This window comes from Serratia sp. 22278 (assembly GCF_052045405.1).
In the GTDB taxonomy this organism is placed as follows: domain Bacteria; phylum Pseudomonadota; class Gammaproteobacteria; order Enterobacterales; family Enterobacteriaceae; genus Serratia; species Serratia marcescens.
Window position 1 is genome coordinate 56,074 of the sequence record NZ_JBQEOW010000013.1, and the last position, 57,671, is coordinate 113,744.

The following is a 57,671-nucleotide window of genomic DNA, read 5'->3' on the forward strand; positions in this document are numbered from 1 at the left end:
TAAACCGTCATCTTTTTATTTCCTGTTCCTGCGTGATCACCCTCTCATTATTCAGCCAGCAAAAATGCCTTCTGCAGCCATTTATTAACAACTTTGTTAACACGCATTTTTCATCTCGCCAATTGTGAGAGAAACACAAATGGTTACCGCTCGCATTACGGCGGAATAATGTTATCGAATTGCTTTTCAGCGGAAATAAATAAAGGGAAAAAACCCTCGATATTTGCAAACGAGAAAACTTGGCTACAAATACGCAACTGATTTAACTCGCCATTCTCATTTGTTCCCCATCGCAAGCGGTGGTAAAACGTCGTTAATCAAGACAACGCCATCAAAAACTGTCGACGCCATAATAGTTGGTTACAATACCCCTACTTTTTGTATTGAACGCGATAATGATAATTACTATTATTTGCGCTCACTTTATTGCATGACCTTATGGATGAATACCGCCGACGGCGTGGCATTTTCGCCGGCAACGTCCAATTATCATCAGCCCGATGTTCATCGGCACCCGGAAGGTTAATCACATGCAGCTTCAACCTAAACACACATATAAGATTATCGGCTTTTCCGGTGAAATTGCGCCGGCCTACCGCCAGAAACTGTTATCGCTCGGCATGCTGCCCGGCTCTTCGTTCGACGTGGTGCGCGTCGCGCCGCTGGGCGATCCGATAGAAATTAAAACCCGCCGCGTCAGCCTGGTGCTGCGCAGGAAAGATCTGGCGCTGCTGCAGCTCGACGGCCAGCCCTGAACCGGCACGCCTCCATTTGCCGACGCGCCCTTGCGCCGGCGCTGTTCTCCTTGAAGACGACACGCTGAACTATGAAAAAACTCACCATCGGCTTAATCGGTAACCCGAACTCCGGCAAAACCACGCTGTTCAACCAGCTGACCGGCGCACGCCAACGGGTCGGCAACTGGGCGGGCGTGACGGTCGAACGCAAAGAAGGCCATTTCACCACCCCGCAGTCCGACGTGCGGCTGGTCGATTTGCCCGGCACCTACTCCCTCACCACCATCTCGGAGCAAACCTCGCTCGATGAGCAGATCGCCTGCCACTACATTTTGAGCGGCGACGCCGATCTGCTGATCAACGTGGTCGACGCCTCCAACCTGGAGCGCAACCTCTACCTGACGCTGCAATTGCTGGAGCTGGGCATCCCCTGCATCGTGGCGCTGAACATGCTCGACATCGCCAAAAGCCAGCATATCGATATCGACGTCGCCGCGCTGTCGGCGCGCCTCGGCTGCCCGGTAGTACCGATGATCTCCACCCGCGCCGACGGCATCGGCGTGCTGAAACAGATGATCGACAATCATCGCATCAACGAACAGCAGGCGCTGGTGAACTACCCGCCGTTGCTGCTGAAAGCGGTCGCCACGCTGAGCGACGCCATGCCGCAAACGCTGCCGGCGGTGCAACGCCGCTGGCTGGCATTGCAGATGCTGGAGGGCGACATCTACAGCCACCGGCTGGCCGGCCCCGCCGTCGCGCTGCTGCCTGCGGCCATTCAGGCGTTGCAACAGCAGCAGCAAGAAGACCCGGCGCTGGTGATCGCCGACGCGCGCTACCAGTCCATCGCCACCCTGTGCGACGCGGTCAGCAACTCGCAGCAGGCGATGCCCAACCGCCTGACCGATATGCTGGATAAAGTGATCCTCAACCGCTGGCTGGGCGTGCCGATCTTCCTGTTGGTGATGTACCTGATGTTCCTGCTGGCGATCAATATCGGCGGCGCGCTGCAGCCGATCTTCGATATCGGCTCGGCGGCGATCTTCATTCAGGGCATTCAGTGGCTCGGCTACACCCTGCACTTCCCCGACTGGCTGACCGTATTCCTGGCGCAGGGCGTCGGCGGCGGCATCAACACCGTGCTGCCGCTGGTGCCGCAGATCGGCATGATGTACCTGTTCCTATCGTTCCTGGAAGACTCCGGCTACATGGCGCGCGCGGCGTTCGTGATGGATCGCCTGATGCAGGCGCTCGGGCTGCCGGGCAAATCCTTCGTGCCGCTGATCGTCGGCTTCGGTTGCAACGTGCCGTCCATCATGGGTGCCCGTACGCTGGACGCCCAGCGCGAGCGCCTGATCACCATCATGATGGCGCCGTTCATGTCCTGCGGCGCCCGTCTAGCGATCTTCGCGGTGTTCGCCGCCGCCTTCTTCGGCCAGGACGGCGCCGGCGTGGTGTTCTCGCTGTATATGCTCGGCATCGCGGTGGCGATCCTGACCGGCCTGGTACTCAAATATACCCTCATGCGCGGCGAAGCCTCGCCGTTCGTCATGGAGCTGCCGGTTTACCACGTGCCGCACCTGAAAAGCCTGCTGCTGCAAACCTGGCAGCGGTTGAAAGGCTTCGTGTTGCGCGCCGGTAAGGTGATCGTGGTGGCCAGCATATTCATCGGCGGCCTGAACAGCTTCTCGTTCAGCGGCAAAACGGTCGACAACATCAACGACTCCGCGCTGGCCTCCGTCTCCAAAGTACTGACGCCGCTGCTGCAGCCGATGGGCGTCCACAGCGATAACTGGCAGGCCACCGTTGGGCTGGTGACCGGCGCGATGGCGAAAGAAGTGGTGGTCGGCACGCTGAATACGCTGTATACCGCCGAGCACATCAACAAAGAGGCGTTCGACGCCGCCAACTTCAACTTGCTCGATGAACTGGGCGGCGCGCTGCAGGAAACCTGGGACGGCCTGAAAAACACCTTCAGCCTGAGCGTGCTGTCCAACCCGATCGAAGCCAGCAAGGGCGACGGTGAGATGGGCGTCGGTTCGATGGGCGTGATGAGCAGCAAATTCGGCTCCGGCATCTCCGCCTACAGCTACCTGATCTTCGTGCTGCTGTATGTGCCTTGCGTTTCGGTGATGGGCGCCATCGCCCGCGAATCGAGCCGCGGCTGGATGACCTTCTCTATCCTGTGGGGGCTGAACGTGGCCTACTCGCTGGCGACGCTGTTCTATCAGGCGGCGACCTTCAACCAACACCCGCAGTACAGCCTGACGGCGATCCTGGCAGTGGTGCTGGTGAATCTGCTGGTGCTGTTCGGCCTGCGCCGGGCGCGCAGCCGCGTCACGGTGCGCCTGGGCAACGCCACGCCGGCGGCCTGTTGCCAGAGCGCCAAAGGGAGCTGTCACTGATGGCCGGGCTGCTGCAGGTGCGCGATGCGCTGGCGCTGCGCGGCAGCGCCCAGGCGCAGCAGCTCAGCCAATCGCTAGCGACGCCGTTGCCGCTGGTGCAGGCGATGCTGGATCGTTTGACAGCAATGGGGAAAGTGGAACGTATCGAACAGGATGGCGGCGCCTGTCTGAGCGGCGGCTGCAAAAGCTGCCCGCAGGGCCAGGGATGCAGCACGGTGTTCTACCGGCTGAAGGCCTAACGATCAGGGGCGCCGCAGCGGCGCCCCTTGCCGTTCAAGGCTTATTGCTTGTCTTTGTAAACTTCGGCGATGGCGCTGAATTTACCGTGTTCGCGGCCCGCCAGGATCACGTAGTATTGACCGCCCTTTTCGTCCGCCAGTTTGGACAGCTCTTCCTTGGCGTCCATCGGTGACGTGGTTTCCGCCGTCGTGGTGACGGTGCCGATCTTCTCGTATTTACCCGGATTCTTATCCAGATCTTCCTTGGTCAGCAGGGTTGCCGCCATGGAGCCGAAAGACACCGAACCCAGCACTGCCGCTGCAATAATCATCTTCAATGATTTCATGACACTAACCTCTCAATGGATAATTTATCTGTTATGAAAGCCGTCCAGGATCCATGCGTAGTACCGCAGGCTGCCGCGACATCCACAGGCCTCGTTGCTTTCCCTGACGGGGCCTGTTTCCCAGAGACGAAACGCCAAAATGAAAATCGCCGCACGCGGTCTTTTCATTTTGCAGCCAACGCATTGACTCACTAAGTATTGAACAGCTTTGTCTTTTATCCACCCGGCGGCGTTTTTTTTCGCGCTCTATCGTGCGTTTTCCCGCTGCATTCAATGTGCTGCAATAAACGCTTCGATCATCGTCACAAATTCATCGGGATGAGAGATAAACGGCGCATGGGCGGCTTTGGCCACGATCTGCGACGTGGAGTTCGGCCAGGCGGCGTCGAGCAGCTCGGCGACCTTGCGCGGCACCAGCCCGTCCAGATAGCCGTAGATCCGCAGCAGCGGCAGATTCAACTCCGCCAGCGGCGCGCGCAGATCGGCGGTGCGCAGGATCTCCAGCCCGCCGTTCAGTACCTCGACGCTCGGCGTCGGTTGGTTGAGCACTACCGCTTTCAGCTGGCGCGCATCCTGACGCGCGCTCTCGGTGCCCAGCGTCTGCAGCGCCAGAAAACGCTCGACGGTGCGCTGGAAATCCAGGCTTAGCTGGTGCTGGAAACCGCTCAGCACATCCGGACGGATCCCCGGCCACGCATCGCGGGCGGCAAAGCACGGCGAAGAGGCCACGGTGATGAGCCCGCTGACCCGCTGCGGCTGCATCAGCGCCGCCTGGCTGGCCACCAGTCCGCCGAGCGACCAGCCGAGCCACCAGGCCTGCGGCGGGGCAGCCGCCAGCACGATTTCCGTCATCTGCTCCAGCGACAGGGCGCCGAACCCCTGGCTGCGGCCGTACCCCGGCAGATCGACCAGGTGCAGGCGAAAATGCGGCGTCAGCCGCGCCTGAATGCAACGCCACACTTCGGCGTTCAATCCCCAGCCGTGCAGCAGCACAAGATCGCGTTCGCCTTCGCCTATTGTTTGCCAGTACAGCGCTGTCATTGGTTATTGTCCTTTCATGCTTACCCGTCTCGGAGACGCTATGCTATCAATCCGCAGCCGCTGTTGGCTATGCCGACAACCGTTGAGCCTGATGCGTCATGGCATCTGCAGTTGCTGCCTGCGCCATCTGCCGGCCCACCCGCCGTGTTGCCCGCGCTGCGGATTGCCCGCCGGGAAGGCGCGAACGCCCTGCGGCCGCTGCCTGCAACGGCCGCCGCCCTGGCAACGGCTGGTGTTCGTCGGCGACTACGCTGCGCCCCTCAGCCAACTGGTAAAAAGGTTCAAGTTCCACCGCGCGCCCGAGCTCGCGCCGACGCTGGCGCGCCTGATGCTGTTGCGGTGGCAGCAGGCGCGCAGAGAGCAGTATCTGAACAGACCCGACCTGATTTTAGCGGTACCCTTGCATGCATCACGCTGCTGGCGCCGTGGCTATAACCAGAGCGATCTGCTGGCGCGGCCGCTGGCGCGCTGGCTGGGCTGCGCCTATCAGCCCGCCGCCTTGCGCCGGGTGCGCAAAACCGCCCTGCAACAGCGGCTGAGCGCCTCTGCCCGCAGACGCAATCTGCAGCGCGCGTTCGCCTGTACCGTGCCGGTCGCCGGCCGGCATATCGCCTTGGTGGATGACGTGGTGACCACCGGCAGCACCGTCGCGGCGATCGCGGCGCTGCTGCGGCGGCAAGGCGCCGCCTCGGTGCAGATATGGTGCGTTTGCCGCACGTTGTAGTGCCACGGCAATGGGCGTATTATAACCGACTATAGAAGTCAACTATTGAGCTAATGCTATGATCCGTATAACAGATGCTGCACAGGAACACTTTGCCAAACTGCTGGCAAATCAAGAAGAAGGCACCCAAATCCGCGTATTCGTGATCAACCCGGGCACGCCGACGGCCGAATGCGGTGTCTCTTATTGCCCGCCGGACGCGGTAGAAGCGACGGATACCGAACTGAAGTTCGACAAACTGTCCGCCTATGTCGATGAGCTGAGCGCGCCGTATCTGGAAGACGCCGAAATCGACTTCGTGACCGACCAGCTGGGTTCTCAGCTGACGCTGAAGGCGCCGAACGCCAAGATGCGCAAGGTCGATGACGACGCGCCGCTGATGGAGCGCGTGGAGTACGTGCTGCAGTCGCAGATCAACCCACAGCTGGCGGGCCACGGCGGCCGCGTAACGCTGATGGAGATCACCGACGACAACATGGCTATTCTGCAGTTCGGCGGCGGTTGCAACGGCTGTTCGATGGTCGACGTCACGCTGAAAGAAGGCATCGAGAAAGAGCTGCTGCAGAAATTCCCGGAGCTGAAGGGCGTGCGTGACCTGACCGAGCACCAGCGCGGCGAGCACTCCTACTACTGATACCCTTCTTACTTGAAGTTGCAGCGTTGTTGGCCGCATGCGCACACCCCAGTCACTTACTTAAGTAAGCTCCTGGGGATTTACGCACTTGCCGCCTAGCTGCAACTCCAATTAATTCGGGTATCCGTCATTTGGATGGGACTAAAGTTCTCGTCCTTTGACCTAATACAACGACACCTCATCGTCACCCCACCGACACCTTGCGTCGGCGCTTGTCCAAATCCTTCAGCAGCCGGTTTATCCGCGGGTCGGCGAACATCTCCTCCAGCGTCCGGGTCAGCTTGCGCCGCCAGTTAGGGTACTGATCGCTGGTGCCGGGAATGTTGACCGGATCCGCCATATCCAGCCAGTCTTCCGGCTGCAGGCCGAGCAAGGCGCTGGCGCTGTCGGCGACATAACGCTGCAGGCCGCGGTTGAGCAGCGGGCTCATGCCGAGCAGCGCCGCCTTCTTGCCCACCTTCTGCGGCACGCAGCCATAGCGATGCAATCCGTCCAGCAATCCCTGCTTGGCGCGTTCCCGATCGGCGAACAGCGCCCGCAGGATTTCCGCGTCCGGGTAAAGACCCAGCCGGTTGCCGAGCGTCAGGTCGTCGCTTTGCCAGTAGCCGCGCAGCGTCGGCAGATCGTGGGTGGTGATGGTCGCCATCGCCTGCACCGGATAGGCCTGCGGCGCGCGGAAATGGTGTTCGCCGTCGCTTTCGAAATAGAGCACTTTGTAGGAATAGACGCCGCTGTCGCGCAGCTTGCCGACGATTTCCACCGGCACCGTGCCGAGATCCTCACCGATCACCATGCAGCGGTGGCGCTGGCTTTCCAGCGCCAGCACCGCCAGCAGATCGTCCACCGGGTATTTGACGTAGGCGCCGCGATCGGCGGTTTCGCCATACGGGATCCACCACAGCCGCAACAGCGCCATGACGTGATCGATGCGCAGCGCGCCGCAGCTGGTCATGTTGGCGCGCAAAAGATCGATGAACGGCTGATACCCGCGCGCCGCCATCACGTGCGGATCCATCGGCGGCAGGCCCCAGTTTTGCCCCAGCGGCCCCAGAATATCCGGCGGCGCCCCGACCGACGCTTTCAGGCAGTACAGCTCACGGTCACACCAGGTTTCCGCCCCGCCTTCCGCCACCCCGACCGCCAGATCGCGATACAGGCCAATCGGCATCTGCTGCTGTTGACTCTGGTCAAAACACTGCGCGAACTGCGTGCCCGCCAGCCATTGCAGCCACAGATAAAAGCGAACCGCGTCCTGATGTTCAGCGCAGAACTGCCGCACCGCTTCGCTCTGCCCCTGCCGATAACGTTCGGGCCAGGCCGGCCAGCCCCACTGGCTGGCGTCTTTGGCCGCCAGATGGGCGTGCAGCGCATCAAACGCCGCCTGCTGATACAGGCTGTCGCCGCCCTCAGCCACAAACAGCTCGAACGCCTGACGCTGCGCGTCGTTCGGCTGGCGCGCCTGAAACAGCGGGAACGCCAGCTTCAGCGCCGCCAGCTTCAGCTGCATCACGGCGGTGTAATCCACCCACTCCGCGGCGCGCGCCCTGGCCAGCTGCTTCTGCGTCGCCGGCTTCTGCCACCAGCGCTGCGCCGCGTCGCTGCGCTGGAAATCCTCCACCGCGTTGACGTCGATATACGCCAGATTCAGCCAGCGGCGCGACGAGGGGCTGTAGGGGCTGGCGCTCTCCGGGTTGGCCGGATACAGCGCATGGATCGGATTGAGGCCGACGAAGGCACCGCCGCGTTCCCCCACCTGCTCCACCATCAGGCGCAGATCGCCGAAATCGCCGATGCCCCAGTTGCGATCGGAACGCAGCGTATACAGCTGAACGCAGGCGCCCCACAGTTTCTTGCCGGTCAGCAAGGCGTCCGGCTCGAAGCAGCGCCTCGGCGCGACGATCACGCGGCATGACCACTGCCGCACGCCCTGGCTCAGCGTCAATTGATGGTAGCCCGCCGGCAAATCGCCGGGCAACGTCAGGGTCTTGCGCGCGCCGACGCGCCCCTGCAGGCATTCGCCGTCTTCACGCTGCAGCGCCCACAGGTACTCGCCTTCACCCGCCGGGGTCAACGCCAGCGGCGCGCCCTGATAGAACACCTTGACCGCCGGTAACGGCGACGCCGCGTCTTCCTGCGCGGCATCGGCCCGATTCATGGCCGCCAACAGCTTGCGCTTGGTCTCCGGTTCAATCGCCTGCCGCTTGCCGTGGGCATTGATGAAATCGGCAGCGATCCCCGCCTGCGCTGCCGCCTGATCGATACGCTTGCGATCCATTCGCTCTCCTTAACGTTTGGCTTGCCAGATGCGCTGCTGATAATCGCGGATCGAGCGATCCGAGCTGAACATGCCGACGCGCGCGGTGTTAAGGATAGCCCGCCGCGTCCACTCGTCCCGATCGCGATACAGTTCATCGACCCGGCGCTGCGCCTGGCAGTACGAGGCAAAGTCCGCCAGCACCAGGTAGGGATCGCCGCCTTCCAGCAGGCTGTGCAGCATCATGTCGAACGCGTGCTTATCGCCGTGGCTGAAGGCGCCGCTCGCCAGCTCGTCCAGAATCGCCTTCAGGTGCTTGTCTTTCTTGCGGTAGCTGAGCGGATCGTAACCCTTCGCCACTATCGCCTTCACCTGCTCCACGGTATTGCCGAAGATAAAGATATTGTCTTCGCCCACCTGCTCGGCAATTTCGACGTTGGCGCCGTCCAGCGTGCCGACCGTCAGCGCGCCGTTCAACGCCAGCTTCATGTTGCCGGTGCCGGAGGCCTCTTTGCCGGCGGTGGAGATCTGTTCGGAGATATCCGCCGCCGGGATCATCAGTTCGGCCACCGAGACGCGGTAGTCAGGGATGAACGCCACTTTCAGGCGATCTTTCACCAACGGATCGTTGTTGATCTTCTCGGCCGCCTGATTGATGGCGTAGATGATGTTCTTCGCCAGGTAGTAGCCCGGCGCCGCCTTGGCGCCGAACAGGAAGACGCGCGGCACGATGTCCAGGTTGGGGTTGTCGCGCAGCTGGCGATACAGCGACAGGATGTGCAGCAGGTTCAGGTGCTGACGTTTGTATTCATGCAGGCGTTTGATCTGCACGTCGAAGATCGCGTCCGGGTCGAGCGTCAACCCCATCACGCCGTGCACGTAATGGGCCAGCGCCACCTTGTTGTCGCGTTTGATCTGCTGATAACGCTGGCGGAACGCCGCGTCGTCGGCGAATTTTTCCAGCCCGCGCAGCGCGTCGAGATCGCTCGCCCACTCCACCTTCAGCGTCTCGTCGATCAGGCCCGACAGCGCCGGGTTGCACTGTTTCAGCCAGCGGCGCGGCGTGATGCCGTTAGTGACGTTATGGAATTTGTTCGGCCACAGCTGGTGATATTCCGGGAACAGATCTTTCACCACCAGATCCGAGTGCAGCTGCGCTACGCCGTTGACCGCAAAGCCGCTGACCACGCACAGGTTGGCCATGCGCACCTGCTTGTTGTGGTGCACCGCCAGTTTGGCCCACACCGCCTCGTCGCCCGGCCAATGCTTATCCACCAATTTTTTAAACCTGGCGTTGATTTGTTTGATGATGGAGAAATGGCGCGGCAGCAGGCTGCGCACCAATTTTTCATCCCAGCATTCCAGCGCTTCCGGCATCAGGGTGTGGTTGGTATAGGCGAAGGTGTTGCTGGTGATCGCCCAGGCCGCCTCCCACTCCAGCTGGTGTTCGTCCAGCAGAATGCGCAGCATTTCCGGAATGGCGATGGTCGGGTGGGTGTCGTTCAGTTGGATCACTTCGTACTTCGGCAGCTCTTCAATCTTGCGGCCGGCCTGATGGTGCTTGCGCAAAATGTCCGCCACCGAGCAGGCGCACTGGAAATACTGCTGCATCAGGCGCAGGCGCTTGCCGGCCTGATGGTTGTCGTTCGGGTAGAGCACCTTGGTCAGCTTGTCGGCTTCTACGCCCTGCTTCTCCGCCTGCAGGAATTTGCCGTCGTTGAAATCGCTCAGGTTGAACGGATGCTGATGGGTCGCCTGCCACAGGCGCAGCGGCTGCGCCACGCCGTTGCGATACCCCAGCACCGGCAGATCCCAGGCTTCGCCGCGCAGGGTGAAGGCGGGGCGCCACAGTTCGCGGCCGTCGGCCTGCTTTTCCAGCTTGCCGCCGATGCCCACGTCCACCGCCAGCGCGGCGTTGTGGCGGAACCACGGGTAGCTCTCGCGCTGCCAGTTATCCGGCGCCTCTTGCTGTTGCCCTTCGCGGAACGACTGGCGGAACAGCCCGTACTGGTAATTCAGCCCATAGCCGGTGGCCGGTTGTTCCACCGTCGCCATCGAGTCGAGGAAACAGGCCGCCAGCCGCCCCAACCCGCCGTTGCCCAGCGCCGGATCGGTTTCCTGCTCCAGCAGATCCGCCAACTTGACGTTCTGCTCGGCCAGCGCCTGCTCGACGGTGTCGTACCAGCCCAGGTTGATCAGGTTGTTCGCCGTCAGCCGGCCGATCAGAAACTCCATCGAGATGTAGTTTACGTGGCGCAGCGGTTTGGCGCTTTTGCGCGGCGCCGGCTGTGCGGCCAGTTGCTCGGCCAGCGCCGCACTGACGGCCTCCCACCATTGATGTTGCGTCATTTGCTGCGCGGAACTGAGGCCGAACCGTTGCCACTGACGGGCGAGCGCCGCCAGAAAAGCATCCTTCTTGAGCGTAGGCTGTGACATAAGGAAAACTCTCTATCCAGTAAGTGGGTCAAATTGCCGCTATCGTGCCGGTGAGAAAGCCTGACGGCATCATCCCGCCTGGGGATTAGCTGGGGAGGAGGATTGGGGCGTAGCTGGAATTGTGATCTCAGGCACTTTTTGACTCCCTTGCAACGATGCAAAAAAGCCCGCCAACGCGTGCGGCGAGCACTGAGAACGTTAACCCTGACGTTAGCACAAGTATTCGCGCTGCTGAAGTTTTGTCCATGGCCGGAAATGCGATCCGCCACCGTATCGCCGTACTCCGACGCCAAACGTAAAAAAGTGTGATCGATAGCAACTTAACTCCAAGCCGATGCGGAAGCTTGTTGCAATACGTTTAGGGTTGGCAGAAGTTAGGGGGAGCTATTAATTACGAACCATAAAATAATTAGCGCCACTCCAATCCCGGCGGGAACCGCGATTTATACCCTGGAATACTATGCTGATCCCATCAAAACTGAGCCGCCCGGTACGGCTGCAAAATACCGTGATCCGCGATCGCCTGCTGGCCAAACTGGCCAGCGCGGGCAACTATCGCCTGACACTGGTCAATTGCCCGGCGGGATACGGGAAAACCACGCTGATCGCCCAATGGGCAGCCGGCAAGGCCGATCTGGGCTGGTATTCCCTGGATGAGAGCGACAACCAGCCGGAGCGCTTCGCCAGCTACCTGATCGCCGCGCTGCAGCAGGCCAGCGGCGGCCGCTGCGTCAAGAGCGAGGCGCTGAGCCAGAAACACCAGTACGCCAGCCTGTCGGCGCTGTTCGCCCAACTGTTTATCGAGCTGGCCGACTGGCATCAACCGCTGTACCTGGTGATCGACGACTATCACCTGATCACCAACGACGCCATTCACGAAGCCATGCGCTTTTTCCTGCGCCATCAGCCGGAAAACCTGACGCTGATCCTGCTCTCGCGCACCTTGCCGCCGCTCGGCATCGCCAACCTGCGGGTGCGCGATCAGCTGTTGGAAATGGGCACGCAGCAGCTGGCGTTCACCCACCAGGAGGCCAAACAGTTCTTCGATTGCCGTCTGGCGGCGCCAATGGAACAGCAGGACAGCAGCCGCCTGTGCGACGAAGTCGAGGGCTGGGCCACCGCGCTGCAGCTGATCGCGCTGTCGGCCCGCCAATCCGCTTCGTCCGCTCAACTGTCGGCCAAGCGGCTGGCGGGGTTGAACGCCAGTCACCTGTCCGACTACCTGGTAGACGAAGTGCTGGATCACGTCGATGCGGATGCGCGCGCTTTCCTGCTGCGCTGTTCGGTGCTGCGCTCGATGAACGACGCGCTGATCGTGCGGCTGACCGGCGAAGACAACGGCCAGCAACGGCTGGAGGAACTGGAACGCCAGGGGCTGTTTATCCACCGCATGGACGACACCGGCGAATGGTTCAACTTCCATCCGCTGTTCGCCTCTTTCCTGCGCCAGCGTTGCCAGTGGGAACTGGCGCTGGAGCTGCCGGGGCTGCATCGCGCCGCCGCCGAGGGCTGGCTGGCGCTGGGGTATCCGGCGGAGGCCATTCACCACGCGTTGGCGGCCAGCGACGTCAGCATGCTGCGCGATATCCTGCTGCAACACGCCTGGTCGCTGTTCCACCACAGCGAACTGGCCTTGCTGGAGGAGTGCCTCAACGCGCTGCCCTATGAACGCCTGATCCAAAACCCCAAGCTGGCGCTGCTGCAGGCCTGGCTGGCGCAGAGCCAGCACCGCTACAGTGAGGTCAACACCCTGCTGGAGCGCGCCGAGCGCACCATGCGCGAGCAGAAAATCGAGATAGACCAAACGCTGCACGCCGAGTTCGACGCCTTGCGCGCCCAGGTGGCGATCAACGCCGGCAAACCGGAAGAAGCCGAGCGGCTGGCGACCGAAGCGTTGAAATTCCTGCCGCTGTCCAGCTACTACAGCCGCATCGTCGCCACCTCGGTAACCGGCGAAGTGCACCACTGCAAGGGCGAACTGGCGCGCGCGCTGCCGATGATGCAGCAGACCGAGCAGATGGCGCGTCGTCATCAGGCCAACCATTACGCGCTCTGGGCGCTGCTGCAGCAGAGTGAAATCCTTATCGCCCAAGGCTTCCTGCAGGCCGCTTACGAAACCCAGGATAAGGCGTTCGAACTGATCCGCGAGCAGCACCTGGAACAGCTGCCGATGCACGAATTTCTGCTGCGCATCCGCGCCCAGATCCTGTGGTCATGGTCACGGTTGGACGAAGCGGAAGACGCGGCGCGCGCCGGGCTGAAAATTCTGGCCAACTACCAACCGCAGCAGCAGCTGCAGTGCATCGCCATGTTGGCCAAATGCTCGCTGGCGCGCGGCGATCTGGACAACGCCAATACCCATCTGCAGCGCTGCGAAACCCTGCTGCACGGCGCCCACTATCATCGCGACTGGCTGACCAACACCGACAAGTCGCGGGTGATCCACTGGCAGATGACCGGCGATACCGCCGCCGCCGCCCAGTGGCTGCGCCACACCGAAAAACCCGGCATGGCGGACAACCACTTCACGCAGGGCCAATGGCGCAACATCGCGCGGGTGCAAATCCTGCTCGGCCAGTATGAAGAGGCCGGCGTGGTGCTGGATGAACTGAACGAAAACGCTCGTCGCCTGCGGCTGGTGAGCGATCTCAACCGCAACCTGCTGCTCAGCAACCAGCTCTACTGGCTGCTGGAGCGCAAGGGCGAAGCGCAGCAGGCGCTGATCGAAGCGCTGTCGCTGGCTAACCGCACCGGCTTTATCAGCCACTTCGTCATCGAAGGCGAAGCGATGGCGCAACAGCTGCGTCAGCTGCTCCAGCTCAACACGCTGCCGGAGCTGGAGCAGCATCGCGCCCAGCGTATCCTGCGCGACATCAACCAGCATCATCGGCACAAGTTCGCGCATTTCGACGAGAACTTCGTCGATAAGCTGCTGACCCACCCGCAGGTGCCGGAACTGATCCGCACCAGCCCGCTCACCCAACGCGAATGGCAGGTGCTGGGGCTGATCTATTCCGGTTACAGCAACGACCAGATCGCCGGCGAGCTGGACGTGGCGGCCACCACCATCAAGACGCACATCCGCAACCTGTATCAGAAACTGGGCGTGGCCCATCGCCAGGAGGCGGTGCAGCAGGCGCAGCAACTGCTGAAGATGATGGGCTACGGCGCGTAAAAACCCTGATGTCCCTCTGGTCTTAAACGCCGCAGAGTTGGTTACAATAGCGGCGTCCCCCTATTACGAGGCAGTCAGCAGTATGGAACAGTTCGAAGCGATCAACGTTGAGCAGGCGTACACCCGCTGGAAAGAGGGCAGCGCCGCCCTGGTCGACATCCGCGATCCGCAAAGTTTTGAAGCCGGGCATACGCCGGGCGCCTTTCACCTCACCAACGCCACCCTGTCGGCCTTTATGCAGCAAAACGACTTCGAGCGGCCGGTGATGGTGATGTGCTACCACGGCAACAGCAGCCGCAGCGCGGCGCAGTACCTGCTGCACCAGGGGTTCGACGCGGTCTACAGCATCGACGGCGGTTTCGAGGCCTGGGCCCGCCAGTATCCGCAAGACGTGGAAACCTCTGCCTGATCCCCGCCGCCCGCCGCGCGTCGGCGGGCTTCCCCTTCATTTTTATGCGCGTTTTCGCGGGTTTTTCGCAGATCCGTTTGCCAGCGCTCAGGATTTCGACGTTATAATCGGCCGTCAGGGTCGCCGGCGAGCAAGCCGCGGCCAAAATCATTCACTTACGACGGAAGAGCAATGGTTAGAGTAATCGCCATATCCAACCCGCGCCTGGCGCTGGCCTTTGTCGACTATATGGCGACCCAGGGCATCCGGCTTGAGCTGCGCAACAGCGGCGAGGCGGCGGAAATCTGGCTGGCCGACGACGGTCACCTCGAGCAGGTGCAACACGAGCTGCAGCAGTTTCTGGCCGATCCGCTCAACCGCCGTTATCAGGCCGCCAGCTGGCAGACCGGCCATACCGACGCCGGCCTGCATTATCAGAGCGAATCCTACCTGCACACCCTGCGCAGCAAGGCCGGTCCGCTGACGCTCGGCGTGATGGTGCTGTGCATCGCGGTCTATATTCTGATGCAGGCGCTCGGCGACGATACCGTGATGTATTGGCTCTCCTGGCCGCAGGACAGCAGCCAATACACCCAGCTGTGGCGCTGGATCAGCCATGCGTTCCTGCATTTCTCCCTGCTGCATATCCTGTTTAACCTGATGTGGTGGTGGTATCTCGGCGGCCAGATGGAAAAACGCCTCGGCGCCGGCAAGCTGTTCGTGCTGGCGGTGGTGTCGGCCTTCTTCAGCGGCTGGGCGCAATCGCTGTTCAGCGGCGCGCTGTTTGGCGGGCTGTCGGGCGTGGTCTATGCGCTGATGGGCTATGTGTGGCTGTCGGGCGAACGGGCGCCGGAGCGCGGCCTGATGCTGCCGCGCGGCCTGATGGTGTTCTCGGTGTTGTGGCTGGTGGCCGGATATTTCGATATTTTAGGAATGTCGATCGCCAACGCGGCACACGTAGCCGGTTTAGTGTTAGGGTTATTGATGGCATTTTGGGATACGCGTCATCGCGCACACAACGAACAATAACAGCCGAGAGCTATGTCCAGCGGGCATAGCGGGCGTTTTAGGGGATTATCGTGAAGCAAACACAGCGTCATGACGCAATTATCGAGCTGGTGCGCCTGCAGGGTTACGTCAGCACGGAAGAGCTGGTCGAACATTTTGACGTCAGCCCGCAAACGATTCGCCGCGATTTGAATGACCTGGCCGACCAGAACAAGATCCAGCGTCACCACGGCGGCGCGGCGCTGCCTTCCAGCTCGGTCAACGCTGCCTATAACGATCGCAAGGTGATGTGGTCGGAAGAGAAGGCCCGCATCGCGCAGCGCGTCGCCAGCCAGATCCCGGACGGCGCCACGCTGTTCATCGATATCGGCACCACGCCGGAAGCGGTGGCCCATGCGCTGATGAACCACAAGAACCTGCGCGTGGTCACCAACAACCTTAACGTCGCCACCCTGTTGACCGCCAAGGAAGACTTCCGCCTGATCCTGGCCGGCGGCGAAGTGCGCACACGCGACGGCGGCATCATGGGCGAAGCCACCCTGGACTTCATCTCCCAATTCCGTCTCGATTACGGCATTCTCGGCATCAGCGGCATCGATATGGACGGCTCGCTGCTCGAATTCGACTATCACGAAGTGCGCACCAAACGCGCGATTATCGAAAATTCCCGCTGCGTGATGCTGGTCACCGACCATTCCAAATTCGGCCGCAACGCCATGGTCAACCTGGGCAACATGAACCTGATCGACTACCTGTTTACCGACCAACTGCCGCCGCCGAGCGTGATGAAAATCATCGAACAGTACGACGTGCAGCTGGAGTTGTGCTGATTCGGCCTTAACCTGCGGGGCGCGCCGCCGTCCCGTTTCATACCTTCAGGCTCCCCTCATCGACAGCCGTTTGCGCGCCCGCGCCATATCCATACTGCTTGTGTGACTATCATCACCAAACTGTTACCTCTATCACGCCTAAATGTTTTTGTTTGGTTAACTCTTGGCTTGCCTGTTGGTTTTTGATTACAATCATGAGCGAAAACGAACATGAAAGAGCTATTTCGAACATCTGGAGGAAGATGACGTGGAAACCAAAGACTTGATCGTTATCGGTGGCGGCATCAACGGTGCCGGCATCGCGGCGGATGCTGCCGGGCGCGGGCTGTCGGTACTGCTACTGGAAGCGCAAGACTTGGCCTGTGCTACGTCTTCCGCCAGTTCCAAACTGATCCACGGTGGCCTGCGCTACCTGGAACACTACGAATTCCGTCTGGTGAGCGAAGCGCTGGCCGAACGTGAAGTGCTGCTGAAGCTGGCGCCGCACATCGCGTTCCCGATGCGTTTCCGCCTGCCGCACCAGCCGCACCTGCGTCCGGCCTGGATGATCCGTATCGGCCTGTTCCTGTACGATCACCTGGGCAAACGCACCAGCCTGCCGGGCAGCAAGGGTTTGCGCTTTGGACCAGAGTCGGTGCTGAAGCCCGAATTGAAGCGCGGTTTCGAATATTCCGACTGCTGGGTCGACGATGCTCGCCTGGTGGTGCTGAACGCGCAGGAAGTGGAAAAACGCGGCGGCGAAGTGCGCACCCGCACCAAAGTGACCCGCGCATGGCGTGAAAACGGCCTGTGGATGGTGGAAGCGGTCGATATCGACAGCGGCAAAACCTTCACCTGGCGCGCCAAAGGCCTGGTGAACGCCACCGGCCCGTGGGTGAAAAACTTCTTCGACGACGGCCTGAAGCTCAAATCGCCTTACGGCATCCGCCTGATCAAAGGCAGCCACATCGTGGTGCCGCGCGTGCACGATCAGCCGCAGTCTTACATTCTGCAGAACGAAGACCACCGCATCGTGTTCGTGATCCCGTGGAATGACGAGTTCTCCATCATCGGCACCACCGACGTGGAGTACAAAGGCGATCCGAAAGACGTGAAGATCGACGAGAACGAAATCGCTTATCTGCTGAAAGTGTACAACGATCACTTCAAGAAGCAGCTGGGCCGCGACGACATCGTCTGGACTTACTCCGGCGTGCGTCCGCTGTGCGACGACGAATCCGATTCACCGCAGGCGATCACCCGCGATTACACGCTGGACGTGCACGACGAGCAGGGCAAAGCGCCGCTGCTGTCGGTCTTCGGCGGCAAGCTGACCACCTACCGCAAGCTGGCCGAACATGCGATGGAAAAACTGGCCCACTACTACCCAGGCTGCGGCCCGGCGTGGACCAAAAACGCCACGCTGCCGGGCGGTGACATCGACGGCGATCGCGATGGCTACGCGGCCAAACTGCGCCGTGCGCACGGCTGGCTGCCGGAAGCCCTGGCGCGCCGCTATGCCCGCACCTACGGCAGCCAGAGCGAGCTGATCTTGGCCGGCGCCAACGGCCTCGCCGATCTGGGCGAAGATTTCGGCCACGGTCTGTATGAAGCCGAGCTGCGTTACCTGACCGAGAAAGAGTGGGTCGTAGAGCTGGACGACGCCATCTGGCGCCGCACCAAGCTGGGCATGTGGCTGGACGAGGCGCAGCAGGCGCGAGTGAAAGCCTGGCTGGCGGAACACGCGAAAACGAAAGCGCTGTCTCTGGCTTCCTGAGCTGCAGCGTAACGACAAAGGGCCGGTTATCCGGCCCTTTGCTTTTTTCCTCTCCCGCTTTACAGCTTCACCGGCTTAATGTGCCAAATTTCATCCGCGTATTCCTGAATGGTGCGATCGGATGAGAAGTAGCCCATATTGGCGATATTCAGCACCGCGCGCCGCGTCCACTCGTCCTGATTGAGATACACCTCGTCCACCTTGTCCTGCGTGTCCACATAGCTGCGGTAATCCGCCAACAGCTGATAGTGATCGCCGAGGTTGACCAGCGAGTCGAACAAATTGCCATAGCGTTTCGGCTCTTCCGGGCTGAACACCCCGGTGGCGATCTGCGTCAGCGCCTGATGCAGCTCCGGGTCTTGCTCATAGTACTGGCGCGGGTTGTAACCGTTGCGGCGCAGTTCCTCAACCTGCTCGGCGGTATTGCCGAAAATAAAGATATTCTCCTCCCCCACGTGCTCGCGCATCTCGACGTTGGCGCCGTCCAGCGTGCCGATGGTCAGCGCGCCGTTCAGCGCGAACTTCATGTTGCTGGTGCCCGAGGCCTCGGTGCCCGCCAGCGAGATCTGTTCCGACAGATCCGCCGCCGGGATAATGATCTGCGCCAGGCTGACGCCGTAGTTCGGAATGAACACCACCTTCAGTTGGGTATGCACGCGCGGATCGTTGTTGATCACTTTGGCCACGTCGTTGATCAGACGGATGATCTGCTTGGCTGCATAGTAGGCAGAGGCCGCCTTGCCGGCGAAGATCACCACCCGCGGCACGCGCTCGATGTCAGGGTCAGCCAGCAAACGGTTATACAGCGTGATGACGTGCAGCACGTTGAGCAGTTGCCGTTTGTACTCGTGGATACGCTTGATTTGCACATCGAACAACGCATCCGGGTTGACTACCACGTTGAGCGTTTTGGCGATATACAGCGCCAGCCGCTCCTTGTTCTGCCGTTTGGCGCGCTGCACCGCCTGCAGGAAGCTCGGGTAATCGACGTTGGCTTTGATCTCGCTCAGTTGGCTGAGATCGGTGCGCCAGGTTTGGCCGATGCAGTCGTCCAGCACCGCCGCCAGCGGCGGGTTGGCCAGCGCCAGCCAACGGCGCGGCGTCACCCCGTTGGTTTTGTTGCAGAAACGAGTCGGGAACAGCCGGGCGAAGTCGGCGAACAGCGACTGCACCATCAGTTCGGAATGCAGGGCGGAAACGCCGTTGACCTTGTGGCTGGCCACCACCGCCAGCCACGCCATGCGCACCCGGCGGCCGTTGGTTTCGTCGATGATCGAGACCCGCGCCAGCAGGTCGTTGTCGTCCGGCGCCACTTCCTGCACCATCTTGAGGAAGTGATCGTTGATTTCGAAAATCAGCTGCAGATGGCGCGGCAAGATGCGGCCTATCATGTCCAGCGGCCAGGTCTCCAGCGCCTCGCTCATCAGCGTGTGGTTGGTGTAAGAGAACACCTGCTCCACCACTTCCCAGGCGTCGAGCCACTTGAATTTGTGCTCGTCGATCAGCCGGTGCATCAGCTCGGGGATCGACAATACCGGGTGGGTGTCGTTGAGGTGAATGGCGATCTTGTCCGCCAGGTTGTCGAAGGTTTTGTGCATCAACCAATGGCGGTTGAGAATATCCTGCACCGTGGCCGACACCAGGAAATACTCCTGCCGCAGCCGCAGCTCGCGCCCGGAGGAGGTCGAATCGTCCGGATAGAGCACGCGCGACACGTTCTCCGAGTGGTTTTTGTCTTCCACCGCCGCGAAGTAATCGCCCTGGTTGAACTTGCCGAGGTTGATCTCATTACTGGCCTGCGCGCCCCACAACCGCAGCGTATTGGTGGCGTCGGTGTCAAAACCGGGGATCACCTGATCGTAGGCGATGGCCACGACCTCTTCGGTCTCCAGCCAGCGCGCCTTGGCCCCCTCCTGCTGCACGCGGCCGCCGAAGCGCACCTTGTAGCGGGTGTTATGGCGCGGAAACTCCCACGGATTGCCGTACTCCAGCCAGTAGTCCGGCGACTCCATCTGTTGGCCGTTGACGATGTTCTGCTTGAACATGCCGTATTCATAGCGAATGCCGTAGCCGCGCCCCGGCAGCGCCAGCGTCGCCAGCGAGTCGAGGAAACAGGCCGCCAGCCGGCCCAGGCCGCCGTTACCAAGCCCGGGGTCGTTTTCTTCCTCCAGCAGCTCCGCCAGGTTCAGCCCCATCTCGTTCAGCGCGTTGTCGATGTCCTGATAGATGCCCATCGACAGCAGCGCGTTTGACAGGGTGCGGCCGATCAGGAACTCCATCGACAGGTAATACACCTGCCGCACGTCTTGAGACAGCTGGGCGCGGTTGGAACGCAGCCAGCGCTCCACCATGCGATCGCGCACCGCGAACAGCACGGCGTTCAGCCAATCGTGCCGGTTGGCGATGGCCGGATCCTTGCCGACGATAAACATCAGCTTATAGGCGATGGAGTGTTTCAGCGCTTCCACACTGACCGTAGGTGAGGTGTAACTAAACGGTGAAGTCATGGCTTTTTAATCCCTTGTGGGGAGCCCCGCCATTCGCCGCGGAATAGCGGGCTCCGCTGAACATGGACGCGGCACGCCGCGCCCCGACAATCTACCCTTACGGCTGCCCGCCGCGCGTCAACCCGAGACGCGAAACGCGGGCTACAAGCGTTGATAAAGCGATAAATACTCTTTCGCCGCCACCGGCCAGCCGAAGTCCACGCTCATGGCGTGGCGCTGAACGTGGCGCCAGTGTTTCGGCCGGCTCCACAGCACCATGGCGCGGCGGATGGCGTTGCCCAGCGCGACGGCGTCGCAATCGTCGAACACGAATCCGCTGGCGGTGCCGTCGGCCAGGTTCTCCAGCGCGCAGTCCACCACCGTGTCCGCCAGCCCGCCGGTGCGGCGCACCAGCGGCAGCGTGCCGTACTTCAGACCGTAGAGCTGCGTCAGACCGCAGGGCTCGAAGCGGCTCGGCACCAGAATAACGTCGGCGCCGCCGATGATGCGGTGGGAGAAGGATTCGTGATAACCGATCTGCACGCCGACCTGTTCAGGGTAGTCGGCGGCGGCGGCCAGAAACGCCTGTTGCAGCACCGCATCGCCGGCGCCCAGCAGCGCCAGCTGCCCGCCCTGCGCCAGCAGTTCAGGCAACGCCTGCAGCACCAGATCCAGGCCTTTTTGGCTGGTCAATCGGCTCACCACCGCGAACACCGGCAGCGATTCGTCCACCTTCAGCCCCATGGCCTTTTGCAGATGCAGCTTGTTTTTGACCTTGCTTTTCAGATCGTCGGCGTCATAGCGGGCGCTTAGCCGCGGGTCGTGGGCCGGATCCCAAATCTTGTCGTCCACCCCGTTGAGGATGCCGCTCAGCCTGCCCTGCCGCTGCCGCTCCTGCAGCAGCCCCTCCATGCCGTAGCCGAACTCCGGCCGGGTGATCTCGCGCGCATAGGTCGGGCTGACGGCGGTCACGTGGTCGGCATAAAACAGCCCGGCCTTGAGGAACGACATCTGGCCGTAGAACTCCAGGCCATAGACGTTGTAAAACGACGCCGGCAGCCACAGTTCGGTCACGTGATGGGCGGAAAACAGCCCTTGATAGGCCAGGTTATGCACCGTGAACACCGAACGCGCCGGGTGGCCGTTGGCGGCCAGATAGGCGCAGCTAAGACCGGCGTGCCAGTCGTGGGCATGCACCAACTGCGGCCGCCAGTAGCGATCCAGCCCCTTGGCCAGCTCGCAGGCCATCCAGCCCAGCAGCGCAAAGCGGCGGTGGTTGTCGGGGTAGGCGTACATAGACTGATCGTGGTACGGGCTGCCCGGCCGGTCATACAGCCAGGGCGCATCGATGAGATAGATGCCCACGCCATGGTAGGTGCCGTAACGCAGGCCAACCCGCCCGGCGAACGAGTCGATTTCCGCCACCAGCACGGTGTCGGGTATGCCGTTGCGTACGTCAGGGAAAGCGGGCAATAGCACCCGAACATCGGCGCCTTCGGCGATTTGCGCCGCCGGCAGCGCGCCAACCACGTCTGCGAGTCCGCCCGTTTTCAGCAGGGGGAACATTTCAGAACATACGTGTAAGACCTGCATTATCACTCCTGAAAGTCGGCCGAAGGCCTCTGGATAAGAAATAAAGCAGGCTTGCCGCTGTTATGTGTGCCGCGTTGCGCAAGCCATCGAACCGTTCATCGGGCGGCAGGCTATCGTTCTGCCCCCACGTTAACTCACAATTTTGACAACATTTCGCGCGTCACCAGCACGATGCCGCCTTCCGAGCGATAGAAACGCTTGCTGTCCTCATCGGCGTTTTCCCCGATCACCATACCCTCCGGAATATGGCAGGCGCGGTCGATGATGCAGCGCCGCAGGCGGCAGGAACGGCCGACGTTCACGTCCGGCAACAATACGGTAGAGTCGATGGTGCAGAACGAGTTCACTCGCACGCGCGGGAACAGCACCGAATGCACCACCACCGACCCGGACACGATGCAACCGCCGGACACCAGCGAGTTCATGGTCATGCCATGGCTGCCGGAGCGATCCTGCACAAACTTGGCCGGCGGCAGCGGTTCCATGTGGGTGCGGATCGGCCAGGCGCGGTCGTACATGTCCAGCTCCGGCGTCACCGACGCCAGATCGAGATTGGCGCGCCAATAGGCGTCCAACGTGCCCACATCGCGCCAGTACGGCGGCAGATCGGGATTGGACGTCACGCAGGACAAGGTAAACGGATGCGCCCACGCCGCCTGCTGCGCGGTGATTTTCGGGATCAGATCCTTGCCGAAATCGTGGCTGGAGCCGGGGGTCGACATATCCTCTTGCAGCAGCTGGAACAGGTAGGCGGCATTAAAAATATAGATGCCCATGCTGGCCAGCGACATATCCGGGTTGCCCGGCATCGCCGGCGGATCGGCGGGCTTTTCCAGAAACTCGATGATACGGTCGCTTTCATCCACCTTCATCACGCCGAATTCGCCGGCTTCGCTGCGCGGCACCGGCAGGCAGGCCACGGTGCACTGAGCGCCCTTCTCGACGTGATCGATCAGCATGCGTGAATAATCCATCTTGTAGATGTGATCGCCCGCCAGGATCACCACGTATTCGGCCTCGTAGCGGCGGATGATATCCAGGTTCTGGTACACCGCGTCGGCGGTGCCCTTGTACCAATGCTCGGTGCTGAGGCGCTGCTGGGCCGGCAGCAGATCGACGAACTCGTTCATTTCCTCGTTGAGGAACGACCAGCCGCGTTGAATGTGCTGCACCAGCGTGTGCGACTGGTATTGGGTGATCACGCCGATGCGGCGGATGCCGGAGTTCAGGCAGTTCGACAAGGCGAAATCGATGATGCGGAATTTGCCGCCAAAGTGGACGGCGGGCTTGGCGCGGGTGGAGGTCAAATCTTTCAAACGTGAGCCGCGGCCGCCGGCCAGGATCAGCGCTACGGATTTAATCGGCAACTGGCGCGCCAACATCAGGGGGTCTTTATTTTCAAACCTAACCATAGCGGACTCCTTTTATTATTTCCGTACCAGTACGCAAAGCGAGCGCGCGGCCTGGTGCCAGGCGGGCAATACCGCCCGTGAGTCTTCCTGAGTGAAGGGAGCGACAACCTGCCAATCGCCTTCCGGCAATCTCATCTCCGTCGTTTGCGGCGTGGCGTTGACCAGCAGCAGCCAGCGCTGCGACAGCAGGATCTGCATGAGCAGCTCGCCCCGCTCCCACTGCTGCGCGTCGAGCGGCTGGCCTTGCGCGTTCAGCCACTGCACGCTGCCGTCGTCCTGCTGCCACCAGCGGTCCTGCTGCAGTGCGGGGATCTGGCGGCGCAGCGCGATCAGCGCCGCGACGTAATCGGTCAGCGCATCGTCCGCCGTGGCCCAATCGAGCCAGGTGGTGGCGTTGTCCTGACAATAGGCATTGTTGTTCCCCTGCTGGCTGTGTCCCTGTTCATCGCCGGCCAGCAGCATCGGCGTGCCCTGGGACAGCAACAGCGTGGCGAGCATCGCCCGCTGGCTGGCCCTGCGGCGTTGCACAATGGCGTCGTCGGCGACCAGGCCTTCGACGCCGTGGTTGTTGCTGAAATTGCGATCGCTGCCGTCGCGGTTGCCCTCACCGTTCGGCTGATTGTGTTTCTCGTTGAAGCTGACCACGTCCTGCAGGGTAAACCCGTCATGGGCGGTCAGCATGTTGACGGTGGCGTAAGGCGCCCGCCCGCGCTGGTTGTACAGATCGCTGGAGGCGGCAAAACGCCGGGCGAACTGGCCGAGCGACACGCCGCTCTGCAGCCAGAAACGGCGCATGTCGTCGCGGTAATGGTCGTTCCATTCGGCGAAGCGGCCGGGGAACGCCCCCACCTGATAACCGCCGGGGCCAATGTCCCAGGGCTCGGCGATCAGCTTGCAGCGCGACAGCAGATCGTCCGCCAGCATCGCCTGGAACAGCGGCGCATCGCGATCGAACCCCGGCGTGCGGCCGAGCACGCTGCCCAGATCGAAACGGAAGCCGTCGACGTGGCACTCCCGCACCCAAAAACGCAGGCAATCCATCACCCAGGCCACGCCCTGCGGCTGATCCAACCGCAGCGTGTTGCCGCAGCCGGTGTCGTTGACATAGTCCCCTTCGGGCGTCAGCCAGTAGTAACTCAGATTATCGATGCCACTCAGCGACAGCATCGGCCCATCCCTGTCCAGCTCGGCGCTGTGGTTGAACACCACGTCAAGGATCACCTCAATGCCGGCTTGGTGCAGCGCCTTGACCGCATCGCGAAATTCGTTGAGCGGCGTGGCATCGGTGCTCAGGCTGGCGTAGCGGTTGTCCGGCGCATAGGGCGCCAGCACGTTATAGCCCCAATAGTTGATCAGCCCCAACCGCTGCAGGCGCGGTTCGGAGGTATGTTGCTGCACCGGCAACAGTTCCAGCGCGGTGATACCGAGGCGTTTGAAGTGGGCGATCATCGCCGGGTGCCCCAATGCGGCGAAGCTGCCGCGCAGCGCCGGCGGGATCTGCGGGTGCAGCAGCGTCAGACCGCGCACGTGCGCTTCGTAAATCACCGTCTGCCCCCAGGGCGTGGCGGGCGGGCGATCGTCCTGCCAGTCGTACCGTTCGTCCACCACCACGCACTTCGGCATCAGCTCCGCGCTGTCGTGCGGGTCCGGCTGCTCGTAACCGCCGTGGAGGTGCGGGTGATCCGCCACCGGCCCTTCCACCGCGCGCGCGGCCGGATCGAGCGCCAGCTTGTTGGGGTTGAAGCGCTGCCCGTTCGCCGGGTCAAACGGGCCGTAGACCCGGTAACCGTAACGTTGCCCCGGCCTGCCGCCCGGCAAGTAGCCATGCCAGATATCGCCGCTGCGCGCCGGCAGCGGCAGGCGCACTTCGCGCTGCTGGCCGTCGAACAGGCACAGCTCCACCCGTTCGGCGTGCGCCGAGTACAGGGTAAAGTTGATGCCTTCGCCGTCATACTGCGCGCCCAGCGGCGCGGCGAGGCCAGCCGTCAGCTCGGTCATGGCGCCTCCCGCAGCAGGTAAATGGTCGACAATGGCGGCAACGTCACGCTGATAGAGAAATCGCGGCCATGGCTGCCGACCACTTCGGAAGAGACCCGCCCCTGATTGCCGGCGTTGCTGCCGTGATAGTGGTGCGAATCGGTATTGAGGATCTCGCGATAGTCACCGGCGCGGGAAATGCCGATGCGGTAGCGATAGCGCGGCACCGGGGTAAAGTTGCTGATGGCGATCAGCTCATTGCCCTGCGAATCGTAGCGTGCGAAGGCAAACACCGAGTTGTCGTGATCGTCGACCACCAGCCACTCGAAGCCATCCGGGAAGTAGTCGCGCTCATACAGCGGCGCCTGCTGCCGGTAGCAGTGGTTCAGATCGCGCACCAGCCGCTGCACGCCGTTATGCCAGTTATCCAACCCTTCCAATAAATGCCAGTCGAGGCTGGTATCGAAATTCCACTCGCGCCCCTGCGCGAACTCGCAGCCCATAAACAGCAGCTTTTTGCCCGGATGCGCCCACATAAAACCGTAATAGGCGCGCAGGTTGGCGAACTTCTGCCAGGCGTCGCCCGGCATGCGGTCGAGGATCGATTTTTTACCGTGCACCACTTCATCGTGCGAGATAGGCAACACGAAGTTCTCGGTATAGGCGTACAGCATGCCGAAGGTCATCTGGTTGTGGTGATACTTGCGGTGCACCGGATCGCACTTCATATAATTGAGCGTGTCGTGCATCCAGCCGAGGTTCCATTTGTAGTGGAACCCCAGGCCGTTGGCATCCGGCGGCAGGGTGACGCCGGGATAGTCGGTGGACTCCTCCGCCAGCGTCACCGCGCCCGGCTGCGCCTGGCCGATAGTCTGGTTGGTATAACGCAGGAAGGCGATGGCCTCCAGATTCTCGTTGCCGCCGTAGTAATTCGGCACCCACTCGCCGTCGGCGCGGCTGTAATCGCGATAGATCATCGACGCCACCGCATCGACCCGCAGCGCGTCGATGCCGAAACGCTCCAGCCAATACAGCGCGTTGCCCGCCAGGTAGTTGCGCACCTCGTGGCGACCGTAGTTGTAGATCAGGGTATTCCAGTCCTGATGGTAGCCCTCGCGCGGATCGGCGTACTCGTACAGCGCAGTGCCGTCGAAATTCGCCAGGCCGTAGGCGTCGCTCGGGAAGTGCCCCGGCACCCAGTCGAGGATCACGTTGATGCCCGCCTCATGCGCCGCCGCCACAAACGCCCTGAAGTCGGCCGGCGTGCCGAAGCGCCGGGTCGGCGCATACAGCCCCAGCGGCTGATAGCCCCAGCTGCCGTCGAACGGGTGCTCGTTGATCGGCAGCAGCTCGATATGGGTGAATCCCATGCCCTTCACATAATCGATCAGCTGCACTGCCAGCTCGCCGTAGCTGAGCCAGAAGTGGTTGTCAGTGTGGCGGCGCCATGAGCCGATATGCACCTCGTAGATGGCGATCGGCTGGTCAAAATCGTTGGCGCGGCGGCGCGCCGGCGTCGACGGCACCACCTCCGGCAGCGGCGCCACCAGCGAGGCGGTATCCGGGCGCATCTGCGCCTCGAAGGCGTAAGGATCGGCTTTCAACTGAGTATTGCCGTAGCAATCGACGATTTCATATTTGTACAGCTGGCCGGCCTGCACGCCGGGCAAGAACAGCTCCCAGATGCCGTTTTCACGCCGCAGACGCATCGGGTGGCGGCGGCCGTCCCAGAAGTTGAATTCCCCCACCACCGAAACACGCTGGGCGTTGGGCGCCCAGACCGCAAAGCTGACGCCGTCGATGCCATCCAGTGTGACGAGGTGGGCGCCCAGCCGTTCATAGGGGCGCAAATGCGTACCCTCAGCCAATAGCCAACTGTCGATATCCTGCAGCAGCGGGCCGAACCGATAAGGATCGTCGACGATCTGTTGATGATCGCGCCAGCTGACCTGCAGCTGATAGCGGAAAGGATTTTTGCGCCGCGGCACCACCGCGCTGAAGAAACCGCGCGGATCGTCGCAGTTCAGCTGCACCAGCCGCCGGCCGGTTTGCTGTTCCACCAACCAGACTGCGCCGGCGTCCGGCAGCAGCGCGCGCACCTGCAGACCGTTATCGGTCGCATGCATGCCAAGCAGAGCGAAGGGATCGGCGTAATGGCCGGAGATGATCTGATCAATCACGTCACGATCGGGAAGTACAGGCATAGTCTTCTTCCTTAGATTAACAGCATGATCTAAGCACGGCTTGTTGATTATTCCTTGGCCGTTTTGGTCATCATGCAATGCATTCGGACTCTAAAGCGTGATTGCGGTCGGTTATTGACCAATCTTTACTCTGCCGACCTGAATTTCGCTCTTTATGCTTATTTTTTGAAATATTTCAGTCATGGTGAAAAAGTGTTCACCCCTGCGTTAAGCATAGCCAATGTCTGTTAAAAACTGCTCGGCATTGGTGAGGAAAATTCTTCATTAAGAAAACTGCCAGCCTGACGGCATCTGCATGCGGCGGCCGACGAGAAGAGATGCGGGGTACAGCCCAATGAAACGAGGCTTGCGATAACGCTGCCCGACGCGGCGCGCAGCGAACAAAAAGGCGGAAAATAAGGCGTTAGGGGGCTGAAAGCGCTCAGCCCCCAGGAAGTGCGGGTTTACAACAAAGTACAGAAGCAGCAGGTATCGCCTATTCCAAAGCAGAGATCACCTTCTCAAGAAACGATCGCGCTGTGTATCCCCATGGCGCTGGCGCAAACTCCCCATCAGCAAGTTCAGCAACAGCAAGTTCAAGCTGTTGTTCCTCAGGATATTGCGCCAGCAACGCTCGTGCTTCATCGACGGTTTTTCTCACTGTCGCGGTATTTTCCGTCTCCCGATAAGAGGCCAGGATCTCTTCTACAGACTCTCCAAATAAATCATAATCTTGCCCAAAAAAAACACGCACAAGTGTACCGAGATTAGCGACTGAAAAGCCCATAGGGTCCCTTATCTGATAATGGGGTAAGCGGTTAAAATGTAATACGGCTTACCGTTGTAAATTTTCTTTAGCAAGACAACCCGCACGCTGTTGGACGTTAATTGAATTGTGCTTCCTTGCCTGTAGCCAAAACCAACCGCTTTACCCACCTTATGCGTGAGTTCAAGCACGTTGGCCGAAGTAGGCTGTTGCGCCCAGCGCTTAATAAGCGCGTTATTCACTTTCAACGCCCGACTAATCGCGTCTTCAGCAGTACGTAAATCTGTAAATGTCGAGGCTGACTGTAAACCAGGACTCTTTGCCAAGCGCTCCAGCAGCGCTTCTGAACTTTTAGCAACATGCTTAGCAATGGTGTGCCCACCTCCTTTTGCACCGGCTATAGACTCGTGTTCAAGCAATTTTAATTGCCCCACCCGAACGGAAGCCACGCGTACAGCGCCTAAAGCGGTTGCAAACACCAAAGGAACGGCAATATCTACCGTTAAACCGACGTTGTAAGCCATATCTTCGTCGGCCCCCAGACTCTGAGCCAGCAAAACCGCCGACTTGTAAGTGTCTGTAGTCAATGATCGGCCGGTAATAATCTGATTTGATGCGGTTTTTATGCTATCCATGCTATGAGTGCCAACGACCACGCATCCCACTTTGGTTAACAATGTTGGGTCAGGCGCATAGCACATCACCCCAGCCCCAAGAAGTTCGACGACTCCCCCCGCTAAACCCAGTCCACCCATGAGCCGATTACCCCAGGTTTCCCCTTCTGTGACCGTGCTATCCGACATCACGGCCGCTAGCTGCACGGGTGAAAGCGCGACCTGCAATCCTTCGTTGGAAATCATATCCCTATACCTGCGCTATGTTGCCAATGCGCTTATAAATATCACAGGGAAGATTAACTTGTAACCACATTCAGACCATACCGACATGACTCCGCTCATATGAAAAAGCCCGCAATAAGCGGGCTTTGAAATACAACAGATGAACTGGCGAGCGGGTTTACAGCAGGATGCGCAACATGCGTCGCAGCGGCTCGGCCGCGCCCCACAGCAGTTGGTCGCCCACGGTGAACGCCGACAGGTACTCCGGCCCCATATTCAGCTTGCGCAGACGGCCGACCGGCGTATTCAGCGTGCCGGTCACCGCCGCCGGCGTCAGTTCGCGCATGGTCAGTTCGCGGTCGTTCGGGATCACGCGCACCCAGTCGTTGTGCGTCGCCAGCATCTGCTCGATTTCCGGCAGCGACACGTCTTTTTTCAGCTTCAGCGTGAACGCCTGGCTGTGGCAGCGCAGCGCGCCGACGCGCACGCACAGACCGTCGACCGGGATCACGCTGCCGGTATTCAGAATCTTGTTGGTTTCCGCCTGACCCTTCCACTCTTCACGGCTCTGGCCGTTGTCGAGCTGCTTGTCGATCCACGGGATCAGGCTGCCGGCCAGCGGGACGCCGAAGTTATCGGTCGGCAGTTTGCCGCTGCGCGTGGCTTCGGTCACCTTGCGCTCGATATCCAGGATGGCGGAAGCCGGATCCTGCAGCTCTTTCGCCACGTCGGCATGCAGCATGCCCATTTGGGTCAGCAGTTCGCGCATGTGGCGCGCGCCGCCGCCGGAGGCCGCCTGGTAGGTGGCGACCGACGCCCACTCCACCAGATCGTTGGCGAACAGGCCGCCGAGCGACATCAGCATCAGGCTGACGGTGCAGTTGCCGCCGACGAAGGTTTTGATGCCTTTGTCCAGGCCCTGCTGAATCACCGCGTGGTTGACCGGATCCAGGATGATGATGGCGTCGTCCTGCATGCGCAGCGACGAGGCCGCGTCGATCCAGTAACCCTGCCAACCGCTGGCGCGCAGCTTAGGATAAACTTCGTTGGTATAATCGCCGCCCTGACAGGTAATAATGATATCGAGCGCGCTCAGCGCGTCGATGTCATACGCATCCTGCAGCGTACCCTGCTGGCCGCCGAAGGCCGGCGCGGCGGAACCGTGCTGCGAGGTGGAGAAAAAGACCGGGCGAATGGCGTCGAAATCGCGCTCTTCCGTCATGCGTTGCATGAGAACCGAGCCGACCATTCCGCGCCAACCGATGAAACCAACGTTTTTCATAATATCTGTGTCCCGCCCGGATAAGGGCTTATGTAGGTGATAACGAGTTGTGTGCAATATCTCCTCACCTTACAAAATGTCGGCGCGGGCGCAAAGTGAATTTATTCGATGGCTGAGGATTTCTCAGCAATCCTTCTTATAGGCAAGGACGCGGCCGTAAAGGCCGAGGCGTTTTCACGATCACGAGGTCACCATGACAGAGATGATTTCCGCTACGGTATTGCTGTTTTTAATTATGGATCCGCTGGGCAACCTGCCGATTTTCATGTCGGTGCTCAAGCACCTGGAACCGCGCCGCCGCCGCGTGGTGTTGATTCGCGAGCTGCTGATCGCCCTGCTGCTGATGCTGATCTTTCTGTTCGCCGGCGAGAAAATTCTGGCGTTCCTCAACCTGCGCACCGAAACCGTCTCCATTTCCGGCGGCATCATCCTGTTTCTGATCGCCATCAAGATGATCTTTCCCTCGCAGGAGGGAAATAGCTCCGGGCTGTCCGCCGGCGAGGAGCCGTTCCTGGTGCCGCTGGCGATCCCGCTGGTGGCCGGGCCGTCGATTCTGGCTGCATTGATGCTGCTATCGCACCAATACCCGCATCAGTTGCCCCATCTGGTGGCGGCGCTGCTGATCGCCTGGGGTCTCTCTGCGGCCATTTTGCTGATGTCGAACCTGTTCCTGCGCCTGCTGGGCAGCAAAGGCGTCAGCGCGCTGGAGCGGTTGATGGGGCTGATTCTGGTGATGCTGTCGACCCAGATGTTCCTGGATGGCGTGCGGGCTTACATGAAGCTGTAGGCGCCTGGCGGCGCCGACAACGGTCCGCGCTTAGCGGGCGGTAACGCGGCGAATATGGGCGAGCGTATCGGCGACCACGCCGTCCAACGGCTGGTTGATGTCGATCGCTTGCACATCCGGTTCCTGCTCGCCCGGCTCTTCCAGCGTGGCGAACTGGGAAATCAACATCTGCGGCTTGAAGAAGTGGCCCTTGCGTTGCTTCAGACGCTCCTCGATCACCGACTGGTCGCCTTTCAGGTAGAGGAAATGCAGGTTGAGATTGCCGTCGCGCAGGCGATCGCGATAGCTTTTCTTCAGCGCCGAGCACACCAGCAGCGACACGTCGTTGGTGCGCTGCATGGCGAAGATGGCGTCGTTCAGGGCCGCCAGCCACGGCGCGCGATCGTTGTCGTCCAACGCATGCCCGGAGGACATTTTGATGATGTTGGCGCGCGGGTGCAGGTAGTCACCATCCAGCATGGCGGCGTTGGCCTCGTGGGCGACGGCGCTGGCCACGGCGGATTTGCCGCTGCCGGAAACGCCCATCAAAACAAATACGTGATTCTGCGGATTACTCATTGTGTCATGCCCTTATGGGAACTGGCGCGAGCGCGCCAAATGCGCCCCAACTGATAAAGATACTCTGGAACGCCGACGCCCCGCAGGGCGCCGGATAAAGATTATACGACCGTCGCCAGCAGCAGACAGCCCACCAGGCCACACACCGAGATAATGGTTTCCAACACCGACCAGGATTTGATGGTTTCCATGATGCTCAGGTTGAAGTACTCCTTGAACAGCCAGAAGCCCGGATCGTTGACGTGCGAGAAGATGACGCTGCCGGAACCGACCGCAATCACCATCAGCTCAGGGCTGACGCCGGTGGTGGCGATCAGCGGCGCGACGATGCCGCCGGCGGTGATCGCCGCCACGGTGGCGGAACCCAGCGCCAGACGCAGCGCGGCGGCGATTGACCAGGCCATCAGGATCGGCGAAACGTTGCTGCCTTCCATCAGGCCGGCGATGTACTGTTCGACGCCGCTGTCCACCAGCACCTGCTTGAAGGCGCCGCCGCCGCCGATGATCAACAGCATCATGGCGATGATTTTAATCGAGTCAGTGATGGTGCCCATCACTTCATCCATGGTGCGCCCGCGGTTCAGGCCGAAGGTGAAGATGGCGATCAGCACGGCGATCAGGGTCGCCATCACCGGGTCGCCGAAGAACTCGGCGAAGCGCAGCAGGCTGTGGCCCTTCGGCAGCACCATTTCAGCGACCGCGCGCAGCGCCATCAGGATCACCGGCACCAGCGACGTGGCAACGCTGACGCCAAAGCTCGGCATCTCCGCGTCGGTAAATGTTTTCGGGTTGTACAGGCCTTCCGGCACCGGCTTGTCAATGCCTTTCAGGAAGCGGGCATAGACCGGGCCGGCCAGGATCACCGTCGGGATCGCCAGCAGCGTGCCGTACAGCAGGGTTTTACCCATGTCAGCATGGAAGATGGTAGCGATGGCGGTCGGGCCTGGGTGCGGCGGCAGGAAGCCGTGAGTCACCGACAGCGCGGCGGCCATCGGCACGCCGACGTAAAGCAGCGGAATGCGCGCGGAGGCGGCGATGGTGAACACCAGCGGCAGCAGCAGCACGAAGCCCACTTCGTAGAACAGCGCGAAGCCGACGGTGAAACCGGTCAGCACCACCGCCCATTGAATGTGTTTTCTGCCGAACTTGTCGATCAGCGTGGTGGCGATGCGCTGTGCGCCGCCGCAGTCCGCCAGCAGCTTGCCGAGCATGGCGCCGAAGCCCATGATCAGCGCCAGGCTGCCCAGCGTGCCGCCCACGCCGGCCTTGATGGAGCCGATGACCTTATCGACCGGCATACCCTGTGCAATCCCGACCGCCAGGGCAACCAGAACCAGAGAGATAAAGCCGTTCAGCTTGAAGCGGATCATCAGCAGCAGCAGCAGCGCTACGCCGCCTGCAACAATCACTAATGGCATAGTTTTTCTCCAACCTTTTATCGCGACTCTCTTTACGATAGGCGTAAAGCGTGCGGTTGTTTTATTTTTAGGCTCTTTCCCGGTGTTTAAGAAGAGCTGTAGGTGTTGTTGAGTCAGAGGTTCAGTCTTGCAGCAAGATGACCGCGCACTCGTTGTTACCGGTATCATGATACCGGTAACAACGAGTGCGCCGGAACCGGGTAACCGGCTAAAATTCGCGTTCTGGGACAGAGATCAAACTTATGTCGGCAACGAGCTGCGGGCTTACAGGCGGGATAACCAGCGCGCCTCAGGGCGCGCTGCAAAAAGAAAGGGTGTTAAAACAGAACGTTAAAATGGCTCAGATACTGCCGCCGGGGATCACGGTGAAACCGACGTCCACCATGCGCGGGCACACCGTTTCGCCGCGCAGCCGGGCCAGCAAGCGCTCGGCGCCGATCTGCCCCATGCGTTCACGCGGCGTCAGCACGCTGGCCAGCTTCGGCACCATCACCTGGCCGATGTCATGGCCGTGGAAGCCAGCGATCGCCATCTCCTGCGGGATCGACAGCCCCTGCCGCTGGCATTCGAAGGCCGCGCCGATCGCCAGGTCATCGTTGGTGCAGAAGATACTGTCGATCTGCGGATAGTCACGCTGCGCCTGGCGCAACAGCTCCCCGCCGGCGGAATAAGAGGAAGAACGCGCGGTCATGATGCTGTACGGCTCCAGGCCGGATTCACGCATCGCCTGCTCATACCCCTGCTGCTTGATAATAGTACGCTCATCCTGGCGAGCGCCGAAATAGACTACGTGACGGTGGCCGTGCGCGATGATCTGCTGGGTCATCTGGCGCGCCGCCTCGAAGTTGTTGAAGCCCACCGCCAGATCGATGCACGGCGAGACGCAGTCCATCAGTTCCACCACCGGAATGCCCGCCACCTCGATCATCTTCAGGGTGCGCGGCGTATGGTGGCGCTCGGACAGGATCAGGCCGTCGATATTGTAAGAAAGCAGCGAAGTCAGACGCTCTTCTTCACGCTCCGGCAGGTAACCATAGTGCGCCAGCATGGTCTGGTAGTTGTGCGCGTCGGTGACGCTTTCGATGCCGCGCAGCACTTCGGCGAACACCTGGTTGGTCAGCGACGGCAACAGCACGCCAATCGCCCGGCTGGTGGCGTTGGAGAGGATGTCCGGCGCGCGGTTGGGGATGTAGCCCAGCTCATCCAGCGCGACGGCGATTTTTTGCTGCAGGGCGGCAGAAACCTGGTCGGGATTGCGCAGATAACGGCTCACCGTCATCTTGGTCACGCCCACCTTGTCCGCCACATCCTGGAGTACCGGCCGTTTTTTCTTCATTATCAATGAACTGACTAACCGTGAATGGGCAGCCATTTTAGCAAAAAAAACGGCGGGCCGATATTGTCGGTTATGCGACGGCCAACGCAAAAAGGGCTCACGCCGTGAGCCCTTGAAATTTACCGCTTAATCACACCGGCGGCAGATCGAACAGCAGGATTTCGCTCTCTTCGTCGGCTTGAATGGTCAGCGCCGATTCATCCCACACCGCGAACGCGTCACTGATGCCGGCGGTCTGGCCGTTGACCGAGACCTTGCCGCGCACCACCTGGATCCAAACGCGGCGGCCGGCGGCGATCGGGCATTCCCCCTGCTCGCCTTTATTCAGCGCCCAACGCGACAGCGTCATATCCTGGAACACCTTCAGCGAACCGTCGCGCGCATCCGGCGACAGCACCAGCTGACGGCCCTGCGGCGCATCAAACATGCGCTGCTCGTAGCGCGGCTCCAGCCCGACCTGATCCGGAATGATCCAAATCTGGTACAGGTGCAACGGGCGATCCTGATTGGCATTGTACTCGGAGTGACGCACCCCGGTGCCCGCGCTCATGATCTGGAATTCGCCGGCCTGGATCTGCTCCTTGTTGCCCATGCTGTCCTGGTGTTCCACCGTGCCGCTCAGCACGTAGGTCAGGATTTCCATGTCTTTATGCGGGTGAGTACCGAAACCCTGCCCTGCGTCGATCACATCTTCGTTGATCACTCGCAGCGCCGAGAACCCCATAAAGTTCGGATCGTAATAATCGGCAAATGAGAAGGTGTGCCAGCTATCCAGCCAGCCATGATTGGCGTGGCCGCGGTCTTCCGCTTTACGTACATAAATCATTTTCAACTCTCCTCAATGTTTTTTTACAGTCTAGTCCTGCCAGCAGAATAAGAAAGCGTAAAAAACTCATGCCTCTGTTCAAAAATTTCGATGGAATGAAACAGCGAATGGGCAGCGGATTTGTTGAAAGCGGAACCGGCTGAAAAAGGGCAAAAAAAAAGCCAGCACCCGAGCTGGCTAAGTAAACACTGGAAGCAATGTGAGCAATGTCGTGCCTTCGCAGCGAGAGTATCAAGGGTTGATTCCCTCCCCGGAACGCATCGCAATAATAATCATTATCATTCGCACCTGTAAAGCGTTTTTTTTGACCCGTTGAAATAATATTGACTCAAGGCAGTAAACGGATAAATTCAGAGGTTATTCAACCGGTAAGCAAAAGGAGCAGCGAGATGAGCGAGATCGCGATACGCCACGTGGAAACATCGGATGCGCAGGCCCTGCATCATCTTTATTCTCAGATGCCCGTCTACCGCGATACGCTGCACCTACCGCTACCGACAGTCGACCTGTGGCATAAACGCCTCGCCAATCCCGAACCGGGCACGCATAACCTGGCGGCCTTCGTTGACGGACAGCTTGTCGGTCAGTTAGCCGTGATGCTGAATCAGCGCGTGCGCCGCCGCCACGTGGCCACCTTCGGCATCGGCGTCGATCCGCGCTACCACGGTAAAGGCGTCGGCAGCCGCCTGATGCAGGCGATGATCGACCTGTGCGACAACTGGGCGGCCATCGAGCGCATCGAACTGACGGTGTTTACCGACAACCCGGCGGCCATCGCGCTGTATCGCAAGTTCGGTTTTGAGATTGAAGGCACCAGCCGCGCTTTCGCCATGCGCGATGGCGTGCTGGTCGATGCCTACCATATGGCGCGTTTTCGCTCCGGGCAGCCGCGCGCCGATGCGTGATATCATCCCCCCGCAGGGGCCGCTGCGCCGGCCCCTGAATATCAACCGCCGAACCTTTTTACACGCGCTGGCCGGCCTGACCGCCGCCGGCATGTTCCCCCCCTTCACCCCATTAGGTGCCGCTATGCCAACTTCCGCCGCCGGGCGCCCTGGCGCCCGCAACCTGATTACCGATGTACCCGGCCTGAAGGTCGGCGTGGCGCAGGACAGCCGGGTGCGCACCGGCGCGACGGTGATCCTGCCGGACGGCCCGGCGATTGCCGCCGTGGACGTGCGCGGCGGCGGCCCCGCCACCCGTGAAACCGACGCGCTGGGTGAGGACAATTTGGTACAGACCATCGATGCGCTGACGTTCAGCGGCGGTTCGGTATACGGCCTGGCGGCGGCGGACGGCGTCGCGGCCTGGCTCGGGCTACAAGGCAGAGGCTATGCGCTGCGGCCGGCTCCCGGCGTGCCGGTCTCACCTATCGTGCCCACCGCCTGCCTGTACGACCTGGCCAACGGCGGCGATAAAAACTGGCAGCTCACGCCGCCGTATCGCCAACTGGGCATCGACGCGGTCGGCAAGGCCGGCCTGGACTTTCCACTGGGCACTGTCGGCGCCGGCTACGGCGCCATGACCGGCATGGGCAAGCTGAAAGGCGGGCTCGGTTCGGCATCGATCGTTGCCGCCAATGGCGCTACCGTCGGCGCACTGGTGGCGGTCAACAGCCTGGGTGCGGTGGTAGCGCCCGGCACCCGCGCCTTCTGGGCGACGCCCTATGAAATCGATGGTGAATTCGGCAACGGCGGCGCGGCGGCTCTGGCGCAGCTGCGCGCGCAGGGCGAAGACGGGATGGTGCCAGAGCCGCAGGGCGGCAGAAAGAACACCACCCTGGCCTGCATCGCCACCGACCTGGCGCTGACGCGGGTGGAGTTGAAACGGGTGGCCATCATGGCGCAAGACGGCATGGCGCGCGCCATCCGCCCGCTGCACAGCCCGTTTGACGGCGACGTGGTGTTCGCCCTGTCCACCGGGCAGCGCGAGGTGCAGGGCAGCCGTGAACTGGCGGTGCTGCAGATCGGCGCGCTGGCGGCGGACACCCTCGCTCGGGCGATCGCCCGTGGCGTATACGCCGCCACCCCGTGGCCGGGCAGCCAGGTCACAACCTGGCAAACGCTCGGCGGCTAACGCACCGCCATCAAAAAAGGGGCGCCGGTGGCGCCCCTCGATCTCTATTGCCCCTCGCCGCCTAAATGCCGGCGGTTTCCCGAATATAACGGCGCGCCTTCACCGCATACTCGAACGGGTTGGCCAGCGCCGGATCCTGCTCGGCCTCCACCACCATCCACCCTTTGTAACCGCGCTCGTCCAGCAGCTTGAACACCGGTCTGAAATCGATCACGCCATCACCCGGCACGGTGAAGGTGCCCTTCTTCACGCCATCGAGGAAACTCAGCTTGTTGGCCTTCACTTCCGCCACCACCTCATCGCGCACGTCCTTCAGGTGGACATGGTTGATGCGCGGCAGATACTTCTCCAGGATCGCCATCATCGCCTGTTGACTGCCTTCCGAATAGTAGGCGTGGCCGGTATCGAACAGCAGATAAACGTCGTCGTTGACCATGCTCATGTAGCGATCGATTTCGGCAGTGGTCTGAATGCCGGTGCCCATGTGGTGGTGCAGGCACACCTGCATGCCTTTATCGGCGGCGATCTTCGCCAACTCGTTGTAACCGTCAGCCACCCGCCGCCACTCTTCATCGCTGAAATACGGCTTCTCTTCGAACACGCCTTTGGTGGTGCCCTGAATGCTCTTGCTCTGCTCGGAACAGCCGATCACCCTGGCGCCCATGGCATGCAGGAAATTCATGTGGTTGATAAATTCATCAATGGTTTTGTCTTTCTGGCCGTCGGCGAAAAAGGTGCTGAACCAGGCGTTGCAGATCTGGATGCCGCGAATATCCAGCATCGGTTTCAGCACCGCCGGATCGCGCGGGTATTTGCTGCCCACTTCGCTGCCGGTGAAACCGGCCAGCGCCATTTCACTGACGCACTGCTGGAAGGTGTTTTCCTTGCCCAAATCGGGCATGTCATCGTTGGTCCAGCCGATCGGCGCAATGGCCAATTTCACGTTGTCTTTATTCATGGTTTGCCTCGGTCCTTACAGGGCCGCCGGTACAAACGCCGCCGGCGAGCCGAATCAGATTATTTGCCCAACAGCTCTCTTTCGATGCGTTCTCTGGTCGCCACCGCCTGGCTCGGCATCTTTTCCGGGTAGCCGAACAGCGAGGTGCAGATGATCGATTCGCCGCCGACCTTGAAGCTGCGGTTGGCAAATTCCATGTCGCGCAGCGTCTGGAACAGAGCGTCGAAATTCACTTCGCCTTCGCCGATGCCGACGTGCTGGTGCACCGCGGCGTCAACGCCTGGCGGGTTGACGATATAACGGCAATGCTTGGTGTGATTCATGGTGTCGGCGATCAGCACGTGGGAAAGATCGTCCCCGGCGTACTGCAGCATGCCGGCTACGTCACCCTGTCCCTTGTCGTAGTAGAAGGTGTGCGGCACGCTGTAGAGGTATTTGACGTGGTCGCTGCGCAGCGACTTCACCAGATCGGCGGTTTCGTTGCTCAGCTCGCAGAAGTCCCACGGGTGCGACTGGATCTCCATACGAATACCCTCGCGCTCAACGATCGGCAGCAGCTCCTCCATCGAGCGATACCACAGCTCCTCGCAGATCTCCGGTTCGTTGGGGTTGCCGGCCAGTTCGGTGTTGATCACCTGCACGCCCATTTCCACCGCGATTTCGATCATCCGCCGCCAGTTTTTGACCGCCGCCTGGCGGCGATCTTCCCCCGGCCCGGACCAGCGATACACCACGATAAATGAGGAGATCTCCACGCCGGTCGCTTTCAGGGCGTTTTTATACTCCGCCATGATTTCGCGGCTGGCCTTCGGATGTTTGTAAAACGGGTTGATCTGCGGGTGCGGCGACTGCTCGATGTATTTGTAGCCCCAGTCCGCCACCTGCTGAACCATTTTGGTGACGCCCAAATCCCGGATAACGTCGACATCAAAAGCGATCTTCATGGTCACTCCTCTACAATCATGGGTACGCGCTGCGAGCGGTTATTTGCCGTAAAACGCCGGGCGCGCCGGCAGGGTCACCGGCACGATCTCGCCGCTGAGCTGGGCGGCCACGCAGGCGTCGGCGGTCACGGCGGCGGCGTAGCCGTCCCAGGCGGAAGGGCCGGTCAATTTGCCCGCGGCCACGTCGTTGATGAACCCCTGCAGCTCGACGTCATAGGCGTCGATAAAGCGATCCTTCCAGTCGGTCAGGATTTCGGTCGACAGGCGGGCGCCGCTGCGCATCTGCACCGAGGACGGCTCCGGCAGTTTGGCGATGCCGGTTTCCCCTACCACTTCACACTGAATGTCATAGCCGTACTGGCAGTTGACGAAGATTTCGACGTCGATGCGCGTCCCTTTGGCGGTTTCAAACAGCACAATTTGCGGATCTTTCAGGTGCGGGAACGCCTTCGGGCTCTTGCGCGGGAACACCACCTGCACCGACACATAGTCGTCGTCGAGCAGCCAGCGCAGCACGTCGATTTCGTGGATCAGGGTGTCGGTGATCGCCATATCGGTGGTGTAGGCCTCGCCGACCGTCGGATTGCGGTGCGCGCAGTGCAGCATCAGCGGCTCGCCGATCTGGCCGCTGGTCAGCACCTGTTTCAACGCGCGATAGCCCTGGTCATAGGGGCGCATAAAGCCGACCTGCACCAGCCGCTTGCCGTGCTTCGCTTCGGCGTCGACGATGTTTCTGCAGCCCTGCGCGGTCACCGCCAGCGGCTTCTCGCAGAATACCGGTTTGCCGGCGGCGATGGCCGCCAGCACGAACTCTTCATGACTCGGCCCCCAGGAGGTGACCAGCACCGCCTGCACGTCGGCGGCCTTGATCAGATCGTGGCCGTTGTCATACACCCGCGCATCCAGCTGCAGATCGCTCACCACCTTGGCGGCGTTGTCGCGATTGATGTCGTTCACCGCCACGACGCGGGCGCCCTGCAAAACTTTGCTGCAGCGACGGATATGATCGCGGCCGATGGCGCCGGTGCCGATAACCCCAATGTTCAATGTCATTTTCGCTACCCTCTGGAAAGTGTGTTGTGTTCGAAAACGAATCAGTAATCGCGCGCCTTATCGATGTTTTCCTGCAGCTTGCGCGCCACTTCGACGATTTTCTCGCTGTCGGCCACCTGAGCGCCACCCACGCGCCACCAGCTGAGATATTTGTGCACCATGGTCTTCGGCAGCACCTTGATGTCGAGCAGCGTGGACACGGTCTGCCTGCGGGCGTCGGCCAGCGCATCGAGCAGCTGCTGCTCGGTGGTGACGCGATAGGTTTTGCAGCCGTAAGCCGCCGCCAGCATGGCGAAATCGACCGGCACCAGTTTGCCGTCGAGCTTGCCGCCCTCTGGATTGCGGAAGCGGAATTCGGTGGTGTAACTGTCCATGCCATGTTCCATCTGCAGGTTGTTGATGCAGCCGTTGGTCATGTTGTCGAACAGCACCACGTTGATCTTGCAGCCTTCCTGAATCGAGGTGACCAGCTCGGAATGCAGCATCATGAACGCGCCGTCACCCACCATCGCGTACACCTCACGCTGCGGCTCGGCCAGCTTGACCCCCAATGCGGCGTTCACCTCGTACCCCATGCAGGAGTAGCCGTATTCCACGTGGTAACCGTGCTCGCCGCGGTTGTGCCACACCCGCTGCAGGTCGCCCGGCAGGCTGCCGGCGGCGGCGACGATCACGCTGTCCGGGGGCAGTTCGCGGTTCAGCACCCCCAGCACCCGGCTTTGCGTCATCGCCGAGTCGGTCTGAGCGATAAATTCGGCAAACACCCGCTCGCGATCGAGGTGATCGTCGATCTCCGGCACAAAGCCTGCGCCGCTGTATTCCACCGCGTAAACCCGCTCGGTCTCTTCATGCTGCGCGCTGCGCGCCGCGGCGATGGCGTCGCCCCAGCCGGCGCGATAATCGGCCTGCGCCAGCCGTGCGCCCAGTTCGCTCAGCGCCTCGCGGGCGTCCGCCAGCACCTGCACGCCGTCAAGCTTGCCGGCGTCGAAGGCGCTGACGTTGACGTTGAGGAAGCTGACGCTCGGATGTTGGAACAGCCATTTGGACGAGGTGGTGAAATCGGTGTAGCGGGTGCCGACGCCGATCACCAAATCGGCCTGTCGGGCCAGCGTGTTGGCCGCCAGGCAGCCGGTTTCGCCGATGCCGCCGAGGTTGAATTCATGGTCGCTCGGCACCGCGCCTTTGCCGGCCTGGGTCTCGGCGAACGGAATGCCGAAGCGCTCGGCGAATTCGCGCAGCGCCCGCCCGGCCTGCGAGTATTTCACGCCGCCGCCGCACACCAGCAGCGGTTTGCGTTTGGCCGTCAGCAGCGCCAAGGCGTCCGCCAACATGCCCTCGGTCGCCGGGCGGCGATCGAGCCGATGCACGCGTTTTTGGAAGAAATAGTCGGGATAGTCGTAGGCTTCACCCTGCACGTCCTGCGGCAGACACAGCGTCACCGCGCCGGTTTCCGCCGGATCGGTCAACACGCGCATCGCATTGATGCAGGCGCTCATCAGCTGTTCCGGGCGCACGATGCGATCCCAGTATTTGCTCACCGCACGGAACGCGTCGTTGGTGCTGATGCTGAGATCGTAAGACTGTTCGATTTGCTGCAACACCGGATCCGGCTGGCGAGAAGCGTAAACGTCGCCCGGCAGCAGCAATAAAGGGATGCGGTTAGCGGTGGCGGTGGCGGCGGCGGTGATCATATTGGCGGCGCCGGGGCCGACCGATGAGGTGCAGGCGTAAATTTGCCGACGCAGCTTCTGTTTGGCGAAGCCGATCGCCGCATGGGCCATCCCCTGCTCGTTGCGGCCCTGGTGCACCCGCAGATCGCCGCTATCCTGTTCCAGCGCCTGCCCCAGCCCCAGCACGTTGCCGTGGCCGAAAATCGCGAAAATGCCCGCGACGAATTTGGTTTCCACGCCGTCGGCCAGCAGATACTGGTTATCGAGAAATCTGACGAGCGCCTGCGCCATGGTTAACCTGATCTTGCCCATTTACTCACCCTTTAGATTGAGGGCCGCCCCGGAAAGCGCTCATGCCGAGCCGACAATCCCGTGTTTGTGTTACGCGGCGGCAGCTATTATCTTGAGCAGACGATGCCCGCGCTGCTCACGAAGTCGACAACCTGAAACGTGAAGCGATTATAAACAAATATATTTTTCATAAAATCACATTACAGAAGAAACATTTCATTTTGCGATAAAGATCGCATATTACATGAAAAGCGCGTTTCATCTCGTGGTTCAGCCTTCATGGGCTTCGTGCCGCGCACCGGCCGATAAAAGTCGTTGGCACATGGGCTGACAGCCTTTTACCCTGCCCTCACCCCCCTTTTATGTACGGCCCCGGCGGCCCTTATCCAGCCGGTTCACCGCCTTTTCCCACGCCTCTGTCGATGTTTTAAACGCATCACATTTTTGGGGTGTAAATTTCATTTCATATTGAAATTGAAATTTTCATTCCCCATACTGTCCCCATGCTTCCTGCAGGGCGCCACGCTCGGGCCGCCGCCGGAGTTTTGCTTAAACAGAAGGAAACGGGTATGGCTACACAACAAAAACAGCTTGATGTCATTTGTCTCGGGCGCATCGCCGTCGATTTCTATGCTCAGCAGATCGGCGCGCGTCTGGAAGACGCCGGCACATTCGCCAAATACCTCGGCGGCTCTTCCGGCAACGTGGCCTACGGCACCGCCATTCAGGGGTTGAAATCCGGCATGCTGGCCCGCGTCGGCGATGAACACATGGGCCGCTTTCTGCGTGAAGAGCTGCAGCGCGTCGGGGCCGATACCCGCTGTCTGATCACCGACAAGCAACGATTAACCGGCCTGGTGATCCTCGGCATCAAGGATCAGGAAACCTTCCCGCTGATCTTCTACCGCGAAAACTGCGCGGACATGGCGCTGACGCCGGACGACATCGACGAGGCCTACATCGCCTCCGCGCGCGCGCTGGCCATCACCGGCACGCACCTGTCGCACCCGAACACCCGCGCCGCGGTGCTGAAGGCGCTGGAGTATGCGCGCCGCCACGGCCTGCGCACCGCGCTCGACATCGATTACCGCCCGGTACTGTGGGGGCTGACGTCGCTGGGCGACGGCGAAACCCGCTTTGTGGAATCAGACCAGGTGACCCGCGAACTGCAGGAGGTGCTGCACCATTTCGATCTGATCGTCGGCACTGAAGAGGAATTTCATATCGCCGGCGGCAGCACCGACACGCTGACGGCGCTGAAAAACGTGCGCCGGGCCACGGCGGCCACGCTGGTGTGCAAGCGCGGCGCGCAGGGCTGCTCGGTGTTCGAAGATGACATCGCCGACGACTGGGAACAGGTGAAGCTACACGCCGGCGTGCGGGTGGAGGTGCTGAACGTGCTGGGGGCCGGCGACGCCTTTATGTCCGGGTTGCTGCGCGGCTACCTGAACGATGAAGGCTGGGAGCAGGCCTGCCGCTACGCCAACGCCTGCGGCGCATTGGTGGTTTCGCGCCACGGCTGCGCGCCGGCGATGCCGACCAAACGGGAGCTGGACGACTACCTGCAGCGTGAACAACAGGTCACGCGCCCGGACCGCGACGCACGCCTGAACCACCTGCACCGGGTCACCACCCGCAAGCAACAGTGGCCGGAACTGTGCGTGTTCGCCTTCGATCACCGCAAGCAGCTGGCGGACATGGCGCGCGAAGCCGGCGTCGGCGAGGAACGCATTCCGCGCCTGAAGACCCTGCTGCTCACCGCGGCGCAACAGGCTGCCGCGCAGGCCGGCCTCGACGGCAACAGCGGCATTCTGGCCGACACCACCTACGGGCAGGCGGCGCTGAACGAAATCACCGGTCAGGGATGGTGGATTGGCCGGCCGGTGGAGCTGCCCAGCTCGCGCCCACTGCGCCTGGAGCATGGCAATATTGGCTCGCAATTGATCGACTGGCCGCAGGAGCACGTGGTGAAGTGCCTGGTGTTCTATCACCCGCACGACGCGGCGGAACTGCGCCGCGAACAGGATGCGCTGATCGCCGACGTCTACCGCGGCTGCTGCAAATCCGGCCACGAACTGCTGCTGGAGGTGATCCTGCCGGACAGCAACGCCGACAAGGACGAACGCTATTACCTGGAGATGATTGAACACTTCTACCACATGGGCATTCAGCCGGACTGGTGGAAACTGCCGCCGCTGAGCGCGGAAAACTGGCAGCGGGTCGGCGCGCTGATCGACGCCTGCGATCCCGACTGCCGCGGCGTGCTGATCCTGGGGCTCGACTCCCCGGAGGCGGTGCTGAAGGCGGGCTTTGCCGCCGCCGCGGATGCGCGCTGGGTCAAAGGTTTCGCCGTCGGCCGCACCATTTTCGGCCAACCTTCGCGCCGCTGGCTGCAGGGGGAAATCGACGACGCGGCCCTGATCGAGCAGGTGAAACAAAAATACCTGACGCTGATCGGTTTCTGGCGCCAGTACCGTCCGCAGGCGGGCGGCGCGCACTGACAGCCACAGCAGGTTCACGTCCCCTTAAGGCCATTTCGCCGCTTTAAGGGGATTTTTTTGCCCATTTTCTGTGAAGTCGCGCAATGTGCAATCGAATAAATCGCTTTTTGAGGAAATGAAATTTCCGCTCCGTCTGTTAAAATACCCTGTCAATATTTCAGGCGTCAGGCCAATGCGCCTTCACCCCACTGCGAGCCGAATGGATGAACAACCCAACTCAACTTTCGCTGTTACAGGACGAGATCCGCCACCGTTATGAAACGCTGAGCAAGCGTTTGAAGCAGGTGGCGCGCTATATTTTGGATAACAGTAACAGCATCGCTTTCGATACCGTTGCCTCCATAGCCGCACAGGCCAGCGTGCCGCCTTCCACCCTAATCCGTTTCGCCAACGCCTTCGGCTTCAGCGGCTTCAACGAAATGAAGCAGGTGTTCCGTCAGCATCTGATGGAAGAAACGGTGAACTATACCGAGCGCGCACGCCTGTTCCGCCAAACCTCCACCGACGACAACGTCGCGCCGGAGAAGCCGGCGGAGATTCTCAACGTATTCACCATGGTCAACGCGCAGGCGCTGCAGCAGCTGGCGATGCAGATCGCTCCCGAGCAGTTGGATCGCGCCGTCGAGCTGCTCAACAACGCTGAAAACATCTACGTGATCGGCCTGCGCCGCTCGTTCAGCGTCGCTTCCTACCTCACCTATGCGCTGCGCCATCTGGAGCGCCGTGCGTTTCTGATTGACGGGCTGGGCGGGATGTTTACCGAACAGCTGAGCATGGTGAAACCGAAGGACGTGGTGATCGCCATCAGCTATTCGCCGTACGCCCGCGAGGCGGTGGAACTGGTGGAATTGGGCGCCAAGCGCGGCGCGCAACAGATCGCCATCACCGACAGCCAGGTCAGCCCGCTGGCCGCCTTCAGCGACGTCTGTTTCGTGGTGCGCGAAGCGCAGGTGGACGGGTTCCGTTCGCAGGTGGCCTCGATGTGTCTGGCGCAGACGCTGGCGGTCTCGCTGGCGCTGAATAACGCCCGGGACGAGTAAGGCGGATGTGAACGCGCCCGACAGGCTCGGGCGCGGCGGGATTATTGCAGCAACAAATAGCGGTAGAGCGCGCTTTCCAGATCCTGCTTCATGCTGATGAAAAGCAGAATCTCCACCGTTTGGCCGTCGTAGTCATAGATGACGCGGTATTCGCTGTCGGGATCCAATCGTTCGTGCAACCGCACTCCCATGCCCGCCAGCACGGCGTTGAAGCGGTAGCGGGCGGGATCGTCGGCAATTGCCGCGAGGGACGATAACAACAGATTGTCCACGAACATCCCGGCTGCGACGGCCCCTATCGTTCCGCTCTTATAAGACTCGATGTCTTTCAGGCTCCATTCCGCCGCCGGCGCGACGGTAAAACGTATTTCCTGGGGCATCCTGCACCTCGGGTCTATTTCCGCGCGTCACGCAGCCGCTGCAAGGTTTCTTCGGGCGACAGACCGCGCTGATTTTTAATCTCTTGCTTCGCCATCATAGTCAGTTTCAACAACGCGTTGGACTGGCGCTCGAGATTGCGTTCCCGTATTTCGGCCTCTCTCTCAGCCGCCGTTTGTACAAACAGCTCGGCAACACCATTTTTTGTGACGTAAACCCCGCCTTCAAACAGATCGGGCGAACCTAATCCTTCGCGCGCCGCTTTTTGAGACATGGTGGTTGTCATAATTTTTCCTCCTGTGTACCGGCATTCTCACTGCATAACAGCGGTTCGTTAGATTCACTCAGCCAGGGAGCAATCGCGTGCGGACAGGTTATCATTTGAGCAAGATAGAGGGCAAATTTAGGTCAAATTTATACCCTGATTAAAGAGAAAGCCCGGCAAGCCGGGCCTCAAGCGCTTATTGCGCGGCGGGATAGCCGTCGCCGTTAATCCAGGCGTGGTCTTTTTCCCAGGTGAATTTCCACTGCCGCACCGGCCCGGCCATCACGTTAAGGTAATAGTTGTCGTAACCCGCCAGGGTCGCCACCGGGTGATAACCGCGCGGCACTTTCACCACGTCGCGATTGTAGACCGGCATGCATTCGTCGAGCGTGCGATCGTCGGTATAGACGCGCTGCATGCAGAACCCTTGCTCCGGCTGAATGCGGTGATAGTACGTCTCTTCGAGATAGGTTTCGTCCGGCGAGTCTTCTTGATCGTGCTTGTGGCTCGGGTAGGAGCTGGTGTTGCCCTCGTCGGTGTAAACCTCCACCACCAGCAGACTGTCTGCCGGCTCGCTGTCCGGCAGAATGTTGTGCACCAACCGCTGGTTGCGCCCCTTGCCGCGCCGCTCCACGCCGATTTCCGCCGGCGTGATCAGCCGTGAAGGCAGGTGGCCGCTGCCGGGCGCGCTGCACACCGCCAACTCCAGATCGGTTTCTGCCCGCACGTCGATGCGATCGTGGTGCGGCACGTACACCGCGTAAGGCGGCGTGCGCTCGAACGGGCTCATGCGTTTGCCGATATGCGGGTATTCGGCGCGCAGCGTGGCGACGGAGGCGATACCGGCCACCAGCACCAGACACAGTTCCCTGCCACCGCATTCCAACTGCAGCGACTGCCCGGCGGCCAGGCGGTAAACGTCAAAGCCGACATAGCCCCAACCGGCATTTTCCGGCGTCACGTGCTGGATACGCCCCTCGGCGTTCGGCGCCTGACATTTGGCAAGCAGTGAAGACATTTCGATTCTCCTGTTAACTCCCCGTGCAAAGGCCGCTGCCCCAAAGGAGCAACGGCCCGCTCATACTCTGCGATCGCTTAGCCCAGCGTCGGCATGCTGAATTCGGACACCGTCTGCTGCCCGGCCGGCCAGCGCGCGGTGGCGGTCTTCATGCGCGTGTAGAAGCGCACGCCGTCGGTGCCGTGCACGTTCAACGCGCCGAACACCGAGCGCTTCCAGCCGCCGAAGCTGTGGAACGCCATCGGCACCGGCACCGGCACGTTGACGCCGACCATCCCGGCCTGCACTTCCTGCACGAACTGACGCGCGTAGTGGCCGCTGCCGGTAAAGATGGCGCTGCCGTTGCCAAACTCGTGGCCGTTGACCGTGTCGATGGCGGTGCGATAGTCCGGCACCCGCACGATGCCCAGCACCGGCCCGAAGATCTCTTCGCGGTAGATGCGCATGTTCGGCTTCACATGGTCGAACAGCGTGCCGCCGACGTAGTAGCCTTCAGGGTAGCCCGGCACCTGATAATTGCGGCCGTCGGCCACCAGGGTGGCGCCTTCTTCCACGCCCAGATCGATGTAGCCCAGCACCTTTTTCTGATGGGCGGACGACACCAGCGGCCCCATTTCATTCTCTTCGCCACCCTGCTGCAAGCCCGGCCCGACGCGGAGCTGCGCGATCAGCGGCTTCAGTTTGGCGATCAGTTTGTCTGCGGTATCGTCACCGACCACCACGGCGATCGGCAGCGCCATGCAGCGCTCGCCGGCAGAGCCGAACGCGCCGCCCATCAACGCGTTGACCGTGGCGTCCAGATCGGCGTCCGGCATGACGATCGCCTGGTTTTTCGCCGCGCCGAAGGCCTGTACCCGCTTGCCGTGCGCGCTGGCGGTGGTATAGATATGTTCCGCCACGGTGGAGGAACCGACGAAGCTCACCGCCTGAATGCGCGGATCGGTGCACAGCTGCGCCGCATCTTCATTGGCGCAGTGCACCACGTTGAACACGCCGTCCGGCAGGCCGGCTTCTTTCAGCAACTCCGCCAGGCGCACCGAGGCCGAAGGCACCAGCGCCGGCGGCTTGAGGATAAAGGTGTTGCCGCAGGCCAGCGCGATGGGGAACATCCACATCGGCACCATCGCCGGGAAGTTAAACGGGGTAATGCCCGCCACCACGCCCAGCGGCTGCATCAGCGAGAAGCTGTCGACGCCGCTGCCGACGTCCGGCGAATACTCGCCCTTGATCAGATGCGGGATACCGCAGGCGAATTCGACCACTTCCATGCCGCGCGTCAGTTCGCCCAGCGCATCCGAATACACTTTGCCGTGCTCGCTGACGATAAGCTCGGCCAGCTCGTCGCGGTGCTGTTCCAGCAGCGCCTTGAAATTGAACATGATGCGCGCGCGGCGCAGCGGCGTGGTGCGCGACCAGTCGGCGAACGCCCGGTGGGCCACGTCGATGGCCTGTTTGACTTCGGCGGCGGTGCTCTGCGTAACGCGCCGCTCAACCTGCCCGCTGGCCGGGTTGTGCACGTCGACGGTTTGATTGCTGCTGCTCAGGCACACCTGCCCGTCAATAAAGTTACCCACGGTTTTCATGTCACGCCCTCTTTTCAAGTCCGCTGTCGCCTGGCCACACCCAGGCGGCGCGGCGTTAATCGTCCCGCTCGCCAAACTCCGTCGGCAAGCCGGCTAAATCCTGACCGGATGCAGCAAACTCTATTTCATTGAAAAAAAAGTTTCAAATAAATTGTTTTGAAAAATTTGTTTTTAGTGCGTGAGGTCGCAATTTTGCGGTGTCGATCGGGCGGGCGCTTGCATTGCCGTGCCAGGGAAAGCGCAACGGCGGCGGCGAAAGTTGGGGGAATACACACTGACTTTGCTACAGAAAACCCGCACTGCGCCTGCCCTGTCGCCGTTACCGCACGCCCTCGTTCGCCCAAGAGACCCGGCACAGAGGTGACGGTTTTTTTTGAACTGGATCTAAAAATCAATATTCCATTATTCACTAATTATGAAATAAATGTTCTTGTTTGTTCCAGCATTTATCGACGACATCGCCTTGATGACAGGCACGGTTCACACCCTTCCGCTCGCCCCCTTCCCGACACCCCAACCGTGCGGACGGAAGCCAGGATAAAAATCGGAGCAACACATGTCATATCAGCGTAAGCACAATACCGGCTACATATTGCGAATTTGCGGCATCGCCGCCCTGGGCGGCATTCTGTTCGGCTACGATACCGCCGTGATCTCCGGCGCGATCGAAGCGTTGAAAGCCTATTTCGATCTCAGCCCGGCCGAAACCGGCTGGGCAGTCTCCAACGTGGTGATTGGCTGCGTGGTCGGCGCCTTCGCCGCCGGGCCGCTGGCGGCGCGCTGGGGCCGTAAAAAGGCGCTGATGCTGGCGGCGCTGCTGTTCACCGTGTCCGCCGTCGGCGCATCCTTGGCCCCGACCTTCACCTGGTTCGTCATCTACCGCATCATCGGCGGGCTGGCGGTCGGCATTGCCGCCACCGTGTCGCCGATGTACATGTCGGAGGTGTCGCCGAAAGACATGCGCGGGCGGGCGCTCAGCATGCAGCAATTCGCCATCGTCTTCGGCCAGATCGTGATTTTCTACGTCAACTTCAAAATCGCCAGCATCGCCAGCGAAGCCTGGCTGGTGGAAATGGGCTGGCGCTGGATGTTCGCCTCGGGCGTGATCCCCTGCATTCTGTTCTGCATCCTGGTATTCGTCATTCCTGAATCGCCGCGCTGGAACGTGATGATGGGCCGCGACGATCAGGCGCTGGCGATGTTGACCAAGGTATCCAACGCCGCCCACGCGCAGAATCTGCTGAAAGAAATCAAAGACTCGCTGCAGCAGGATCAACAGCAGCAGCACCGGAAGCTGAACTACGGCGATGTGCGGGTGCGGTTCATTCTGTTCGTCGGCTGCATGATCGCCATGTTGCAGCAGGTCACCGGCGTCAACGTGATGATGTATTACGCGCCGGTAGTGCTGAAAACCGTCACTGAAAACGCGCAGGAAGCGCTGTTCCAGACCATCTGGATCGGCGTGCTGCAGCTGGTCGGTTCGGTCATCGGCGCCATGCTGATGGATCGCATGGGCCGCATTCCGCTGATGCGTTACGGCACGCTGGGCGCCATCGCCGGCCTGCTGCTCACCTCGTACGCGCTCTACACGCAGGCCACCGGCTATTTCGCGCTGTTCGGCATGCTGTTCTTCATGGTGTTTTATGCGCTGTCCTGGGGCGTCGGCGCCTGGGTGCTGGTATCGGAAATCTTCCCGAACCGCATGCGCGCGCAGGGGATGAGCATCGCCGTCGGCTGCATGTGGGTCGCCAACTTCGCGGTGTCGCAGTCGTTCCCGATGATCAACGACCACCCTTACCTGTTCTCGCATTTCCACGGCGCCTTCCCGATGTGGATCTTCGCCGCCTGCTGCCTGTTCAGCTACTGGTTTATCGGCCGCTATATTCCGGAAACCAAAGGCGTCTCGCTGGAAAAAATGGAACAGGTGGTGCTGGCCAAACGCCACCGCCAACCCCTGCCCGACGGTAAGCCGCTGCCGCTGGAAAACGGCAAATCCTGATCTCTCACCCCTGACCGCTGGAGTAATGCCTCATGACCATTGCGCTGAACCGCTTCTGCATTAACCGCAAGATCGCGCCGAATCTCGATCTGGACAATTTTTTCCGCCTGGTGAAACGCTGCGGGCTCAGCAAAGTTGAGCTGCGCAACGACATGCCCAGCGGCAAGGTGACCGACGATCTGAGTAACGCGCAGCTCAACGCGCTCGCCGCGCAATACGGCATTGAAATCGTCACGATCAACGCCCTCGGCATGTTCAATCGGGTGGATGACCCGGCGGCGCTGCAGCAGCGCGCCGAAGCGTTGCTGGCGCAGGCGCAGGCTATCCACAGCCGGGCGCTGGTGCTGTGCCCGCACTGCAGCGCCGACGACACGCGCAGCGAGCAGCAAAAACGGGACGACACCCTCGCCGCGTTGCGTCTGCTGGCGCCGCTGTTTGCCCGCTATGGCGTGCAGGGATACGTCGAACCGCTGGGCTTCGGCATCAGCTCGTTGCGATCGTCGCTGCTGACCCAAGCGATCATCCGCGATTCGGGCGCGCCGTACCGCATCGTGCTCGATACGTTCCACCACTACCTGAGCGATGTGACGCAGGCCGACTTCGACGCGCAGATCCAGGTGGCGCAGATCGGCCTGGTGCATCTGTCCGGCGTGGAGGACGGGCGGGATAAAGGCGCGTTGAGCGACGAAGAACGCATTATGCTGAGCGAGGGCGACCGGCTGGAAAGCCGCCGCCAGGTGCAGAACCTGGAACGCCTGGGCTATACCGGCGTCTATGCCTTCGAGCCCTTCTCTTCACAGCTGGACGGCTGGAGCGAGGCCGATATCGAACGGGAAATCCGCCAGAGCATCGCCCTGCTGCAAGGGTAAAAAAACGGCCTCCGCGGAGGCCGTTTTTCATGGCGTTACTTCAGGTTGCCGACCACCAGCTGGTGACGCGCGTTGTAGAACTTACGGTAAGCCAGATAGCAGGCGATGATGGTCGACAGGCTGGCGGTGGAAAGCAGCATAAAGGTCACCATAATCTGGTATTTGATCGCTTTCACCGGGTCGATGCCGGCAAAGATCAGCCCGGACATCATGCCCGGCAGGCTGACCAGCCCAACGGTTTTCGCCGAGTCCACGGTCGGGATCAGCGAAGCGCGGATGCTGTCGCGGATCAGCGCCGCCGATGCGAACTTGGGCGTCGCCCCCAGGCTGAGCATCTCCTGAATCTTCTGCTGCTCGCTTTTGAAACGCTGGCCGAGGTTGGTGTAGCACAACCCCACCGCCACCATGGCGTTGCCGGCGATCATCCCGGAGATGGGGATCACCTGCATCGGCGTAAATTCGATGGAACCGGTCAATACCAACACCGCCAACGTCAGCACCGCGCCGGTGGTGATGGCGATAAACGACGTCACGAACGCGTGTTCGACGTACTTGCTGCGTTTCTTGGCGTTGTAGGCCGCGTTAAAGCAGATGAAGAGCACCATCAACACGGTGAGAACGGCGTTATCCAGGTCGAAAATATACTTCAGCACGTAGCCGACGATGATCAGCTGCACCACCGCGCGGCAGATGCTCCAGATAATGTCCTTTTCCAGCGCCAGCTTTTCCCGGTGGCTGATCAGGATGGCGACCACCACCAGCACCATCGACAAGCCCAAGGATTCGTTGGTGATGTTATGCTGATTCATGTTGTTGCTCCTGTTGCTCGGCGCCGTGCGCGCGCAGGGTGATCACTTCGTCCGCATGCGCTATCTCTTCGGTATCGTGCGTCACCCACAGCACCGCCAGCCGGTGTTCCGCCGCCAGCTGATGCACGATCTCATTGACGTTGCGTTTGTTTTCCTCGTCCAGCGCGCTGGTGATCTCGTCGAGCAACAGCACCCGGGGCATAAACTGCAGGTTGCGGATCAGGGACACCCGCTGCTTCTCCCCGCCGGACAGTTCATTGATGCTTTTGGTCAGCATCGCCTCCGGCAGCCCGAAACGCGCCAGATCGGCCTTCATTTTTCGCTCGGCTGGCGGTTCCTGGCGGATCTGGTAGGGCAGCGCCAGATTGTCGTAAACCGTATTGCCGAACAGTGACGGCGTCTGGAAGCAGTAAGAGACCTGCTTGCGATACGCTTCCGGCGACATCTCGTCGATCGCCTGACCGTCGAAATAGAGCTTTCCGCTGGTCGGATCCATTAAGGAAGAGATGATTTTCAGCAGGGTGCTTTTCCCGCAACCGGAAGGCCCGGTGATCAGTTTGAACTCGCCTTCACCCAGCGTGAAAGAGACGGAATCCAGGATCACCTGGCTGTCTATTTGATAATGAATATCATCCAATCTCAGTATGTCTTTCTTTTCCTTCATTACGATGCCGGCTCCCTACACCTGTTCCCGTCTGAGCGATAAGTATATGGCCGCCAAAAACATCTTAGCAATGGCTGTGCGGATGGCAGCGAACGAAGGGGGAGGATTGACGGAGCGAAACGCCCCGTCAAATGATAAATTTAATTAATGATTAGCTGTAGGAATAGTCAAAAGCGACCGCCAGGGTCGAATCACTCTTTTTTTATCGCTGCCTGTTCGTCGCAGCTGTACCAGCGGAGGGAATTGTTGATGCTGCGGTGGGTGCAGTGAACCTTACCCTCCTTTTCCAGCGCCAGCAGCAGGGTGCGGGTGGTATAAATATTTTCGCCGCATTTATCCGCCAGCTCGCGCGTCTTCGGCCACTGCTCCGGCGGGGGATGATGGCCCCCAGATCCTTCCACACGCTCCCTGCACAATCCTTGCAACACATTCAGCATCAGCGATTTTCTGCTTTCAAACGTTTTCGGCGCCTTGGCCATAGCATTCCTCCTGAGTGGTTACTGCTGAGTACCCCGCTCACGGCTGCACGTCAGCGATGCGCAGGGTGTAAATCATGGTGGCATTCGGGGGGATCGCCGGCGGGTTGCCCTGTTTGCCGTACGCCAGCGCCGGCGGCACCACCAGCGTGATCGCGCCGTGGCGCTGCAGCTTCTCGATAGCCGCGCGAAACAGCGGCGGGTAGCGCGTCAACGGCTGCGAGATCACCGTCCCCGCCAGCTCCATGTCTTTGACCACCCGGCCGTCGGTCAGGCTTTCGCGCACCACGATATCCACCCGATCGTCGGCGCCGATCGCCCCGCTGCCGGCATAGTCCACCCGGTAATAGAAACCGAGCGCATCCTGCTTGACCCCCTCCTGACGGACGAAATTGGCCAGGTAGGCGTTGTCATCCCGAGGTGGCGCCTGCGTCTGTTGCGCCTGCTGCAACCGCTGCTGCGCCGTGTGCAGCGCGCCGTCGATGGCGGTTTCATCGAGCCGCAACCGCCCGGCCAGGGTATCGGCAATGCCCGCCAGCAACAGCTGGGTATCCGCTTCCAACCCCGCGCGCCGGTTCTCCTGCTGCAGATGCAGAATGTCGCGTCCGAGCGACACGCCGGCGGCATACGCCTGCTTGTTCGCCTCGCTGGCCAGCGCGGGCGGCTCGGCCGCCTGCTGCCGTTCGGCCAGCAAGGTCTCTACCCGCCGGCGCTGCTGCGCCAGCTGCGCCGCCAAACTTGCGCTGCGCTGTTCGGCCCGCGTTAACGAAGCGGCCAGCACGCCCACTTCAGGCACCGGCGCAACGGCGTGCCGCAATCCCTTCAGGGCATCGGCCAGCGGCCGAATATCGACGACGGCCGGTTCTCGTTTCGGCGCCACCGCGGCCTGAGCCGCCGCCAACTGCCGCTCCAACTGACGGATTTTCTCCGTCTGCTGTTGCAAAGACTGCTTCAACGACGTTAAACGAGCGCTGTCTGCCCCGACGATAGCGGCCGGTTTGGCGGCCGGTGCTGACGCCGATTGACGCACGGTGTCTTCCCTGGGCGCGGCCGGTGGCGCCTGCCGCTGTTCGGCAAACTTCAACAGCGCGGGAATGCCGTCATCGGCGGCGCAAGCGGCCCCGCTCGCCGCCAACAGCAAAAGAGCCATCGCCCATCCTTGCGCGCATCGCTTCATGGCTACAGATTCTCAACCCGGCTGGACAGATCGGACATCAGCTCATGCTCGACGTCGGCGCAGAATTTCTCGGTTTTATATTGATAAAGAGCATCAATCGCTTTACGGGTACTCTCATCCACGTTGCCGCGCACCCCGGCATATCCCGAAGCGTTGGAAAGCAGGCCATTAAAATAGGCGATGCGTTTTTGGTAACTTTGCGGATTAATATTCTTTAATGAATTAACCCGCTGCTGACAAAGCGCGATGCGTTGCTCATCGGATTTATCATTAGGATTGTTCTGTGAGATTTTTTTCACGGAATTCAGTTTTGTCTTGCTCCCGCCCGCACAGCCAGAAAGCGCCATAAAAGACAGCAGAAATAGGGTCAAACCCGCCCAACGGCGCCCGCCGCAAGCATTAATCATCGTTATCATTCCGTTTATAATCCTTTAATTGTCACTTAGGTCATCATTATGTGGCGAACGGCAGCAGCACATGCCTTAATTTGATTAATCAAAATGGGTTAGGCAGCGAAAAATCCCTATTCCGCAAGGTGATAGGATAATTCACTACCGGTGAAATTGTTATTTAATTGTTAATCAATTAGGCTTAAACGCGAACTAAACGCGAATAAGAAACCCAATCACTCGTGAACAGAAAATCACTAAACAACAATAAAAACAATGAATTATGTTTTATATTTTGTTTCTAAAAGGAAATGCATCATCTGCTGCCTCAGAGCGATATTAGCAAAACAATATTGTGAATTGTAGGTGCCACCCTATTTCCCCCGATCTAATATCTCGCATATCGTTATTTATATAGTGATTTATACTGGATAATATTTGTATACGATCTATTGATTTTAAAGCAAATATGTTTCTTTTTCCTTTTGGTTTTATATTCTGAATTTGACTTAATTTAATAAAATCTATTTCCAAGCAATACTATTATTTGCAAGAATATTCCCAGCAACACGCCACACGTAAAAATCGTATTTTATTTACCAGAAAATCCATTATCGATTTTCCAAATCTCGTTATTTCTCATAAATAACGGATGTCGGCGTATTGCCCAGAGCAAAAGGATCTGGCTCCAACCGCACGGACGGCGACATGGCGTTGCCGCCGCCGCGGGGGATTTAGATGTGCTGTTCTTTTTATTTAAAAACTCTCTACAGGAACCTGAGAAATGAAACTGAATAAATTAATGCTGGCAACCGTGATTGCTTTCGCTTCCGCATCTGTTGCTCATGCCGCATCTAATCAGGGCAGCGGTAAAGTCACCTTTACCGGCGAAATTATCGATGCGCCATGCAGCGTCGCGCCGGAATCCGTTGACCAAACCGTGCCGATGGGCCAGATCAGCAGCCGCATCCTGGCCAACCAGGGTAAATCCAGCATGCAGCCTTTCAACATCGAACTGAAAGATTGCTCCATCTCCACCATGAAAAACGTCAAAGTGACCTTTACCGGCACGCCTGATCCGGTCAACAACAAACTGCTGGCCCTGAGCGGCACGGCAACCGGCGCCGGCATCGTGATCTACGACAACCTGCACTCCAAAGAGGTGGAACTGGGCACCGCGACCGACGGTCAAGGCCTGAACGACGGCGACAACTCGCTGAAATTCGCCGCTTATCTGCAGGGCAGCAGCGCCTCAAGCGCCGTGGTGCCGGGCGACTTCACCAGCGTGGCGAACTTCACCCTGGCTTACCTGTAATACCCCACAGGGGATGTCTCAGGGCATCCCCCGCTTTATTGCATGCCGAGGATACCGGCAAGGGAACAGGGAAAGACAGGGAGACGCCAGCATGACTATCCGCCTTTGCGGCCTGTTGCTCATCGCGCTCAGCGTCGGCAGCGCGGCGGCGGCAGCGAAAAATCAGGGCCACGGCAAAGTCAGCCTGGGCGGCACCATCGTTGAAACGCCGTGCGGCATCGCCAGCGACAGCCTGGATCAAACCGTCGATTTTGGTCTGATTTCCATGACCGACGCCTCGCAGGACGGGCAGTCGGTGCTGATCGGCAGCCGCCGCCATTTCACGATCAAACTGGTGAACTGCGAGCTGGCCAGCCAGGTGAAGCCTGACTTCATCTATCGCGCGGCCAACGTCACGTTCGACGGCACCGCCGACAGCGGGGATCCGTCCCTGCTCGGCGTTTACGGCGAGGCGAAGGGCGTGGCTATCGAGCTGTTGAACGATGCCGGCGCGCCGATCCCGCTCGGCAGCACGACGGCGGATTACCAGATCGTCGCCGGCGACAACACGCTGCGCTTTGGCGCGCATTTGCGCCTGCATCCCGACAAGGCGCGGGCGGGCGGCTTCAGCTCTCTGGCCAAATTCACCCTGTCTTATCTCTAGCGCCGGCGGGCGCTGCACAGCATTACGTATTCAGGTCGTACGGATGACCTGCTATTGGGCGCGGACTTGCCATGAGTGATTATGCTATGACGTCATTACTGACACGGAAACACCTACCTCTCCTCGTCATTCTATCT

Annotated in this window: 49 protein-coding genes (1 of these 49 running past the window's edge); 20 read left to right on the forward strand and 29 right to left on the reverse strand. The window is 60.7% G+C overall.

Annotated elements, in window-relative coordinates:
- Positions 1–530: 530 nt before the first annotated feature.
- The 3 genes from feoA (at position 531) to ACTJJ6_RS19905 (ending at position 3,381) form a co-directional block, all read left to right on the forward strand.
- A complete protein-coding gene (feoA, locus tag ACTJJ6_RS19895) occupies positions 531–755 on the forward strand; it encodes a ferrous iron transporter A (RefSeq protein WP_028127609.1) in 225 nt (74 codons plus the stop codon).
- Positions 756–826: 71 nt separating this feature from the next.
- Entirely contained in the window at positions 827–3,142 is a 2,316-nt protein-coding gene (feoB, locus tag ACTJJ6_RS19900; RefSeq protein ID WP_016930384.1) for a Fe(2+) transporter permease subunit FeoB, read from the forward strand.
- Positions 3,142–3,381 carry a FeoC-like transcriptional regulator gene (locus tag ACTJJ6_RS19905; RefSeq protein ID WP_016930385.1) on the forward strand — a complete coding sequence of 80 codons (240 nt, stop codon included), beginning with the start codon at positions 3,142–3,144 and terminating at the stop codon, positions 3,379–3,381. Before feoB ends, ACTJJ6_RS19905 begins: the two co-directional genes overlap by 1 nt.
- Positions 3,382–3,422: 41 nt before the next feature.
- Here the strand turns inward: ACTJJ6_RS19905 and ACTJJ6_RS19910 are convergent, their stop codons facing one another.
- Together ACTJJ6_RS19910 and bioH are read right to left on the reverse strand one after the other, a co-directional pair.
- Positions 3,423–3,707 carry a YdgH/BhsA/McbA-like domain containing protein gene (locus tag ACTJJ6_RS19910; RefSeq protein ID WP_004930765.1) on the reverse strand — a complete coding sequence of 95 codons (285 nt, stop codon included), beginning with the start codon at positions 3,705–3,707 and terminating at the stop codon, positions 3,423–3,425.
- A 270-nt stretch (positions 3,708–3,977) separates the two neighbouring features.
- Entirely contained in the window at positions 3,978–4,748 is a 771-nt protein-coding gene (gene bioH, locus ACTJJ6_RS19915; protein ID WP_016930386.1) for a pimeloyl-ACP methyl ester esterase BioH, read from the reverse strand.
- A gap of 40 nt (positions 4,749–4,788) precedes the next feature.
- Here bioH and gntX point away from each other — a divergent pair, with 40 nt between their 5' ends.
- Positions 4,789–5,472, forward strand: a complete 684-nt coding sequence (gene gntX / locus ACTJJ6_RS19920; protein WP_028128296.1) for a DNA utilization protein GntX — start codon at positions 4,789–4,791, stop codon at positions 5,470–5,472.
- Between the two features lie 58 nt (positions 5,473–5,530).
- The gene (gene nfuA, locus ACTJJ6_RS19925) at positions 5,531–6,106 is read left to right on the forward strand and encodes a Fe-S biogenesis protein NfuA (RefSeq protein ID WP_004930777.1); all 576 of its coding nucleotides are present in this window, start codon (positions 5,531–5,533) and stop codon (positions 6,104–6,106) included.
- 184 nt (positions 6,107–6,290) lie between these two features.
- On the opposite strand, the gene malQ is transcribed toward nfuA, so the two are convergent.
- Together malQ and malP are read right to left on the reverse strand one after the other, a co-directional pair.
- Positions 6,291–8,381 (reverse strand): 4-alpha-glucanotransferase, encoded by a 2,091-nt coding sequence (malQ, locus tag ACTJJ6_RS19930; RefSeq protein ID WP_440803948.1) that lies wholly within the window; start codon positions 8,379–8,381, stop codon positions 6,291–6,293.
- A gap of 9 nt (positions 8,382–8,390) precedes the next feature.
- Positions 8,391–10,796 carry a maltodextrin phosphorylase gene (malP, locus tag ACTJJ6_RS19935; RefSeq protein WP_110147488.1) on the reverse strand — a complete coding sequence of 802 codons (2,406 nt, stop codon included), beginning with the start codon at positions 10,794–10,796 and terminating at the stop codon, positions 8,391–8,393.
- Positions 10,797–11,256: 460 nt separating this feature from the next.
- Between malP and malT the strand changes: the two genes are divergently transcribed.
- The 5 genes from malT (at position 11,257) to glpD (ending at position 17,953) form a co-directional block, all read left to right on the forward strand.
- A complete protein-coding gene (gene malT, locus ACTJJ6_RS19940; protein ID WP_350024359.1) occupies positions 11,257–13,971 on the forward strand; it encodes an HTH-type transcriptional regulator MalT in 2,715 nt (904 codons plus the stop codon).
- A gap of 82 nt (positions 13,972–14,053) precedes the next feature.
- Complete coding sequence (gene glpE, locus ACTJJ6_RS19945; protein WP_004930790.1) at positions 14,054–14,380, forward strand: thiosulfate sulfurtransferase GlpE; 327 nt, start codon at positions 14,054–14,056, stop codon at positions 14,378–14,380.
- 171 nt (positions 14,381–14,551) lie between these two features.
- The gene (gene glpG / locus ACTJJ6_RS19950; protein ID WP_016930391.1) at positions 14,552–15,388 is read left to right on the forward strand and encodes a rhomboid family intramembrane serine protease GlpG; all 837 of its coding nucleotides are present in this window, start codon (positions 14,552–14,554) and stop codon (positions 15,386–15,388) included.
- A 50-nt stretch (positions 15,389–15,438) separates the two neighbouring features.
- On the forward strand, positions 15,439–16,197 hold the full coding sequence (locus ACTJJ6_RS19955) for a DeoR/GlpR family transcriptional regulator (RefSeq protein WP_004930797.1): 759 nt from the start codon (positions 15,439–15,441) through the stop codon (positions 16,195–16,197).
- A gap of 247 nt (positions 16,198–16,444) precedes the next feature.
- Complete coding sequence (glpD, locus tag ACTJJ6_RS19960; RefSeq protein ID WP_004930801.1) at positions 16,445–17,953, forward strand: glycerol-3-phosphate dehydrogenase; 1,509 nt, start codon at positions 16,445–16,447, stop codon at positions 17,951–17,953.
- Between the two features lie 59 nt (positions 17,954–18,012).
- Here the strand turns inward: glpD and glgP are convergent, their stop codons facing one another.
- The 8 genes from glgP to asd form a co-directional block, all read right to left on the reverse strand.
- A complete protein-coding gene (glgP, locus tag ACTJJ6_RS19965; RefSeq protein ID WP_004930804.1) occupies positions 18,013–20,460 on the reverse strand; it encodes a glycogen phosphorylase in 2,448 nt (815 codons plus the stop codon).
- A 141-nt stretch (positions 20,461–20,601) separates the two neighbouring features.
- Positions 20,602–22,032, reverse strand: coding sequence for a glycogen synthase GlgA (gene glgA / locus ACTJJ6_RS19970; RefSeq protein WP_004930807.1), 1,431 nt, complete (start codon positions 22,030–22,032; stop codon positions 20,602–20,604).
- 134 nt (positions 22,033–22,166) lie between these two features.
- Positions 22,167–23,444: a glucose-1-phosphate adenylyltransferase gene (gene glgC / locus ACTJJ6_RS19975; RefSeq protein WP_016930394.1), complete on the reverse strand. Its 1,278-nt coding sequence runs from the start codon at positions 23,442–23,444 to the stop codon at positions 22,167–22,169.
- Between the two features lie 15 nt (positions 23,445–23,459).
- Positions 23,460–25,442, reverse strand: a complete 1,983-nt coding sequence (gene glgX / locus ACTJJ6_RS19980) for a glycogen debranching protein GlgX (RefSeq protein WP_049300448.1) — start codon at positions 25,440–25,442, stop codon at positions 23,460–23,462.
- The gene (glgB, locus tag ACTJJ6_RS19985; RefSeq protein ID WP_143778626.1) at positions 25,439–27,625 is read right to left on the reverse strand and encodes a 1,4-alpha-glucan branching enzyme; all 2,187 of its coding nucleotides are present in this window, start codon (positions 27,623–27,625) and stop codon (positions 25,439–25,441) included. Before glgB ends, glgX begins: the two co-directional genes overlap by 4 nt.
- 475 nt (positions 27,626–28,100) lie before the next feature.
- Positions 28,101–28,391: a contact-dependent growth inhibition system immunity protein gene (locus tag ACTJJ6_RS19990; RefSeq protein ID WP_033645311.1), complete on the reverse strand. Its 291-nt coding sequence runs from the start codon at positions 28,389–28,391 to the stop codon at positions 28,101–28,103.
- A gap of 8 nt (positions 28,392–28,399) precedes the next feature.
- Entirely contained in the window at positions 28,400–29,230 is an 831-nt protein-coding gene (locus tag ACTJJ6_RS19995) for an RNase A-like domain-containing protein (RefSeq protein WP_049300446.1), read from the reverse strand.
- Between the two features lie 157 nt (positions 29,231–29,387).
- On the reverse strand, positions 29,388–30,491 hold the full coding sequence (gene asd, locus ACTJJ6_RS20000) for an aspartate-semialdehyde dehydrogenase (RefSeq protein WP_016930397.1): 1,104 nt from the start codon (positions 30,489–30,491) through the stop codon (positions 29,388–29,390).
- Positions 30,492–30,684: 193 nt separating this feature from the next.
- Between asd and ACTJJ6_RS20005 the strand changes: the two genes are divergently transcribed.
- Positions 30,685–31,278, forward strand: a complete 594-nt coding sequence (locus ACTJJ6_RS20005) for a YhgN family NAAT transporter (RefSeq protein ID WP_025159894.1) — start codon at positions 30,685–30,687, stop codon at positions 31,276–31,278.
- Between the two features lie 30 nt (positions 31,279–31,308).
- Here ACTJJ6_RS20005 and gntK read toward each other — a convergent pair whose 3' ends face one another.
- From gntK to ACTJJ6_RS20025, 4 genes are all read right to left on the reverse strand, one after another.
- Positions 31,309–31,836: a gluconokinase gene (gntK, locus tag ACTJJ6_RS20010; protein WP_033639197.1), complete on the reverse strand. Its 528-nt coding sequence runs from the start codon at positions 31,834–31,836 to the stop codon at positions 31,309–31,311.
- 101 nt (positions 31,837–31,937) lie between these two features.
- Positions 31,938–33,254, reverse strand: coding sequence for a gluconate transporter (gene gntT, locus ACTJJ6_RS20015; protein WP_016930400.1), 1,317 nt, complete (start codon positions 33,252–33,254; stop codon positions 31,938–31,940).
- A gap of 340 nt (positions 33,255–33,594) precedes the next feature.
- The gene (gntR, locus tag ACTJJ6_RS20020) at positions 33,595–34,590 is read right to left on the reverse strand and encodes a gluconate operon transcriptional repressor GntR (RefSeq protein ID WP_016930401.1); all 996 of its coding nucleotides are present in this window, start codon (positions 34,588–34,590) and stop codon (positions 33,595–33,597) included.
- A 130-nt stretch (positions 34,591–34,720) separates the two neighbouring features.
- Entirely contained in the window at positions 34,721–35,416 is a 696-nt protein-coding gene (locus tag ACTJJ6_RS20025) for a pirin family protein (RefSeq protein ID WP_004930835.1), read from the reverse strand.
- Between the two features lie 389 nt (positions 35,417–35,805).
- Between ACTJJ6_RS20025 and ACTJJ6_RS20030 the strand changes: the two genes are divergently transcribed.
- A complete protein-coding gene (locus tag ACTJJ6_RS20030) occupies positions 35,806–36,321 on the forward strand; it encodes a GNAT family N-acetyltransferase (RefSeq protein ID WP_049300445.1) in 516 nt (171 codons plus the stop codon).
- A complete protein-coding gene (locus ACTJJ6_RS20035) occupies positions 36,314–37,492 on the forward strand; it encodes a P1 family peptidase (RefSeq protein ID WP_049300444.1) in 1,179 nt (392 codons plus the stop codon). The genes ACTJJ6_RS20030 and ACTJJ6_RS20035 overlap by 8 nt, the downstream gene beginning before the upstream one ends.
- A gap of 61 nt (positions 37,493–37,553) precedes the next feature.
- Here ACTJJ6_RS20035 and iolE read toward each other — a convergent pair whose 3' ends face one another.
- Genes iolE through iolD form a run of 4 tightly spaced genes read right to left on the reverse strand, consistent with a single transcriptional unit; the run spans position 37,554 to position 42,429 of the window.
- Positions 37,554–38,450, reverse strand: a complete 897-nt coding sequence (gene iolE, locus ACTJJ6_RS20040; protein WP_016930404.1) for a myo-inosose-2 dehydratase — start codon at positions 38,448–38,450, stop codon at positions 37,554–37,556.
- 59 nt (positions 38,451–38,509) lie between these two features.
- Complete coding sequence (locus ACTJJ6_RS20045; RefSeq protein ID WP_004930845.1) at positions 38,510–39,394, reverse strand: sugar phosphate isomerase/epimerase family protein; 885 nt, start codon at positions 39,392–39,394, stop codon at positions 38,510–38,512.
- A 39-nt stretch (positions 39,395–39,433) separates the two neighbouring features.
- The gene (locus tag ACTJJ6_RS20050; protein ID WP_016930405.1) at positions 39,434–40,447 is read right to left on the reverse strand and encodes a Gfo/Idh/MocA family protein; all 1,014 of its coding nucleotides are present in this window, start codon (positions 40,445–40,447) and stop codon (positions 39,434–39,436) included.
- 41 nt (positions 40,448–40,488) lie between these two features.
- Positions 40,489–42,429 (reverse strand): 3D-(3,5/4)-trihydroxycyclohexane-1,2-dione acylhydrolase (decyclizing), encoded by a 1,941-nt coding sequence (gene iolD, locus ACTJJ6_RS20055; protein WP_048796030.1) that lies wholly within the window; start codon positions 42,427–42,429, stop codon positions 40,489–40,491.
- 548 nt (positions 42,430–42,977) lie between these two features.
- Between iolD and ACTJJ6_RS20060 the strand changes: the two genes are divergently transcribed.
- Positions 42,978–44,909, forward strand: a complete 1,932-nt coding sequence (locus ACTJJ6_RS20060) for a bifunctional 5-dehydro-2-deoxygluconokinase/5-dehydro-2-deoxyphosphogluconate aldolase (RefSeq protein WP_115436612.1) — start codon at positions 42,978–42,980, stop codon at positions 44,907–44,909.
- A 203-nt stretch (positions 44,910–45,112) separates the two neighbouring features.
- A complete protein-coding gene (locus ACTJJ6_RS20065; RefSeq protein ID WP_004930856.1) occupies positions 45,113–45,949 on the forward strand; it encodes a MurR/RpiR family transcriptional regulator in 837 nt (278 codons plus the stop codon).
- Between the two features lie 41 nt (positions 45,950–45,990).
- Here the strand turns inward: ACTJJ6_RS20065 and ACTJJ6_RS20070 are convergent, their stop codons facing one another.
- The 4 genes from ACTJJ6_RS20070 to ACTJJ6_RS20085 all read right to left on the reverse strand — a co-directional run bounded on the left by ACTJJ6_RS20070 (position 45,991) and on the right by ACTJJ6_RS20085 (position 49,193).
- Positions 45,991–46,329 (reverse strand): type II toxin-antitoxin system RelE/ParE family toxin, encoded by a 339-nt coding sequence (locus tag ACTJJ6_RS20070; protein WP_004930859.1) that lies wholly within the window; start codon positions 46,327–46,329, stop codon positions 45,991–45,993.
- 14 nt (positions 46,330–46,343) lie between these two features.
- A complete protein-coding gene (locus tag ACTJJ6_RS20075; RefSeq protein WP_004930864.1) occupies positions 46,344–46,613 on the reverse strand; it encodes a hypothetical protein in 270 nt (89 codons plus the stop codon).
- Between the two features lie 175 nt (positions 46,614–46,788).
- Positions 46,789–47,610: a 5-deoxy-glucuronate isomerase gene (gene iolB / locus ACTJJ6_RS20080; protein ID WP_033639188.1), complete on the reverse strand. Its 822-nt coding sequence runs from the start codon at positions 47,608–47,610 to the stop codon at positions 46,789–46,791.
- Positions 47,611–47,687: 77 nt separating this feature from the next.
- Positions 47,688–49,193 (reverse strand): CoA-acylating methylmalonate-semialdehyde dehydrogenase, encoded by a 1,506-nt coding sequence (locus ACTJJ6_RS20085; RefSeq protein ID WP_015379335.1) that lies wholly within the window; start codon positions 49,191–49,193, stop codon positions 47,688–47,690.
- A gap of 556 nt (positions 49,194–49,749) precedes the next feature.
- Here ACTJJ6_RS20085 and ACTJJ6_RS20090 point away from each other — a divergent pair.
- Together ACTJJ6_RS20090 and ACTJJ6_RS20095 are read left to right on the forward strand one after the other, a co-directional pair.
- Complete coding sequence (locus ACTJJ6_RS20090; RefSeq protein ID WP_049300441.1) at positions 49,750–51,192, forward strand: sugar porter family MFS transporter; 1,443 nt, start codon at positions 49,750–49,752, stop codon at positions 51,190–51,192.
- Positions 51,193–51,224: 32 nt separating this feature from the next.
- Positions 51,225–52,061, forward strand: a complete 837-nt coding sequence (locus tag ACTJJ6_RS20095; protein ID WP_016930410.1) for a TIM barrel protein — start codon at positions 51,225–51,227, stop codon at positions 52,059–52,061.
- A 35-nt stretch (positions 52,062–52,096) separates the two neighbouring features.
- Here ACTJJ6_RS20095 and fetB read toward each other — a convergent pair whose 3' ends face one another.
- The 5 genes from fetB to ACTJJ6_RS20120 form a co-directional block, all read right to left on the reverse strand.
- On the reverse strand, positions 52,097–52,870 hold the full coding sequence (gene fetB, locus ACTJJ6_RS20100) for an iron efflux ABC transporter permease subunit FetB (RefSeq protein WP_004930878.1): 774 nt from the start codon (positions 52,868–52,870) through the stop codon (positions 52,097–52,099).
- A complete protein-coding gene (gene fetA, locus ACTJJ6_RS20105; protein WP_016930411.1) occupies positions 52,857–53,534 on the reverse strand; it encodes an iron efflux ABC transporter ATP-binding subunit FetA in 678 nt (225 codons plus the stop codon). The genes fetB and fetA overlap by 14 nt, the downstream gene beginning before the upstream one ends.
- 191 nt (positions 53,535–53,725) lie before the next feature.
- Complete coding sequence (locus ACTJJ6_RS20110; RefSeq protein ID WP_004930885.1) at positions 53,726–54,013, reverse strand: FaeA/PapI family transcriptional regulator; 288 nt, start codon at positions 54,011–54,013, stop codon at positions 53,726–53,728.
- Positions 54,014–54,050: 37 nt separating this feature from the next.
- A complete protein-coding gene (locus ACTJJ6_RS20115; RefSeq protein ID WP_176062571.1) occupies positions 54,051–55,160 on the reverse strand; it encodes an FKBP-type peptidyl-prolyl cis-trans isomerase N-terminal domain-containing protein in 1,110 nt (369 codons plus the stop codon).
- A 29-nt stretch (positions 55,161–55,189) separates the two neighbouring features.
- The gene (locus tag ACTJJ6_RS20120) at positions 55,190–55,534 is read right to left on the reverse strand and encodes a hypothetical protein (protein ID WP_370446676.1); all 345 of its coding nucleotides are present in this window, start codon (positions 55,532–55,534) and stop codon (positions 55,190–55,192) included.
- 826 nt (positions 55,535–56,360) lie between these two features.
- Here ACTJJ6_RS20120 and ACTJJ6_RS20125 point away from each other — a divergent pair.
- The 3 genes from ACTJJ6_RS20125 to ACTJJ6_RS20135 form a co-directional block, all read left to right on the forward strand.
- On the forward strand, positions 56,361–56,891 hold the full coding sequence (locus ACTJJ6_RS20125) for a fimbrial protein (RefSeq protein WP_015379342.1): 531 nt from the start codon (positions 56,361–56,363) through the stop codon (positions 56,889–56,891).
- 91 nt (positions 56,892–56,982) lie between these two features.
- Entirely contained in the window at positions 56,983–57,534 is a 552-nt protein-coding gene (locus ACTJJ6_RS20130; RefSeq protein ID WP_440803926.1) for a fimbrial protein, read from the forward strand.
- 71 nt (positions 57,535–57,605) lie between these two features.
- Positions 57,606–57,671: the 5' end (the start) of a fimbria/pilus outer membrane usher protein gene (locus tag ACTJJ6_RS20135; RefSeq protein WP_028127387.1), read on the forward strand. The gene runs 2,436 nt beyond the window's last position; the window shows 66 of its 2,502 coding nt (coding positions 1–66); its start codon is at positions 57,606–57,608; the stop codon falls past the right edge of the window.

Bases quoted from the DNA above. Each gene is read 5' to 3' on its own strand.
- ACTJJ6_RS20085 (WP_015379335.1), bottom strand. From the start codon at position 49,193: ATGAAAACCGTGGGTAACTTTATTGACGGGCAGGTGTGCCTGAGCAGC.
- ACTJJ6_RS20130 (WP_440803926.1), top strand. From the start codon at position 56,983: ATGACTATCCGCCTTTGCGGCCTGTTGCTCATCGCGCTCAGCGTCGGC.
- glgC (WP_016930394.1), bottom strand. From the start codon at position 23,444: ATGGTTAGGTTTGAAAATAAAGACCCCCTGATGTTGGCGCGCCAGTTG.
- ACTJJ6_RS20120 (WP_370446676.1), bottom strand. From the start codon at position 55,534: ATGGCGCTTTCTGGCTGTGCGGGCGGGAGCAAGACAAAACTGAATTCC.
- ACTJJ6_RS20075 (WP_004930864.1), bottom strand. From the start codon at position 46,613: ATGACAACCACCATGTCTCAAAAAGCGGCGCGCGAAGGATTAGGTTCG.
- ACTJJ6_RS20070 (WP_004930859.1), bottom strand. From the start codon at position 46,329: ATGCCCCAGGAAATACGTTTTACCGTCGCGCCGGCGGCGGAATGGAGC.
- glgP (WP_004930804.1), bottom strand. From the start codon at position 20,460: ATGACTTCACCGTTTAGTTACACCTCACCTACGGTCAGTGTGGAAGCG.
- gntT (WP_016930400.1), bottom strand. From the start codon at position 33,254: ATGCCATTAGTGATTGTTGCAGGCGGCGTAGCGCTGCTGCTGCTGCTG.
- ACTJJ6_RS19905 (WP_016930385.1), top strand. From the start codon at position 3,142: ATGGCCGGGCTGCTGCAGGTGCGCGATGCGCTGGCGCTGCGCGGCAGC.
- glgB (WP_143778626.1), bottom strand. From the start codon at position 27,625: ATGCCTGTACTTCCCGATCGTGACGTGATTGATCAGATCATCTCCGGC.
- glgA (WP_004930807.1), bottom strand. From the start codon at position 22,032: ATGCAGGTCTTACACGTATGTTCTGAAATGTTCCCCCTGCTGAAAACG.
- ACTJJ6_RS20045 (WP_004930845.1), bottom strand. From the start codon at position 39,394: ATGAAGATCGCTTTTGATGTCGACGTTATCCGGGATTTGGGCGTCACC.
- ACTJJ6_RS19995 (WP_049300446.1), bottom strand. From the start codon at position 29,230: ATGATTTCCAACGAAGGATTGCAGGTCGCGCTTTCACCCGTGCAGCTA.
- glpG (WP_016930391.1), top strand. From the start codon at position 14,552: ATGGTTAGAGTAATCGCCATATCCAACCCGCGCCTGGCGCTGGCCTTT.
- ACTJJ6_RS20050 (WP_016930405.1), bottom strand. From the start codon at position 40,447: ATGACATTGAACATTGGGGTTATCGGCACCGGCGCCATCGGCCGCGAT.
- fetB (WP_004930878.1), bottom strand. From the start codon at position 52,870: ATGAATCAGCATAACATCACCAACGAATCCTTGGGCTTGTCGATGGTG.
- feoB (WP_016930384.1), top strand. From the start codon at position 827: ATGAAAAAACTCACCATCGGCTTAATCGGTAACCCGAACTCCGGCAAA.
- feoA (WP_028127609.1), top strand. From the start codon at position 531: ATGCAGCTTCAACCTAAACACACATATAAGATTATCGGCTTTTCCGGT.
- ACTJJ6_RS20125 (WP_015379342.1), top strand. From the start codon at position 56,361: ATGAAACTGAATAAATTAATGCTGGCAACCGTGATTGCTTTCGCTTCC.
- ACTJJ6_RS19990 (WP_033645311.1), bottom strand. From the start codon at position 28,391: ATGGGCTTTTCAGTCGCTAATCTCGGTACACTTGTGCGTGTTTTTTTT.
- ACTJJ6_RS20095 (WP_016930410.1), top strand. From the start codon at position 51,225: ATGACCATTGCGCTGAACCGCTTCTGCATTAACCGCAAGATCGCGCCG.
- ACTJJ6_RS20115 (WP_176062571.1), bottom strand. From the start codon at position 55,160: ATGGCTCTTTTGCTGTTGGCGGCGAGCGGGGCCGCTTGCGCCGCCGAT.
- malT (WP_350024359.1), top strand. From the start codon at position 11,257: ATGCTGATCCCATCAAAACTGAGCCGCCCGGTACGGCTGCAAAATACC.
- ACTJJ6_RS20060 (WP_115436612.1), top strand. From the start codon at position 42,978: ATGGCTACACAACAAAAACAGCTTGATGTCATTTGTCTCGGGCGCATC.
- gntK (WP_033639197.1), bottom strand. From the start codon at position 31,836: ATGAGTAATCCGCAGAATCACGTATTTGTTTTGATGGGCGTTTCCGGC.
- ACTJJ6_RS20025 (WP_004930835.1), bottom strand. From the start codon at position 35,416: ATGATTTATGTACGTAAAGCGGAAGACCGCGGCCACGCCAATCATGGC.
- asd (WP_016930397.1), bottom strand. From the start codon at position 30,491: ATGAAAAACGTTGGTTTCATCGGTTGGCGCGGAATGGTCGGCTCGGTT.
- bioH (WP_016930386.1), bottom strand. From the start codon at position 4,748: ATGACAGCGCTGTACTGGCAAACAATAGGCGAAGGCGAACGCGATCTT.
- ACTJJ6_RS20110 (WP_004930885.1), bottom strand. From the start codon at position 54,013: ATGGCCAAGGCGCCGAAAACGTTTGAAAGCAGAAAATCGCTGATGCTG.
- fetA (WP_016930411.1), bottom strand. From the start codon at position 53,534: ATGAAGGAAAAGAAAGACATACTGAGATTGGATGATATTCATTATCAA.
- iolE (WP_016930404.1), bottom strand. From the start codon at position 38,450: ATGAATAAAGACAACGTGAAATTGGCCATTGCGCCGATCGGCTGGACC.
- ACTJJ6_RS20030 (WP_049300445.1), top strand. From the start codon at position 35,806: ATGAGCGAGATCGCGATACGCCACGTGGAAACATCGGATGCGCAGGCC.
- glpE (WP_004930790.1), top strand. From the start codon at position 14,054: ATGGAACAGTTCGAAGCGATCAACGTTGAGCAGGCGTACACCCGCTGG.
- nfuA (WP_004930777.1), top strand. From the start codon at position 5,531: ATGATCCGTATAACAGATGCTGCACAGGAACACTTTGCCAAACTGCTG.
- ACTJJ6_RS20005 (WP_025159894.1), top strand. From the start codon at position 30,685: ATGACAGAGATGATTTCCGCTACGGTATTGCTGTTTTTAATTATGGAT.
- gntR (WP_016930401.1), bottom strand. From the start codon at position 34,590: ATGAAGAAAAAACGGCCGGTACTCCAGGATGTGGCGGACAAGGTGGGC.
- malQ (WP_440803948.1), bottom strand. From the start codon at position 8,381: ATGGATCGCAAGCGTATCGATCAGGCGGCAGCGCAGGCGGGGATCGCT.
- gntX (WP_028128296.1), top strand. From the start codon at position 4,789: ATGCTATCAATCCGCAGCCGCTGTTGGCTATGCCGACAACCGTTGAGC.
- iolB (WP_033639188.1), bottom strand. From the start codon at position 47,610: ATGTCTTCACTGCTTGCCAAATGTCAGGCGCCGAACGCCGAGGGGCGT.
- ACTJJ6_RS20065 (WP_004930856.1), top strand. From the start codon at position 45,113: ATGAACAACCCAACTCAACTTTCGCTGTTACAGGACGAGATCCGCCAC.
- iolD (WP_048796030.1), bottom strand. From the start codon at position 42,429: ATGGGCAAGATCAGGTTAACCATGGCGCAGGCGCTCGTCAGATTTCTC.
- malP (WP_110147488.1), bottom strand. From the start codon at position 10,796: ATGTCACAGCCTACGCTCAAGAAGGATGCTTTTCTGGCGGCGCTCGCC.
- ACTJJ6_RS19910 (WP_004930765.1), bottom strand. From the start codon at position 3,707: ATGAAATCATTGAAGATGATTATTGCAGCGGCAGTGCTGGGTTCGGTG.
- ACTJJ6_RS20035 (WP_049300444.1), top strand. From the start codon at position 36,314: ATGCGTGATATCATCCCCCCGCAGGGGCCGCTGCGCCGGCCCCTGAAT.
- glgX (WP_049300448.1), bottom strand. From the start codon at position 25,442: ATGACCGAGCTGACGGCTGGCCTCGCCGCGCCGCTGGGCGCGCAGTAT.
- ACTJJ6_RS20090 (WP_049300441.1), top strand. From the start codon at position 49,750: ATGTCATATCAGCGTAAGCACAATACCGGCTACATATTGCGAATTTGC.